Source organism: Comamonas serinivorans (genome assembly GCF_002158865.1).
Lineage (GTDB): Bacteria > Pseudomonadota > Gammaproteobacteria > Burkholderiales > Burkholderiaceae_C > Comamonas_E > Comamonas_E serinivorans.
Genome location: NZ_CP021455.1, coordinates 3,809,445 through 3,867,115 on the forward strand (window position 1 = coordinate 3,809,445; position 57,671 = coordinate 3,867,115).

Below are 57,671 nucleotides of genomic sequence, written 5' to 3' on the forward strand. Positions count from 1 at the left end.
CGCCTGGCCACCGGCCCCGAAGGCAGCGCCTACGCCGGCTTTGGCGCCCGCTATGCGCGCGCGCTGGCCCGGGATGGCATCCGCGTGGAGCTGGTGGCGACCGAAGGCTCGCTCGACAACCTGACGCTGCTGCGCACCGGCCAGGTCGACGTGGCCTTCGTGCGCGGCGGCACGTCCAGCCTGAGCCGGCCCCGTCCCATGCCGGCCGCCACCGCCTCGGCCGCCGAAGCCGATGCGCCCGACCCGGACGCCGGCCTGGTGTCGCTGGGCGCGCTGTTCTACGACCCGCTGTGGATCTTCTACCGCGAACACAGCATCGTGGCCGCGGCGGGCGGGCCTGCCCCGCGCGCCGCGCGTCCGGGCCGCAAGCCCGCTGCGCCCCCCGGCACCCCGCCGCCCGAGCCGGCCTTCCTGCCCCAGCTGGCCGGCCTGCGCGTCAGCGTCGACCAGGACGGCAGCGGCGTGCCGCAGCTCATGGCCCGCCTGCTGCAGGCCAACGGCCTCGACGCCTCGGCGCTGACGCTGAGCCACCTGCCGCCCACACAGGCGACGCAGGCCCTGCTGGCCGACGACATCGACGTCGCCGTGCTGACCAGCGCGCCCCAGTCGGCGGTGGTGCGCGAGCTGCTGCGTGCGCCCGACATCCGGCCGCTGAGCCTGGCCCAGGCCGACGCCTACGCGCGCCGCTTTGCCTTCATGCGCGCCGTCACCCTGCCGCGCGGCGTGGCCGACCTGGCCGAAGACATCCCGCCGCACGACGTGACGCTGCTGGCAGCCTCCACCTCGCTGCTGGCCCGCGAGCAGACCCACCCCGCGCTGCGGCAGCTGTTCGCCCAGGCGGCGCAAAGCATCCACAGCCGGGCCGGCTGGCTGAACGAGGCGCGCGAGTTTCCCAACACCCGCACCAGCGAGCTGCCCGTCAGCGCCGAGGGCGATCGCGCCATCAACGGCAAGCCGCCCTTTTGGCAGCGCTACCTGCCGTTCTGGGCCAGCAACGTGATCGAGCGCATGTGGCTGGTGATCGGCGGCTTGATCGTGTTGATCCTGCCGCTGTCGCGCGTGGTGCCGCCGCTCTACACCTTCCGCGTGCGGCGCCGGGTGTTCCGCTGGTATGCGCGGCTGCGCGACATCGAAGCCCGCGCCGAAACGGGCAAGGCCTCGCGCGAGGCCCTGCTGCGCGAGCTGGACGACCTCGACCGCGTGGCCAACGGCATCGCCGTGCCGCTGGCGCACGCCGGCGAGGTCTACGCGCTGCGCAACAACATCCACGCCACACGCAAGCGCCTGTTGGCCGCGGCATCCGGACCGATCTCGCCACCGGCCTGACCGGGTGGGTCTGGCCCACCCGTCGGACGGTGGACAAGGCTCCGTGCTCCGTGGTCAGACCCACGATGCCCTGGCGGTCCCGCAGCAGGCGCGTGGCGCGCGCCTGGCCGGCTCACCCCGCACAGCCCGGCCTTTGACAGCGGCCTGCTGGCCGCCTGGAACGCCGGCAGCGTGGCCGCTCAGCGCAAGCGGCGCCACTTGCTCGCCCGTTCAGGCGAACAGGCGCAGCGCCCAGCCGGATGCCTTCCTCACGCCGCGACCCTCACGACGCTTGTGGACAGGTCCGATCCGCCACCCCGCGTCCGGTCAAGCGCCGCACTCAACGCTGGGCGCTTTGGGGTGCCAGCAGGCGCGCCCAGCGCTGCTGCTCCTGCGCCACGCGTCCGGCGAATTGACCTGCGGCCTGCGGCAGTTGAATCTGCTGGGCCGCAAAGCGCTCGCGGGCCGAGGGGCTCTTGAACACCTGGGCCACCGCGTCGCGCAGGCTGGCCTGCACCTCGGGCGGCGTGCCCAGCGGCACGAACAAGCCGCGTGGCCGGGAGCGGGGCGGCGTGCAACCGCGGCGCAAGGCGTCGACGAGCCGGGCACCGCTGAGCCGAGTGCCCCGCGCTGCACGCGACGCGTGTTGGGCCGCCTGAACGACGGTTGAGCTCCTGATCGCGCGCCGCCACATGAGCCTGCCTCACGGCAGGGCAGCGCGTGTTGCATGGCCTTCGGACCCTCCGGAGGCCTTTTTTTCGCCCCGGCGCGCCCCTTGCCGCCACGGCGGCTGCACGCGCCCAGGCACTCACCCACGACCGGCGTGCGCAAGGGAGGCCGCCGCAGCGCATCCAAGCGCACCCGCTCGCGGACGATCGCCAGGGCGCTGCCGGCAATCGGCGACGGGATCGGGCCTCGCCACACCCTTGGACAGCATTCCGCGGGGTCGGATGGGGCAGACGCGGGGCGGCCATGGCCTGCGGTGGGCCGCTGTCGCTCAGGCAGCGCAGCCGGCGTGCATTCGCCATTGGTGCGGGGTTGAATGTCGCGTCAACCACAACACGCAACGCAGGAGACGTCATGCTCAACCGCCGCCAGTTTGCCGCCGGGGCCGCCGCCACCGTGCTGGCCACCCAGGCCCATGCCAACACCTACCCCAGCCGCCCCATCAAGCTCATGATCGGCTACGCACCCGGTGGCTCGACCGACGGCCCGGCGCGCGCGCTGGCTGAACGCGTGGGCGCCCTGCTGGGCCAGCCCGTGGTGATCGAGAACAAGCCCGGCGCATCGGGCACCATGCCCATCCAGGCGCTGCAGACCTCGGCGCCCGACGGCTATACCCTGGCCATGGCACCGTCCAGCACCTACCGCGTGCCCTTCACCAGCGAGGTCAAGTGGGACCCACTCACCGACCTGAGCTACGTCATCGGCATCACGGGCTACACCTTCGGCATCGTGGTGCGGGCCGACTCGCCGCTGAAGACCTTCGCAGACTACCTGAAGTTCGCCCGCGAGAACCCGGGCGAGCTGACCTACGGCACCTCGGGCGTGGGCTCGACCAACCACATGACCATGGAGCAGATGGCGCGCCAGTACAAGCTGCAGCTGCGCCACATCCCGTACAAAGGCGGTGCCGAATCGGTGCAGGCCGCACTGGCCGGCGAGGTCATGTCCGCGGCCGAGGGCTCGAATTGGGTGCCCATGGTGGACGCCGGCAAGCTGCGCCTGCTGGTGGTGTGGAACGCCAAGCGCATCGCGCGCTACCCGCAGGTGCCCACCTTGCGCGAGTCGGGCATCGACATCGTGCAGAACGCGCCCTGGGGCTTGGTGGGCCCCAAAGGCCTGCAGCCGGCCATCGCCGCCCGGCTGCACGACGCGTTCAAGCAGGCCATGGAGACCGAGAACTTCAGAAAGGCCCTGGACACCTACGTGATGGAGCCCGACTACCGCAGCGGCGCCGACTACCGGACCTATGCCACGCAAGCCGTGGCACGCGAACGCGAGCTGGTGCAGGCGCTGGGCCTGGCGCGCGCCGCGTCGCGCGGCGGTGCCTGATTTTTACAGGGGGTATGCACACACAGCCGATCAATCATCATCGGCAACTCGCCCATACTGCCAGTCAGACATTTCGGCGTCTACTGAGATGTCCTGAGCGGTGCCCTGGAGCGCCCTGCGGCGCTTGGCGCAGGCCAGGTGGCACGAAGGGACCCATGCTGCAAGAGGCGGGCGGCCTCAGCGCCGTTCGGCCGCGCCGGGCAAGCCAAAGGCCAGCGCCCCCAGCGCGCCCTGCGCCAAGCCATAGGCCCCGTAGACGAGGCCGATGCCGATCGCCAAAGGCGCCGCCACACCAAACGGCGCCAGCGTGGCCACGCAGGCCGCTTCGCGCGTGCCCCAGCCGCCCACGCTGACCGGCAAGGCCGCCATCAGGAAGATGGGCGCCATGGCAAAGCCCCACACCGGCCAACTCAGCGACACCCCCAGCGCCAGGCCCGCGCAGGCCAAAGCCGCCGCCGACAGCACCTGCACCAGGGCCGAGGCCAGCACCTGCCAGGCCAGCTGGCGTGTGTAATCGGGCCGCGCCGTCAAGGCCACCACCGCCTCGCGGGCGGCCGTGACCGGCCCCAGCCGCTGCGGCAGGCGGTGCGCGAGCCAGGGCAGGCCCCAGGGCAAGGCCAGCCAGCCCAGCGCCACCACCACGGCCACGGTGGCCAGCAGGGCGGGTGACACCGGCAGGCCCAGCCAGCCCGACATGGCCTGGGCGAGCTGCGGCGCGCACACCACCGCGCCCAGCGCCCCCAGACCGCACAGCATCCACAGGCCGCTGATGCGGTCCAGCAGCACCGACGCCGTGCTGGCGGCCACCGGCTGGCCCGCGCGGCGCAGCATGACGGCACGGAACACATCGCCCCCGACCACCGCCCCAGGCAGCAAGGCGTTCAAACCGATGGCCTGGAAGTACCAGCGCAAGGCCTGGCCAGGCTGCAGGTCGGCCTGGAAAAACCGCACCAGCAGGCGCCAGCGCCAGGCCGAAACGACGTTGGAGGCCACGGCCACGGCGAGGCCCGCCAGCAACCAGCGGCCATCGGCCCCGCGCAGCGCCGACCACAACGTCTGCGGCTTGGCCAGCATCAGCAGAGCCGCCAGCAGCGCCAGCCCCAGCAGCGCGCGCAGCGCCGTCTTGCCGGCGCGCGTCACTGCCGGCTCCAGCCGCAGCACGCGACGGACTGCCGTGCAGGGCCTGTCGCCCCGCGCGGCCACGAAATCAACACGTCGACCATCCAGCACCTCTGGCACGCATTGCAAGCGGATCCGGCGGCCACCGAGCTTGGGCCCGGGCCGGGATCCATCCTGGCGGGCCATCCCGGCCGGGAACGCCCGCCTTGGCGGGGCCTGCCCCCTTGCAACGCAAAGCCCGGATTGTGCGCGAGCCCTCGCCGCCTCCGGGCGGGCCGCCGGCTGTCCGCCCGCATCCTCGGCTGGCCGTCACCAGGTCGCCTGGCTCCAGTCTCCTCTGCAAGCCGGGAGCCGCACTGCGCAAAGCCACTCGCCATCAACCGGCGCCGGCCAGCCGCACACCCAGGCGACATGCCGCGCCGCGCCGCGCGTGGACAATGCCGCGCATGGGAAGCATCTACCTCATCCGCCACGGCCAGGCCTCGTTTGGCAGCGCCAACTACGACGAACTCAGCCCGCGGGGCTGGCAGCAAAGCCGCGTGCTGGGCCAGCACCTGCAGGCCCTGGGCGTGCAGTTCGACGCCGTGATGACGGGCACCCTGCAACGCCAGATCCACACCTGGGACGGCATCTGCGAAGGCGCGGGCTGGGGCCACCACGAACCCCTGCGTCACCCCGGCCTGAACGAATACGACAGCGGCGCCGTGCTGCGCGCCCATCTGCCCGAACCCCTGGGCAAGCCCGACACGCCCGAGCTGCGCCGCCTGCATTTCCAGAAGCTGCGCGAAGGCCTCAAGGCCTGGATCGCCGGCACGCTCAAGCCCGACGGCATGCCCAGCTACGCCGACTGGGTGGCGGCACAGCAGGACGCGCTGCAGAAAGCCCATGCACTGGCCCCCAACGGCCGCGTGGCCATCGTCAGCAGCGGCGGCCCCATCACCACGCTGATCGGCGGGCTCACCGGCATGCCGCCCGAATCCAGCATCGAGCTCAACCTGCGCATCAAGAACACCGCGATCGCTGAGCTGGTCACCACCTCGCGCCGGATGTCGCTGCTGAGCTTCAACGAAACGCCGCACCTGCAAACGCCGGCCACGCAAGACCTGCTGACCTACGCCTGACCGGCTTCCGAGTTGGGGTAGGCAGGCACCGATCAGGGCTTGGTGTGCACCGACCGTTTGACGCCAGCAACGGCCTGCACGCCCTGAGCAACGGCGCCAGGCCCTGGCGCAGCAGATGAGCTGGCCCGGTCATCTCAGCCTCTCGCCCCCTCGCCTGGGCAGCCATTGCCGCACTTCAACCCTGGGCGTGCCGCGGTCCAACCGCGATGCTGTGGCCCACGCGCCCTCTCACTCACACAGCCCTGATCGCCGCAGGTGAACGGCGTGCAGCCCCGCGAGCACCAGCGGCCACCAACAGGTGTTCACGATGTCGTGCACGCTGGCCGGCCAGCGCCAGACCCCGAAGGTGCGCAGGTCATCGCGCAGGTCCAGCAGCTCGCCCAGGCAGGCCACCGCGAACACGGCCGCGAAGGCGAGCGCGGGCCGCGGTGTCTTCCGCAGCACCCAGCAGGCAACCACGAACACCGCCAGGCCCACGTGGATGTGCAAGGCATCCTTGGACAGGCCGACGGCGCCGACGATCTGCAGCTTCAGCAGCTGAACCCATGACGTTTCCATGCCCCCGAGCGTAGCGGCACGGGCATGGGCACTGCGGGCCGCCCACCGTGCTCAGGGCTGGCCTGGGTGTGAACGAGCCGTCCGGCGCTGCGGCATGCGCCGGATTGAAACCTCAATCCATGCGGAGTATGACCACATCACCGTTCAAATTTCATCGGGAACAGCCACATACTCAGGTCACATCGTGATTTCCGAATGTGAACGGATCACGCGGATCGGGCATGCTGTGGGCCGTGCGCTGGCGCCCATCACCCAATCCCTGCCAAGGCCAACGCCATCGCGCCACGGCGGGGCCGCGACCGCCTGTTCACAGCGGCTTGAAGCCCGACTCCTGGATGATGCGCGACCACACCTTGCGGTAGGCGGCTTCGCGGCGCGCCAGTTCGGCGGGCGACATGTAGCCCACGCTCAGCCCCATGTCGCTCAGCGTCTTCACCACATCGGGCATGGCCACGACCCGCTTGAGCGCCTGGGTGAAGCGGTTCACGAAGGCCTGCGGCGTACCCTTGGGCGCAAAGATGCCGTAGTACGGCATGTCTTCCAGGCCCTTGAACCCCAGCTCGGCGAACGTGGGCACATCGGGCAGCGCGGCCTGCCGCTGGCCTCCCAGCACGGCCAGCACGTTCAGCTTGCCCGCGCGCACGTTTTCGATGAAGTCCTGCACCGAGCCCACGCCTGCGGGAATCTGGTTGCCCAGCATGTCGGCGATCATGGGTGCGCTGCCCTTGTAGGGCGCCGACACCAGGTCGAGCTGGTACCGCTTGGCCAGCAACTGCACCAGAAACTCGGGCGTCGAAGCCGGGGCCGGCACACCGATGTTGCCGCGGCCCGGGTGGGCCCGCATCCAGGCCACGAACTCGTCGAAGGTCTTGGCAGGCGTGCCGGGCGACACGGCCAGGCCATTCACGAACGAGGCAAACCCGCCCAGGTTGATGAAGTCGGTGTGGGGCTCGAAGCCGGCGTTCTTCACCACCTGCGGCAGGATGGAGATGGTGTGGTCGTGCGAGAGGAACAGCGTGTGGCCGTCGGGCCGTGCGCCCTTGAGCAGCTGCGCCGCCACCTGGCCGCCCGCGCCGGGCCGGTTGTCGACGACCACGGTCTCGTCCAGCAGCGGCTGCAGCTTCTCGGCCAGCAGGCGGGCGATGACGTCGGTGCCGCCCCCGGCCGGAAAGCCCACCATCAGCTGGATGGCCTGGCGCGCCTGCACCAGCGGCCCGCTCAGGCCGGCCACGGCGGCCACGCCCGCGCGCACGGCAAATTCACGACGATTGAACATGATGGGGATCTCAGAAGACGCGCCAGCTCGGCGACGGAGGCGCAATTTTAAGGACGTCCGCCCGGCCCGCGTGTCGTCCCCCACGACTGCGGCAGCCGCCACTCGGTGCCGCAGGCAGCAAGGTCGGGCCCTGCTTGCGCAGAGAAACCCCGTGCGCACCGAAACACTCAGGCTGGCTGCCTCGGCACCTTGCAGGCCACCGATGCTGGTCGCATGGTTGGGCCCCGTGCAGGGCTGCCGCAGCGTGCGACTCAACCCCACCGCACCGGCGGCAAAGACAGGGCCTTTGCCATGCCCCCTGCCTGGCAGGCCTGTTGGCCCGGCGCCGGCTCACGGCACGCGCGGCAGTTCGGGGCCAGGCACTGGCCAGGCGGCGATTTCGCCCAGCAGCTGCGCCAGCGCGCGGCCAGCGGCCAGCACCACGGCCTGGCCGTCCTCGGCGGTGGCGGCCGCGGCATTGCCTGCGGCGCCCTGCGGGTTCAGGTCGGCCATGTGCCAGGCCAGCTTGGCCGACCGGCCGTCGCCGAACAGCGGGCATTGCGCAGCGCGCTGCTCGGTGACCGAGGGGAAGGCCTGCGCGCGGTCCATGTGCACCAGCTCGGGCCGCAGCGCGCGCATCATGGCCGTTTCGACCTGGCCGGCATGCACGCCAAAGCGGTGTTCGTGCGCCGGGAAGCGCGCGTTGACGTCGGCGCCGGATGCGTCGCGCAGCGGCAGGTTGAACCAGCTCAGGCTGACGGCCAGCATGCCCAGCCGCGTGCGCCAGTCGCGGGCGACCACGTCCATCAAGCCCACGTTGCCGCCATGCGTGTTGAACAGCACGATGCGGCGTACGCCGCTGGCCTGCACCGATTCGGCGATGTCGGTCCACAGCGCCATCACGGTGCTGGCCTTGAGCGTGAGCGTGCCGGCGAAGCCCACGTGTTCGGGGCTGTAGCCCACGCGCTGGGTGGGCAGGAACAACACCGGCGGCGGCGCGGCAGACGCCGCCGTCAGCTGCGTGCAGCAGGCGGCGACGATGCCATCGGCCAGGTCGGCATCGACCGAGAGCGGCAGGTGCGGCCCGTGCTGCTCGATGGCCGCGACAGGCAGCACCGCCACGGCCTGCGAGAGGTCGCGTTGCGCCAGGTCGGTCTGGGTGTGGTCAGCCCACAGGAAACGGGAGATGGACATGGAGAACGGGTTCGATCAAGCCTCGCGGATGACGCGAGTGTGCCGCACGCGCCCGCGCCAGTGTGCCCACGCCACCGCTCACCCCTTGGGACACAGCCGCGCCATGCTGACGGGCACCCAATGGGCAGGACTGGTGGTGATGGAGGCCTGGTCCAAGGCCAGGCCCGAGGCCTCGGCCAGCAGGTCGCATTGCGTGAAGTCACCCAGGCCGCTGTCGCCCCAGGCCTCGCGCCGTGGCCACTGGGTGTTGGCGCGTCGCTCGAAGGCCTCGGCGATGGCTTCGGCCCGCTGCGCCAGCCCCTGAGCCAGCGGGCGCACCCACGCGGCGTCGGCCACGGTCAGCGTGGCGGGGGGACCAATGCGGGCCCAGCCCTGGGCCAGGCGCGGGTCCACGGCGGCGATGGCCTGGCTCACGGCGGGCAGTTGGCCCAGTTGCTGAAAGGCGCGCGCCGCGAGCACCGGCGGCGACGCCAAGGGCTGGCCCGTGCGCGCGTCGGTCAGCCAGCCGTCCATCTGCCAGCTGTCCAGCAGCCAGGCGGCGCGCAGGCTGGCCAGCGTGTCGCGGCTCTCGGGCGTGGCCAGCCAGGTTTGCCAGCGCGTGCGCTGGGCGACCGGCAATGCCGCCCAATCGCGTGCAGCACGCTCCAGCCAGGGCTGGATCCAGTAGCGCTGCACCAGGGGCAGCTGGGTGAAGCGCTGGCCATCTTCGCGCAGGGCGGCTTGAAACGGGCCGTCCCACTCCAGCTGGGCCAAGGGCTGCACGCCCGCCTGGCAGCGGGCCAGCATGGCGGCGCGCTGAACCTGCTCGCTCAGGTGGTGCCACAACAGCACGGCCTGGGTCTCGTCGCCCAGGCTGCGCTGCATGACCGTGGTCAAGGGGTTGGCGGTGGTTCGCGCCCAGGCCAGCGGCACGGCGGACGAGGCGGTCGAGAAGGCCAGGCCGGCCGCAAACCGGCGGCGCGTGAGCGGGTGAAGCAAGGGCATGGTGGCAGGAGTGAGACGCGTGACCCGACCATTGTGCCGGCGCGACCCGGCAGCCGCTCAGCGATGCAGAACCGCGCCGTCAGCGCTCAGTCCCCAGCAACACCCGGCACACCCGCAAGCCAACCCGGATGGGCTGATCACCCCGTCAGAGACGGACTGGCCGCCGCGCGAGGCAGTGAGACCGCGGCAGGTCCAAGGGTCTGAACAGCCATGCGACGCGGCTGACCGGGGTTGGCCAGCGTGCGACAAGCCACCCTGTGCCCGGGCCAGCCAGGCATGACATGCTGCCCGCCCCAACCCGGTATCACCAGCCGATACCGGACGCGTCCTGCAGCGGCACACGCTGCGAAACCGTGCGCGCCGGGCGGCGCCTGCCAGACACTGGCGGCACAGGCATGTGCCTGAGCCAAGCTGAACACATCATGACCCCCCTCTCGATGTCCCGCACCGCCCACCGCCTGGTGTTGAGCCTGTCCGCAGTCGCCTTGTCGGCGGCGCTCGGTGGGTGCTACGTGGTGCCCATGCAGCCTGCGCCCGGGGCGCCCGTGCAGTCGCCGGCGGCCGCAGCAGCAGGCGTGAATGCGCCCATGGCCCCCGCCGCGCAGCCCGGCGTGAACGCGCCCATCACCTTCAGCGCACGCATGTACCCGGCCAACGACCTCGCCGCCAAGCTGGGGGTGATCACCGGCACGGTGACCAACGACCTGCACGGCCGGGGCATCTTCACCGCCAACGTGAACGGCGAGGCCTACACCGGCGAAGCCACGCGCAACGCCGGCAGCACGCGCGAGGGCGTGGCCAACGCCGCCGGCAGCCGTGGCGGCTGGATGAAGTGCAACTACCGCATGAACTCGGCCAGCCTGGGCACCGGCCAGTGCGAGCTGCACAACGGTGCGCGCTTCAGCATGCACCTGGGCGGCTGAGGACAGCGGGTGCCTGCGCCGCTTGGGCGAGGGCCGCGCCCGGGCGGCATGCCCACCGGATAAGCAGGCACCGGTGCATGTGCATGTGCATGTGACCCAGCGCTCGCGGCCAGCGTGCCCGGGTTCGCGCGGTCAAGCCGGCAAGCCGAGCAACCGCTTAGATTGCTTGTCATCAAGGAGTATGGGTCCATTGTCTTTATCAAAATGACGACGATGACACCATACTCATCTTCTCATTCGCACAAGGGCTGAACGCCAAGCACTTGCGCTGACGCCGAGGCGAACCCCCCAAGCGCCGCGCCGGCCTAGCATGCCGGCGTCTTCACCCACTGCCTCAGGCGTTTCACCCATGACACTGCAACTGCGCTCCCTGCTCAAGTCCACCGGCGACCTCGAGATCTCGCTCGTCGACGCGCCCGCCGCCGAACCCCAGGCCGACGAGGTGGTGGTGCGCGTGGATGCCACGCCCATCAACCCCTCTGACCTGGGCCTGCTGCTGGCGCTGGCCGACCCCACTAGCTTCCAGGCCGCCGGCACGCCCGAGCGCCCCGTGGCCCTGGCCCGCGTGCCCGAGAAAGTGGTGCCCGGCCTCAAGGCCCGTTGGGACCAGTCCCTGCCCGTGGGCAACGAAGGCGCGGGCACCGTGGTGCGCGCCGGCTCGTCGCCCCAAGCCCAAGCCCTGCTGGGCAAGGCCGTGGCCATGGCCGGCGGCAGCATGTACGCCCAGGAGCGCCTCATCCGCGCCGACCAGTGCATGGTGATCCCCGCCGGCTGCATGGCCCGCGACGCCGCCTCGTGGTACGTCAACCCCATGACGGCACTCTCCATGACCGAGACCATGCGCCGCGAAGGCCACACCGCGCTGGTACACACGGCCGCCGCCTCCAACCTGGGCCAGATGCTCAACCGCATCTGCCTGAAGGACGGCATCGGCCTCGTCAACATCGTGCGCCGCGCCGAGCAAGCCGAGCTGCTCAAGTCGCAGGGCGCCCAGCACGTCATCAACACCAGCGACGCCGACTTCATGGCCCAGCTGACCGATGCGCTGGCCGAGACCGGCGCCACCATCGCGTTCGACGCCATCGGCGGCGGCAAGCTGCCCGGCCAGATCCTCACCTGCATGGAAGCCGCCATCAACCGCAAGGCCCAGGGCTACAGCCGCTACGGCTCGGAGGTGCACAAACAGGTCTACCTCTACGGCAACCTGGACCGCATGCCGACCGAAATCGCCCGCAATGTGGGCATGGCCTGGGGCGTGGCCGGCTGGCTGCTGACCCCGTTCCTGCAGCGCATCGGCCGCGAAGACACCCAGCGCCTCAAGCAACGCGTGATGGACGAGCTGACCACCACCTTCAAAAGCGGCTACACGCAAGAGGTGACGCTGGCCGGTGCGCTTGACCCCAAGGCCATCGCCACCTACGGCAAGGCGGCAACGGGTGAGAAGTATTTGATTCGGCCGAACGGGGTTTGAGAGCCTTTGTAACGGCAGCCAGACTTCAAAGCTTTAGTCGCTTTTGAACTCCTCTTCACGGTGGTACGCCATGTACCGCTCGTGTTGAGGTTGAAGAGCAATTTTCATAGAGTGCGTAATTCCAAGCTTGGCTGCCTCGGTAAACAGCGGCGATAAGCGAATTATTCCGTTTGGGTCAAACGTGATGAAACCCTTATCAAAGGCCTTGTCCAAGTTCGGTGAAAGCAAAAGTCCATTCCACGGATCAATTCGCTCTTCACTAGTTGCCTTTTTCCAAGGTTTGATGTGGGAGGCAACAAGCAGGCTTGTGTCTCGGTAGCCTGTGACAGCACAGCAAGTCCAATGCCTCAGCACCTTTTCCCTGAATATCCCCTGCCCAATCCTGGCTTGAATTAATGCAAGCTTCTCGGTGGCGGGTATGTTTGAGTCGTTGATGACCGATTCAAGGTCCGCTTGCACGTCATCACTACCGTTGCTCTCAAGATATGCAGCGAAATGCGACAGCGTGGCGCTATACATCTGATGCCCACGTGCGTTCCGCTCCTTGAAAAGGGGTAGTTCCTGAATTTTTGGCTGAAGGTCGTGAAGGGCGGATGAACTAGTCAACGCATTCAAAGGCCCGAAGGTCAATCCATGATCCTGCGCCCATTGAGACAACGGTCCCCCAAGCGCCCTGTCGTACTTCTTGGCCGAGGACTCCGACAGCCCCTTGTAGATCATCCAGTCGTAAAAATTCATGTGCGCGGGAATGCAAGATTTGCAATGATTTTCGTACAACCGCCGGCCTACTAACCACCAGTTCAAGGGATCAACGCTCAGTCCACCCAGCGACTGACAGCGCCCCCCATCCCCTGCACGATCCACAACTGTTCTCCGTTCAGTTTTGAGGGATCGTTGCCCATGCCTGCTCAAGCCCTGCCCCGTGCCGACTGGTCTTCACGGCTGCGCCTGCCGCTGATTGCGGCGCCCATGTTCCGCGTCTCGGGACCCGAGCTGGTGATTGCGGCGTGCCAGGCGGGTGTGATCGGCACGTTTCCCACCGTCAACGCGCGCACGATTGACGGGCTGGATGCCTGGCTCACGCAGATCAAGGGCGCGCTTGAGCCGCAGTGGCCGCAGCGAAGGGCCGCTCCCGAGCAAGGCCAGCCCCCTCGGGGGCAGCGGACCAGGCAGAGGCGGAGAGCGTGGGGGCAAAGCAGCACGCGCCCTTCGGCGTCAACCTCATCATGCGGCGCGACAACCTGGCGGAAGAGATCGCCTGCCTGGTGCGGCACCGGGTGGAGTTCGTCATCACCAGCGTGGGCGCGCCCGATGCGGCCCTGGGGCCGCTGCACGACATCGGCTGCACGGTGTTCGCCGACGTGGCCTCGGTGCGCCATGCGCACAAGGCGGTGGCGGCCGGTGTGGACGGCTTGATCCTGCTGACGGCCGGCGCGGGCGGGCAGACCGGCTGGGCCAACGGCATGGCGTTTGCGCGTGCCGTGCGCCGCTTTTACGACGGCCCGGTGGTCATGGCGGGCGGCGTGTCGGACGGGCAGGCGCTGTTTGCGGCGCAGGCCCTGGGGTGCGAGTTCGGCTACATGGGCACCAAGTTCATCGCCACGCGCGAAAGCCTGGCGGTGGACGGCTACAAGCAGATGCTGGTGGACAGCGAGCTGGACGACGTGCTGCTGTCGCGCGCCTTCACGGGGCTGGAGACCAACACGCTGATCCCGTCCATCGAAGCCGCTGGCCTGGACCCCAAGGCCCTGCCGACCGACATGAGCGCCGAGCGCGCCAAGGCGCTGTATGGCAGCGGCGCCCAGATCCAGCGCTGGAAGGACATCTGGAGCGCGGGCCACAGCACCTCGGGCGTGACGGCGGTGCGCAGCGTGGCCGAGCTGGTGGCGCAGACCGAGGCCGAGTACCGCAGCGCGGCGCAGCAGGCGCTGGCCCTGGCGCAGGCGGCGCTTCCGGCCGTGGCAGCCTGATTCACTTTCAAGAGTATCCAGCAGTTGCCGTTGGTGAAAAAACGGCAATGGCGCCATACCCCACAACAATCCCCTGGAGACCGACATGAGCACTGCCCCCAACCAAAGCCCGCACATCGCCTCGCTGGCCCTGGCCGCGCTGCACCGCTACCCCGACCGCATCGCGTTTCAGATGGGCGACACGCGCGTGAGCTACCGCCAGGCGCTGGACACCATCGCGCGCGCGCAGTCGGTGTTGCAAGGCCTGGGCGTGGGCGGGGGCCAACGCTTTGGCATCCTGTCGGCCAACCGCTGGGACACCTGGTGCATCAGCCTGGCGGCCCAGGCCCTGGGCGTGACCTACAGCCCGCTGCACCCCATGGGCTCGCTGGATGCGCACAGCTACCAGATCGTGGCCGGCGAGCTGCGCACCCTGGTGGTGGACGCCGACCACTACGCCGCGCGCGGCGCCGAAATCGCCGCAGCCCACCCGGACCTGAAGATCATCACCGTCGGCGCGGACACCGACTATGGGCTGGACATGAGCCGCGCCATGGCCCAGGCCGGCAGCCAGACGGCCATCAACCGCGCCACGCCCGACCTCATCAGCACCCTGTCCTTCACCGGCGGCACCACGGGCAAGCCCAAGGGCGTGACGCGCACCGGCGGCAGCAACGGCCACATGGCGCTCACGGTACTGGCCGGGTTCGAATGGCCGCAGGCCCCGGCCTTCCTGGCGGTGGCGCCCATCAGCCACGTGACGGGCACCAACGTGGTCCCCGTGCTGATGCGCGGCGGCACCGTGCACATGCTGCCCAAGTTCGACCCCGAGCTGATGCTGGACACCATCCAGCGCCAGCGCATCAGCGCCGCGCTCTCGGTGCCGACCATGATCTACGCCCTGCTCGACCACCCCAGGCTGGGCGACTTCGACCTCAGCTCGCTGCAGCTGCTGATGTATGGCGCGTCGCCCATGGCCCCGGCACGGCTGCAGGAAGGGCTGGAGCGCATTGGCCCCGTGTTCACGCAGCTGTACGGCCAGTCCGAGTGCTACCCCATCGCCTCGCTGCCCAAGGAAGACCACGACGCCAAGCGCCCCGAGCTGCTGGCCGCCTGCGGCTTTCCGGTGGCCGGCGCAGAGGTGGTGCTGCTCGACGATGACGGCCAGCCCGTCAAGCCCGGCGAGCCGGGCGAGATCTGCGTGCGCAGCCCCAACGTCATGTCGGGCTACCTGGACAACCCCGAGCAGACCGCCGAGGCCTTCAAGGACGGCTGGCTGCACACCACCGACGTGGCGCGTGCCGACGAGCAGGGTCGCCTCTACATCGTCGACCGCAAAAAGGACATGGTGGTCAGCGGCGGCTTCAACGTCTACCCGCGCGAGGTGGAAGACGTGCTGGCCACGCACCCGGCCGTCGCCATGTCGGCCGTGGTGGGCGCACCCGACCCGAAATGGGGCGAAGCCGTGAAAGCCGTGGTGGTGCTGCGTGCCGGCGTCACGGCCGACGTGGCCGCGCTGACGGCCGAGCTGACCCAGCTCGTCAAGGACAAGAAGGGCGCCGTGCACGCGCCCAAGCTCGTCGAATTCGCCGAAACCCTGCCCATGACCCCGCTGGGCAAGATCGACAAAAAGGCCCTGCGCGCCAAGGACTGGGTGGGCCAGGCGCGCAACGTGGCGTGAAGGCGGCGCGCGCGGTCGACAGGCTGCGCGCTTCTGCTGGCCGATGGCGAATGGCTGTCTTGTGCCCAATGGCCCGCCCCGCCATTCGCGGGACGGGGCAGAACGCCGCTGGTCTCGTCTCATCGAGCCCACCGCCCGCGTGACGCGGCCGAATGCCGCTGGCCTCGCCTAAGCCGGCCTCGCCTAACATCGCGGCATGACTGCCGAGCACGCCCTCACCCATTTCGACGCCCAAGGCCAGGCCCACATGGTGGACGTCGGCGCCAAGCCCGACACCGAACGCGTGGCGGTGGCGATGGGACGCATCCACATGCAGCCCGCGACCCTGGATCGGGTGCGCAGCGGCACGGCCCAGAAGGGCGACGTGCTGGGCACGGCGCGCCTGGCCGGCATCATGGCCAGCAAACGCACGGCCGAGCTGATCCCGCTGTGCCACCCGCTGCCCCTCACGCACGTGCACGTCGACCTGCAATGCCATGATGGCAGTACACCCGGCCTGCCGTTCATCGAATGTCGGGTACAGGCCCATACTATGGGAAAGACGGGCGTGGAAATGGAAGCCCTGACCGCCGTTCAGGTGACGTTGCTGACCGTGTACGACATGTGCAAAGCGGTGGACCGCGGCATGGTCATCGGCGAGGTGAAGCTGCTGGAAAAGCGCGGCGGCAAGTCGGGCGATTGGGTCGCAGGCTCGGCCTGACGCACGCTTGGGGGTGCGCTGGCGGTGGTCCGTGTCGTGCGGATCACCCCACGCCCCATTCAGCTCTTGGCCACCAGTATGCGCCCTTTTCCGTTTTATCCAAAACGAAAAAGATTGCATACTGCCTTTGTCATCCACCCTGAAACACCGCGAACGCCATCCTGCGGCTGACCACGGGCGGTCCGCCTGGTGCCCGCCCTTCACAGGATCTGCATGCCATCCCATCCCGCCCGCGACCTGGACGCGTCAACCCACCAGGCTTTTTTGGACACCGACTACCACGTGCACGGCGATCCGCCCTTCACCCTGCGCGTGAACGAGGCCAGCGCCGCCTTGCTGGCGCTGCATGCGCGTGCCGGCGTTCGCTGCAGCGCGTTCGTGACGGCCTGCAACCCGCAGAGCACCCCGCTGGACGAGGCGACGAATGCCGCGCGCCAGGCCGATCTGGCCGACGAGCTGACCCGCCGCGGTCTGGCCTTCATCCCGGGCGTGGGCCAGCACCCCTCCAACCCATGGCCTGGCGAGGCCAGCTTCCTCATCCTGGGCCTGGACCCAGCAGAAGCCGGGGCCCTGGGCGCGCAGCTGGGGCAGCACGCCATCCTCTGGAGTGGCGCCGACGCCGTGCCGCAGCTGGTGCTGTTGCCCTGATCCCCGAGCCTGACGGCTGCTCACCGCCGCAGGTTGGCGTGATCAAGAGGCCCAGGCATTCAGCTTGCATTTGAAGCGGGCCAAGGGATCAACTGCCGGTCATGGTGCAGCGAGCCGGCGATCCAAGTGCGCGAGGCCAAGCGGCAGCGCCAGAACGCAGGCCCACGCCGTGACCGATTGAGCCATGCCGGACGGGCCTGGGTGGCCCTGAGACGCCGCAGCACCGCACGTCCCCGCTCTCGAACTGGCGACTGGCGTACGTAAGCGGTCGGCAGACCCGACACCGTGCCGAGCGGCGGGTGCGTCCGTTCAGCCGCTGGCGACGGCCTGGGCCAGATCCACGGCAGGGCCAGGCGCGCCTGCACCGGCACAGGGCATCCAAAGCGCATGACCGACAATACAGCCCTTCATGCGGGGCCGATTGGAGGCAGCCCGCCACGCATCACGGAAAGATTCCCTTGTCACTCGAGACCGAAACCAAGCGGCGCAGAACCTTCGCCATCATCTCCCACCCCGACGCCGGCAAAACCACGCTGACCGAAAAGCTGCTGCTGTTCTCGGGCGCCATCCAGATCGCCGGCGCAGTCAAGGGCCGCAAGGCCTCGCGCCACGCCACGTCCGACTGGATGGAGATCGAAAAGCAGCGCGGCATCTCGGTGGCCTCGTCGGTCATGCAGATGAGCTACCGCGACCACGTGGTCAACCTGCTCGACACGCCCGGCCACAAGGACTTCTCGGAAGACACCTACCGCGTGCTGACGGCGGTGGACTCGGCGCTGATGGTGATCGATGCCGCCAACGGCGTGGAATCGCAGACGCGGCGCCTGATCGAGGTCTGCCGTCAGCGCGACACGCCCATCATCACCTTCGTCAACAAGATGGACCGCGAGGTGCGCGACCCGCTGGACATCCTCGACGAAGTCGAGCGCGAGCTGGGCATGCCCTGCTGCCCCATCACCTGGCCCGTGGGCCAGGGCAAGAGCTTCGGCGGCATCATCAACCTGCGCACGCAGAGCATGACGGTGTTCGCGCCCGGCAGCGAGAAGCGCCCGCAGGATTTCGAGGTAATTCCGCTGACCGAGGCCGACAAGCTGCGCGCGCGTTTCGGCCAGGCCTTCGACGACGCCATGGAAAGCATGGAGCTGGCCGTGGGCGCATCGACCGCCTGGGACCACGACGCCTTTCTGGCCGCCAAGCTGACGCCCGTGTTCTTTGGCTCGGGCGTGAACAACTTCGGCGTGATGGAGGTGCTCGATGCCGTGGTCGACATGTCGCCCTCGCCCGGACCGCGCGTCAGCACCGTGCTGGTCAACAAGCAACCGGTGCAAAAAGAGGTCAAGCCCTCCGACCTCGGCTTTGCGGGCGTGGTCTTCAAGGTGCAGGCCAACATGGATGCCAACCACCGCGACCGCATCGCCTTCGTGCGCGTGGCCAGCGGCAAGTACGAGCCCGGCATGAAGATGAAGGTGCAGCGCACCGGCAAGGAGCTGCGCCCCACCAGCGTGGTGACCTTCATGAGCCAGCGCCGCGAAGCCGTCGAAGAGGCCTATGCCGGCGACATCATCGGCTTCACCACGCACGGCGGTGTGCAGCTCGGCGACACCATCACCGATGGCGCCAACCTGCAGTTCACGGGCCTGCCCTTCTTCGCCCCCGAGATGTTCGCCACCGTCGTGCTGAAGAACCCGCTGCGCACCAAGCAGCTGCAGCAAGGGCTGATGCAGCTCGGTGAAGAAGGCGCCATCCAGGTCTTCAAGCCCGATGCCGGCGGCAACATGCTGCTGGGCGCCGTCGGCCAGCTGCAGTTCGAAGTGGTGCAGCACCGGCTGAAAACCGAGTACGACGCCGAGGTGCGCCTGGAAAGCAGCCAGTACACCAGCGCCCGCTGGATCACCGCCGAAACCCCGGAAGCCCTGCGCGAGTTCGAAACCACCTACCCGCTGCGCATGGCCCACGACGCCGCCAACGCGCTGGCCTACATGTGCACCAGCCCCTACGACGTGCGCCTGGCCCAGGAGCGGTTCCCGAAAATTCAGTTCCATCCCCTGCGCGAGCACGCGGGGTTGGAGTTGCAGGCGAGTTGACTGCCCGCAACCAATCAATTTGCCTGTCAATCGCGACATGAAGCCATTGAACCTTCTGCCCTCTCTCGTCTGGCTCTTTCCAGCCGTAGCCTGCGCGATTGGCTACATCAACATTTACAACAATTTCCATCATCCCATTCAGTTTGATGCGGAACATGTCTACCTCGTAGCAGCACGCGCTTTTCTTGATCAAGGCTGGTCATATTTACTTACCAGCGACAGCTATCGCGTTGTACCTTTGGCGTACTTATGGCCCGCACTCTGGGGGGCCGATCCAGCAGCAATACGCATCGCCAACGCAGGCCTTTTAACCGGAGTCATATTTTTTTTGTGGCAAACCGGTTGCTACCTTGGTGGTAAAAATGCAGGAATCGCCTCGATTTTTCTTTTCATCCTGCATCCTGAGCTACCTCATTATTTCTATACCGAGCTAACCGAGCCAATATTTTTATTTGGATTGTTTGGTTTCCTGCATCAACTAGCAAGAGTTCTCATCCACCAAAAAATCACATCCACCTCTTTGTGGATCGGGTCATGCATGCTGTGCATCACACTTTTATCTCGGCCCATTCTACAAATTTTGGCCCCTGCAACTCTATTGTTGTGTATTACATTAATAAAATATCCAAAAAAATTAAATTTCATCGAAAAACATCAACCAACCCTGATACATCTCAGTTGGATTCTCTTATTCAGCTTTGCTTTACCTTTCGCACTAATTCTCAAGAATGGCCTCCTTTTTGGTTTGTGGGGACTAGGCACAGGATCTGGAACTGGCTTATATTTGGGAACACACCCCTTGTTTCAAGGCGCGGAACCGCCCTTTCTTGGGTTAGGCTACGACAACAGCGACCTCATTGGCAGCCTTACTAGAAGTGACAATCACCTGAGCATAGTCAGTGATCGCATCTCAAGGACTGCAGCGCTGATGCAACTCAGTGACATGTCTTGGAGTGAATCGATCGCATTTCATCTCAGAAAAATCTGGTGGTGGCTCATGCACCATCCTGCCCAGATGATTTCAGAACACGGAAATCTGAGAAAGTTCAGAATTTTTGAATTCGTAGTAATTGCTTTCGCTGCACTCTGCCTTTATAAGAAAAAGAACTTTTATTTCAATGGTGAAAACAAAAACACCAATTTTTTCATTATTGCACTTCTTGCCGCTTTTGCAGCAACACTCCTTCAATTAACTCCAATTCTCTACAATACAAGATATAGCTCAGCCTTGCTTGATCCATGGCTTATCCTGCTTACAGCCTTCGGCATCTCGCACCTGACTCAGGGCTTTTCCTGCATCATTCGAATAAAGCAAAAATACTGGCTCTTCGGACTTCGGCACACACAATCCGTTTCAAAATTTTTGATCGGAGCAGCATGCATGGCCCTAATTTTTGCGTTGGTCTATAATTTGTCACGAAAATATGAATATCGCGCAGCCATCGATCCTGAGCAAATGGGTTCAACACAAACCATTTTAAATATTAATTCTGACGACCGAATAAATATTACAGGAATGAAGAACTATGGTCTTCATACATGGAAAACAACAGAGCCTCGCTCAGAATTTAAAGTCTTCATATCCAGCGAAGAGGCAAGCACGGTTAAAGAGCGGAATATTTTCAATGCAATTTGGTTATCTAAAATATCGGTACAGGTGCAGGAGTCTGAAAAATGCGGCAAATTGGAAGTCGCCTATCAGCTGAATTCTGGCGTCATCCGCCCACCCTTAATTAAAATGCCGCTATTGACGTTGGAAAGCAGTGCCGCCCCCCAGCTTCTGGCTACACACGCCAATTTCGAGATGCGCCCTGAAGAGAGTGGCAGCTATCGCTTGGTGTTCCACTGTCCGCCAGGGACGGTGATCAGTTGGCATGGGACCCGTTTGCTAGAAAGCCGCCATGTCCATGAAATGGCGGATCGCATGTCTCATCTCAAATCATCCTCACCGGTTATGCCATGAATCTTCCTCTGAGCCTTGCAACACTGCTCTGCGTGCTATGCATTGCCATCGGCCAATTGCTGTTCAAGAAGGCAGCCATGGCGCTTCCTGCCAATCCACAAATCTTGGATTGGGTCACCAATGGCTGGCTGTTTGCCTCCCTGGCTCTGTATGGCCTGACCACTCTGGGTTGGGTCTGGATCCTACGCCATGCGCCTTTGCACTTGGCCTACCCCTTCATGGGGCTGGCCTTCCTCATCGTGCCGCTGCTGGCATGGCTCTTCCTGGGTGAGCCAATAGGTTGGCGCACCCTGGCTGGAGGTGCCTTGATTCTTGCTGGCGTTGCCCTGGCCTCCCGGTAATTACCTAATGCATCAAGTAATACCATCTAAGTTCAAGCTGGTAGGCAAAGCTCCATTCCTTGTCAGCTTGGGCGCGCTCTCGATCGTCTTGTGGGTCGCGGTCCAACGGCTGATTCCCGCCTTTGCGCCCCAAGGGCAGCTGAACTCGGATGCGCAATGGAGTTACCTGCCGAGCGCCCGTGAGCTCTTGGCCAACCCATGGGCATTCCTCACCACCAATCCCAGCAGCTACCACGTCGCGCCTCTGGGTTATGTTTGGCCAGCCGTATGGCAAGCCGACCAACTGGCCATTCAATTTGCCAATTGCGGCCTATTTTTCCTCAGCATTGGGTTGCTGTGGCTGCTCATGCAGAAGTTAGGCGGTGTGCTGGCGGCGTTCATCACCACCGGGTTGCTCGTCATTCATCCTGGCGTGGTGGAAAACATTCCACAGGTGTTGACCGAAGCCCCCTATCTGTTTGGGATGGTGCTGGCCCTTTTCGGTGCCGTGCATGCCTTGATCTACCCATCCAGGAGGACACGATGGCTCGCAGTGATGGCCTTGGGACTTTGCCTCACCCTGCTGACACGCCCTGTCTTTCAGTACCTCATGCTGGCGACTTGCCTACTGGCCATCGGATCTTGGCTGTCCAAGGTCAAAGGCATCGCCCCGCGAAGTGCCAAACACCTGGCGATCGCGCTGCTGGCGGCGAGCGTGCTGCCACTGGGCGTTGTGCTGAAAAACGGCGTCTATTTCGACGTCTGGAGCATCAGCACCGGCAGCGGTACGGGGCTGTATTACGGCACCAGTCCTTATCGCCAGGGCGCAGAGCCGGTTTACAGCAACTTTTCATACGACGCTGACGAAATTCCGAGACAGCACATTCCCGATTTGGGCGGCAATCCGCTCGACCACCGTTCAGACGCCATCAACCGGATGCTGGCCATCGAACTCATCAAAAGTACTGCACCATCCGACAATCTCCGGTTTTTTGGCCACAAGCTGCACATGTGGCTCCTCACCGCAACCCCTGAGCTGTACATCAACTTCAAGCTGCGTTGGCTAAGGTGGGTGGAGTGGCTGAGTGTGGGAGCTTTGTTGGTCCTGTCGGCAGTCCGCTGGTGGCGAGTGCGGAAGACCATTTCAGGTGCCATCACGCTACCAGGCACGCAGCAACTGTCCGTCCGCCAGAAAATGGGCGTGGTGGTCGCTCTGCTCGCCCTGTGCCTGACCATGGCGGTCCAACTCACGCCGGTGCTCTACAACACCCGTTATGCCAGCTACTTCATGGAGCCTTGGCTGATGATGCTTGCCGGGCTCTCAGTGGCCTACATAGTCTGCGGACGATCGCTGCCTGCTTTGCTGACTTGGGTGTCCACGCTGGGCAAACTGGCCCTCATCGGCTTGATCGTGTGGGTTGCTTACGCCTTGACGCAGCATGCCGTACGCCGTGAAGTCTGGGAAATGGACCCGCAACGGCCCGGACCTACAGCGGTTGTCATACCGGCCGATCACCTGCGCGAGGTGCACACAGAAGGCCTGCAGTGGACGGACCAGGCTTGGCAGGTGGTCGCCACGCCTGCAACCCTTCACATCAACCTGCCCCTGACGTCCGAACTGAATCACGTCAAAGATGCCATGTGGCGCATGCAATTTGCTTTGTATCCCCCCGGTGGCGCATCGCCTGCATCGTGCGACAAGGCCACCCTGGTCGTGGAGCCGCACGAGGCGGACATCAACGCCTACACCCCGCCAGCCCAGGTGTTCACGCGTCCCGATGGACACATGCATGTCCACATGGTATCCGCCAACGGTCGGCTGCGTCCCAAAGGCAAGGCCCAGATGGTCCTCACTTTTCATTGCCCCATTGGAACGCGTCTGGACTGGGAAGGCCTGGAGCTGCGCCGCTCTGCCTTGTCGGAAGCTGTGCAGAGGTTCCTCCATGAAGGCGTGCCGATCGACCCCTATCTCCACACCCCGCTTCGGTGAGGGATCGCTTGTATCCTGAATAAGCTCTTGCCGTCGTCCTCTTCCCCATCGCTCGTTGAAACCGTGTATGCACATCGCCGTCGTCATCCCCTGCTACAAGGTCACCCAGCATGTACTTGGCGTGATCGCCGCCATCGGCCCCGAGGTTGAACGCATCTACGCGGTGGACGACGGCTGCCCGGACGGCAGTGGCCAGTTCATCGAAGCCCGCAACACCGACCCGCGCGTGCGCGTGCTCTACAACCCGCAGAACATGGGTGTGGGCGGCGCCATCGTGACGGCCTACCACGCTGCCATCGCCGATGGCATGGACATCGTCGTGAAAATCGATGGCGATGGGCAGATGGACCCCAAGCTGCTGCCGCAGTTCGTGCGGCCCCTGCTGCGCGAGGAGGCGGACTACACCAAGGGCAACCGCTTCTTCCGGCCCGAATCGGTGCGCGGCATGCCGCCCATGCGCCTGTTCGGCAACGCAGTGCTGTCGTTCATGACCAAGCTCAGCTGCGGCCACTGGTCCATCATGGACCCGACCAATGGCTACACCGCCGTGCGCACCTGCGTGCTGCGCGAGTTGCCGCTGGACAAGCTGGAAAAGCGCTACTTCTTCGAAACCGACATGCTGTTCCGCCTGGGCACCGTGCGCGCCCTGGTCAAGGACGTGCCCATGGACTCGGTCTATGCCGACGAGGAGTCGAACCTGCGCATCTCCAAGGTGGCCCCGGAATTCCTGCGCAAGCAGTGCTCGCGCCTGGTGCGCCGCTACCTCTACAACTACTGGGTGCGCGACTTCAACATGGGCAGCATCTACAGCGTGGCGGGCGCCCTGCTGCTGCTGTGGGGCGTGGGCTTTGGCGTCTACAGCTGGGCCATGAGCGCGGCCCACAACGCGGTCGCCAGCAGCGGCACCGTCATGTTCGCGGCCTTGCCCATCATCATCGGGATCCAGTTCCTGATCGCCTTCCTGCACATCGACATCGAAAGCAGCCCGCGCGAAGCGCTCAGCCGCACGCTGGCGAATGCCGATGCGCCGCTGAACTGACGCACTCTCCGGCCTCTCTCGCGCGTCGATCGCCTCAGGTTGATGCAGTATCAATCCATTCCCGTTATCAACGAAACGGGGAGGTGAACATACCCCCCATTTTGTGTTTCACCCTTCCACGCTTGCGCGTGATCTGGATCACACCGCATCCCCGGCCCGGCGATCAGCCTGTCATCTGCCAACCGCACGCTGGCTGATCGCACTGGAAATCGGCAGTCGCGAGGCCGGCCTGACCACGCGAAAGGTGGACGCTCGCCTGCATCAAGCCAGACGATCCACGCCACCTGCGCGCAGTCCGTCAGTGGAAACGACCGCTCGGCCAACCCTGCGAACGGTGCCAACGGAGCCAGTCCCGTCGCGGGCCGCCTGACCGATCCACCATCGCGGCATGCGCTCGTCGCCTGACCCGAGCACCGTCCGCGACATGCCGCACGCAGCGGCGCCACCCGACCCTGCTGCCACCATGCCTGTGTCCTGCGGGCTCGGTGCCCGGCGCAACCGCAGTGCCACAATGTCCGGCGTCTCGGCCGCACGGGCCGTGTCCCCCAGTCTCCAGGAGATCGAATGTCGTTCAACTACCCGAACACCCAGCTGCTGATCAACAACGAATGGCAAGACGCCGAAGGCGGCAAGACGATCGACGTGCTGAACCCGGCCACGGGCCGCGTCATCGGCACCGTCGCCCATGCCAGCAAGAAGGATCTGGACCGTGCCCTGGCGGCCGCGCAGCAAGGCTTCGAGGTCTGGCGCAAGACCCCGGCCATCGAACGCGCCACCATCATGCGCAAGGCCGCGGCCCTGTTCCAGGAGCGCAACGAGGAAACCGCCCACGTGCTGACCCTGGAGCAAGGCAAGCCCCTGGTCGAGGCGCGCGGTGAAGCGCTGGCCGCCGTGGACATCATCAACTGGTTCGCCGACGAAGGCCGCCGCGTCTACGGCCGCATCGTGCCCAGCCGCCGCTGGGGCGTGCAGAACCTGGCCGTGAAGGAGCCCGTGGGGCCGGTGGCCGCCTTCACGCCCTGGAACTTCCCCATCAACCAGGTGGTGCGCAAACTCAGCGCCGCGCTGGCCACCGGCTGCTCGTGCATCGTGAAAGCACCCGAGGAAACGCCGGCCTCGCCCGCCGCCCTCATCAAGGCCTTCGTCGACGCGGGCGTGCCGCCCGGCGTGATCGGCCTGGTCTACGGCTCGCCGGCCGAGATCTCGGAGTACCTGATCCCCCACCCCATCATCCGCAAGGTCACGTTCACCGGCTCCACCGCCGTCGGCAAGCAGTTGGCGGCCATGGCCGGCCAGCACATGAAGCGCTCGACCATGGAGCTGGGCGGCCATGCCCCCGTCATCGTGGCCGAAGACGCCGACATCGAACTGGCCGTCAAGAGCGCGGGCGCGGCCAAGTTCCGCAACGCCGGCCAGGTCTGCATCTCGCCCACGCGCTTCCTGGTGCACAAGGCCATTGCCAAGGACTTCACCGACGCCTTCGTCGCCTACACCGAGCAGGTCAAGCTCGGCGACGGCCTGGCCGATGGCACGCAGGTCGGCCCGCTGGCCAACGACCGCCGCGTGGCCGCCATGAAGAAGATCGTGGCCGACGCACGCGCCACCGGCGCCAAGGTGCTCACCGGCGGCGAAACCGTGGGCGATGTGGGCAACTTCTTCACCCCCACCATCCTGGGCGATGTGTCGCTGCAAGCCAGCGTGTTCAACGACGAGCCCTTTGGTCCCATCGCCGCCATCCGCACGGTGGATTCGCTGGAAGATGCGATTGCCGAGGCCAACCGCCTGCCCTATGGCCTGGCCGCCTACGCCTTCACCAAGTCGTTCAAGAACATCCAGCTGCTGACCGACGAGGTGCAGACCGGCATGATCTGGATCAACCAGCCAGCCATGGCCACGGCCGAAATGCCGTTTGGCGGTGTGAAGGATTCAGGCTATGGCAGCGAAGGTGGCGTCGAAGCCATGGAGGCCTACCTGAACACCAAGGCCGTGTCCATCCTTGGCGTTTGATGGACACAGGGTATGGGCGCGTTGCCGTTTGCACACAAACGACAATAAGCGCATACCCCATCTACTTCAACGCTTCACCGTCCTCTAGTTCGGCGGTGTCATCCAGCAGACCCGCGCCAGGCTCAGGGTCAGCAGGCGGCCCTGCGCAGGGCGCGTGGCGGGTCCACGGGCCTGCCGCGGCCTGTGGCGGGCCGTGGCCCTGCAGACTGCCATCCGCCTGCACCTGATGAGCCAGCGCTCACCATCGGTACGCGCACCAGGCTGTGACAGTCAGCATGGCAGGCAGCCACCCCTGCGGCGCCACCGGCAGCACCTCGCGTACTTGACCGACGAGCAGCTTCGTCCAGCCGCAGCACATCGTGGCGGCTCAGGTTCAGCGGCCCATCGCGGGCTGTGGCGGGATTTCTATACTCCCCTCCTGGCATGGCCCGGTGGTCAGCCCATCCTCACACACGCCATGACCGGATTTGCCCACACCCTGCGCGCCGAGTGCGCCGCCGACTGGCAGGCCTGCTGCCAGCACCGCTTCGTCGATGAACTGTTCGCCGGCAGCCTTGACGATGCGCACCTGCGCCAGTACCTCGTGCAGGATTACCAGTTCATCGACCGCTTCGTCGCCCTGCTCGGCGCGGCCATCGCGTCGGCCGACCAGTTCGCCGCGCGCGTCACGCTGGCGCAATTCGCGGCCATGATCACCAGCGACGAGAACACCTACTTCATCCGCAGCTTCGACACGCTGGGCGTGCCGGCCGGGGAACGCCTGTCACCCGCCTTGAAGCCCGAGACCACGGCGTTTCAGGCGCTGATGCGCGAAGCGGCCGACTCGCGCCAGTATGCGAACGCGTTGGCCGTGCTCTGCGTGGCCGAAGGCCTGTACCTCGACTGGGCCGACGTGCCAGGCCGTGCCCTGCCGCCGCGCTTCGAGCATGCCGAGTGGATCACGCTGCACGCCAACGACTTCTTCCGCGGCTTCGTGGCCTGGCTGCGCAGCGAGCTGGACCGCGTGGCCCTCACGCTGCCGGCCGCGCAGCAGGACGAAGCACGCCGCTTCTTCCACCGCGCCGTGGCGTGTGAGCGCGCGTTCTTCGACGGGGTGTATGACTGAGGGAAAGGGCGAGCCGATGCGTGACGCCTTCAACCAACAACACACGCAGATCTGTAATTCGCAATCGGCGGCCTACCGAGAGCGCCGATTCGCAGACGTTGAAGCACAACTGACCGCTTTGCTGGACGCCGCTCATGACGACAGCGAGCGAAACTGTGCGTGGGCGGAACTGGCAGGCCATCACCACGTCACCGCGCTGTTGACCAAGGACCCAGCAGCGAATCAGCGTGCGCTGAACGCTTTGCAGACCTGCGTGGCCCCGTGCCCGGAGGACGCACTGAACTGGCTGCGCTTGACCGAGCACTTTCACTATGTCTCGCAAGACTTGAACGAGGCGGCTCAATGCGTTGAGACCACGCTGGCAAAGGCCTTGCAGGAGGGCAATTTTGTCAGGCAGACGCTGGGCGCACGCATTCGCATCGCGCTGAAGCGCCAAGATTGGGGACACAGTGCAGCAATCGCTGAAAGCCTTGCTGAGCCATGAGCTCGGCACCTTGGACGTGGCGCTGGAACACGACTTCGTGAACTTGCTTCCGCCTGACTGTGTGCCAGCCGAACTGGTGGCGCGCTATCAGGCTCAGGTTCAGGCAGAACGAGGGAGTCACGGCGCTCAGCCATGAAAAAGGGAGCCGAGGCTCCCGTTGTGTGCTGCTAGATGCGAACTCAGTTGCGCACCTTGTCCAGGCCCAGGCGCTGGATGATGGCACCCTCGCTCTTGCTGACCTCGTGCGCGAACTGGGTGTACTGCTCGCTGCTCATGTAGTTGGGCAGCATGTCGTACTTGGCCAGCGCATCGATGGAGCTCTTTTCCTCCAGCGCCTTCTTCAGGGCGTCGTGCAGCTTCTTGACCACCTCGGGCGGCGTGCCCTTGGGCGCCACCAGGCCATAGGGCGAGGTCTGCACGATGTTGATGCCCAGCTCGCGCAGCGTGGGCACGGCCGGGAAGCGCGCCATGCGCTTCTCGCTCCAGACGTTCAGCAGCCGGGCCTTGCCGCCTTCGACGTAGGGCACGAAGGCGCTGCTGTCGGCCGCCGCCATCACGTGGCCGCCCAGCAGCGCTTGCGCCAGATCGGCGCTGCCTTTGTAGGGCACGTGGTTGAGCTCGATGCCCGCCGCCTCGGCGATGCGCTCCATGGTCAGGTGCGGGCTGGTCAGGTTGCCACCGGCCGAGCCAAAGCTCACCTTGCCGGGGTTGGCCTTGGCATAGGCCACGAACTCCTGCCAGCTCTTGAACGGGCTGTTGGCCGGCACGGTGAGGCCGAAGGTGTAGCCCGTCAGGTTGATGATGTAGCTCAGGTCCTTGAGCGGGTCCCAGCTCATTTTCTGCGTGTAGCCCATGCGGAAGATGCCCAGTGGCGACTGGCCGATGGTGTAGCCATCGGGCGGCGAGGTGACCACGGTGGCGGCGGGCAGCGTGCCGCCCGCCCCGGGCTTGTTCTCGACCACGATGGGCTGCCCCAAAATCTTGCTGGCGTTCTCGGCAATCACCCGCATGGTGATGTCGGTGGGGCCCCCGGCGGGGAAACCCACCAGCAGGCGGATGGGGCGAGAAGGAAAGTTGTCCGCAGCCCAGGTGTTGACCGACATCCCTGCGACGGCCACGACCGCGCAGCCCCACTTCACCCAAGCTCGACGTTGCATTGATTCACTCCTGTGGTTGACTTCTTCTGTGCCAGGCACAGCCGATCATTGGGCCCCAAAACCCGCCGCTTGCCCAGGGTGCGAACCCTAGACCTGCCCGGATGCCACGACGTCGCCCACAGGCGGGCGATCGCCTGCATCAGGCCGGCGCAAGCCCCGGCCGCTCAGGCCTCTACAGCATGAATCCCAGGCATCAACCGTGCGCGCGCTGGCGCGATCGCATGCCCACGCGGCCCAGCAAGGCGGCCAAGCCGAGCATGCCCAGCCATCCCAGCCCCGGCACGGGTTGGGGCAACACCGCGGCGGGCGTCGGAGCCAGCCGGATCGAGGTCGCGTTGTTGGCCGAGTTGGGATCGATGGGGTTGTTGTCCAGCGGCTGAACGGTGATGTCGTGCGTGTCGCTGGTGGCGACCGACGGCCCCGACCAGGTGACGCTGTACACCGCCGATTGCCCCGATGTCAGCGCCTCGTTGGCGTCGATGGGGCCGGTGCCCGATGGGGTCGCGCAGGGCGTCCCACCCGGTTGCAGCACGCACGTCCAGCTGGCGCTGGCGCCGTTGGCCGTGCCTGGCAGCGGATCGACGATGCGGGCGTTGGTGTCGTCCGGGCCGTTGCTGTAGACGGTGAAGGTGTAGGCGTAGTCGTTGCCGCCGGCTGTGGGCGAGGCCGTGACCGGCGTGGTCGTGACGCTCAACTCGGCGATTCGCTGCCGGCTCATGGTGAACAAGGTGTCGTCCCAGACCGCCTGGCTGGCGCCGCCGACGCCGAACACGTAAAAGCGCAAGGCGTAAGCGGTGTTGGCATTCAGCTCAATGCCTGGCCCCGGCCCATCCGGCGCACGAACCAAACGGAAATTCGGGTCGGTGAGGGCGCTGACATTGGGCACGGTCTCGATCACACCCCCCACGGGCGTGCCTGCACCATCCACCACATAGGCGGCGTACCCGAATTGGTTGGGATTGCCGGCATTCATGAGCCAGCGCGGCGCCAGGCCGATGGTGTTGACGTAGAACTTCACGTCAGCTGGCGAGCCATCGGCGTAGGTCAGCCCGCCCGTGGTGAACGGCATCTGGATGTACTGGCCAGCCGCCATCGCGCCGCTGGCACTGGTCGTTGTCAGGCCGGACAGCACCTGGAAATCCTGCCACCCCGGGTGAGGTGCCATCGTCACGCCGCCACCTACCGCCATGGGGCCTGTGGCAGACAGGAACAGCGGGTCATGGGTCTCGCTGGGCAACACGCAGGGCGCCGGCGCAGCGGGGCAAGCGCTGCTCACGCCCGATCCGGGATACCAGTCCTGGTTGAACGTGCCCAAGGGCAAGTTGCTCATCCACCCCGCCACAAACCCATCGACGCCCATGAAGCTGGTCGGGGCATGCACATACTGCTGAGCGAGGCCGGTGACCGGCAAGCAACTCCATGCCAAAGCCCCCAGGGCCAGGCTGAACGGGGTGGGGCGTGTCGTCATGCACTCAACCTCAAGACAAGATGTATCGAAAGTATAAGAACAATACAAAAGCATCACCCTGCCACCCCAAGATCCACGCACCCTGCCATCGCCTGACCTGTGAATGGCGCGTCATCGGATCACTGTCCGTTGTTGAGTACCGGTGATCAACCGCTTGTTGGTGAACGGCAAACAACGGCTACTCCCGTACGACGGCACATGGTGCTGCCTGGCACGCAAGGCCTCAGCACCTGGACATCATCACGCCGCGCCTGAGCACTTGGCGTCCTCTCGGGTGGTGAGGCGCGGTCCCCATGACGACAGGCGCGGGCGAACCAAGGAGACGCTGCCGCCCGCTCACTCGGTCAGTTGCAGAAACTGATTGAGGATGTGGAAATGGTCTTCGAAGAAGCGCGCTTCCATCGCCACCAGATCGCGCACCGGCACCCACAGCGTGCGCGCCGCATCGTCGCCGGCTTGCACCTGGGGCCGCTCGCGGCTGCTCAGGTCAAACGCGTGCACGTGGGTGATGGTGCGACCGCGCTGGCTGCGGTCGGGGTGGTCGAACACCTGCACCTTCTCCAGTGCGCGTTGCAGCACGGCTTCGGGCACCGCCAGGCTGGTCTCCTCGGCCAGCTCGCGCAGGCAGGCTTCCCACAGCGTGTCGCGGGGTTCGACGAAGCCGCCCGGCAGGGCCAGCAGGCCTTTGCCAGGCGCATGGCCGCGCTCGATGAGCAACACGTCGGCGCCCCAGCGGATCAAGGCGTCCACGGTGACGAACACCGGGGGGTATGGCGCCGTGGCCCACGCCGCCTTGTAGCCGCGCAGCATGCGCCACTCCTGCTGCAGGGCCGCAAACGCCGGCGTCTGCGCGAACGCGACCAGCTCATCCAGCACCGTGGGCGGCAGCTCATCGGCCACGGGCGCCAGCGCCGCGCGCGCCGCCTGCGCCGCCTGCGCCGGCTCGGCATTCAGCCAGGCATCGCGCACGGTGGTGGCATCCATGCGCCCCTGGCGCGGCAGCGACACCAGGCGCCAGCGCGGAAAGTCGTCCAGGTAATCGCTGCTTGCATCCTTGAAATGGCCGACCAGCACCACGTCCTTGCCGTCCTGCCCCAGCAGCTCGCGCACGCCACGCTGCACGGCGCGCACCCAGCGCGCGTTGTTGTAGTAGTCGCGCACCGGCACAAAGGCCACGCGGGCGCGGTCGGCTTCGGGCAAGGCGGCCAGCATGCTGTCGGCCCGCTCCTGCCAGGTGAACGGGTTCTTGGGGCTGCGCGCCTGAAACGCCGAGCCCAGCACCACCGCCACGCGGGGCGCCAGCGTGAGCGCATGCCGCAGCAGCGCCATGTGGCCGCTGTGGACGGGCTGGAACCGGCCGATGAGCACGGCCGCCGAGTTCAAAAATGCAGTCATGGAATTCCGTCAATGTTTCGGAGTATCAACCTGTTCCCTTTTCACTGAAAACGAGAACCTCTGCATACTCCTGAATCTCAAATCAGCTCGGCGCGCCCCCGCCAAACACCTTGGGCGTGGCCGCCCGGTGAAAGCCGTCGAACGGCCGGATGGCCTCGCGCTGCTGCGCCGCCTCGTCGGCCACGGGCGAACCCCAGCCCATGCGCACCTGGGGCCGCGCGCCGTCGACGCGCAGCACGGTGCCGCTGATGAAGCTGGCCGCGGGGCTGAGCAGGAAGGCGATCGCGGCCGAGGTTTCGGCCTCGGTGCCGAAGCGGCCCAGGGGCACGGTCTGCCGCATCGCGCGCAGCATGTCGCCGGCTTCGGGCGGGTAGTGGTCCATGCCGCTGGAGGCGATGTAGCCGGGCGCCACCGCGTTCACGCGCACGCCGCGCGCCGCCCATTCGACGGCCGCCGTTTCGGTGAAACTGACCATGCCCGCGCGGGCCGCGCCGCTGTGGCCCATGCCGGGCATGGAGCCCCACATGTCGGCCACGATGTTCACGATGGCGCCGCCGTGCACGCCCATGGACTGCACCAGGCACTCGCGCGCCACCAGGAAACCGCCGGTCAGGTTGGTGGCGAGTACCGCGTCCCAGCCCTTGGCGCTGATGGCCTCCAGCGGCGTGATGTACTGGCCGCCTGCGTTGTTCACCAGGCCGTGGATGCGCCCGCGCTCGGCCACGATGGCCGCGACCATGGCCTGCACGGCGGCTTCCTGGCGGATGTCGCACGCCTGCCAGCTGACCTGGCCGCCATCGCCCGCGATCTCGGCCGCCGTGGCCTGCAGCTTGTCGGTGTTGCGGCCCACCAGCACCACGTGGGCGCCCAGGGCCGCCAGCTCATGCGCGGTGCAGCGGCCGATGCCCGAGCCGCCACCGGTCACGACGAGGGTCTGGCCCGCGAACAGGCCAGGCGCAAAAACGGAGTGGTAGCGGGTGTCAGGCATCAGCGACTTTCAGGGGATGGCACAACGGGGAGGGGCGCCAGCCGGCGGCCTGGAACGGCACGGGCTGGCAGGCGACAGGCCGCGCGCAGCACCGGGTAGGCGGCGAAGGCCTTGGCTTTGGCTTTGGCCTTGGCTTCGCCGTCGCCTGGGCCTGGGTTCAGCGCCGGGCCACCCCTGTCCTGCTCAACAACCTAAGCATGAGTATGGGCTCATCCGCATTTTGTCAACATCGGGAACACACCCATACTACCAACCTCATCCGTCAGTCGTAATGCGCGGCGATGGGCATCTGCCGGCCCGTGCCGAAGGCGCGCGGGCGCAGGCGCAGCATGGGCGGGGCCTGGCGGCGCTTGTACTCGCTGCGGTGGATGAGGCGACGCACGCGGTCCACGGTGGCGCGGCCGTCTTCGCTCAGGCTCAGCTGCGCGACAAAGGCCTTGGCCGCCTCGTACTCGCGCGTCGACAGGCGCTCGCCCTCGATGAGCAGCTTGAGGATCTCGTCCAGCACGGGGTATGGCGGCAGGCTGTCCTCGTCCTTCTGGCCCGGCGCCAGCTCGGCCGAGGGCGGCTTGTCGATGACGGCCTGCGGGATGAGCTCGCGGCCTGCGGCCTCGTTGATGTGGCGCGACAGCTCGAACACCTCGGTTTTGTAGAGGTCGCCCAGCAAGCCGAGGCCGCCGTTGGTGTCGCCGTACAGCGTGCAGTAGCCGACCGAGACCTCGGACTTGTTGCCCGTGGTCAGCAGCAGGTGGCCGTTGGCGTTGCTGTACTCCATGAGGATGACGCCACGGATGCGCGCCTGCTGGTTCTCGGCCGCCAGGCCCGTCAGCTCGGCACCGAAGGCTTTTTGGTACTGGGCGTGGTACTCGGCCACGAGCTCGGCGATGGGGTGGGTGTAAAGCTGGATGCCGAGGTTGCGGCACAGGTCGACCGAGTCATCGACCGAGCCGGCGCTGGAGTAGCGCGAGGGCATGGTCACGCCGATCACGTTCTCGGCGCCGATGGCATCGACGGCCAGCGCCAGCGTCAGCGCCGAATCGATGCCGCCTGAGCTGCCCACCACGATGCGCTTGAAGCCGCAGCGGCGCGCATAGTCGCGCAAGCCCAGCACGATCTGCGCGCGGTAAAACGCCATGGTGGGCATGCCTTGCGCGGGCACGGGCTCGGGCGCCTGACCGTCGTTCAGGCGGAAGTGGCCGTTCGCGAACTGCAGCGTGCGCACGTCTTCTTCGAAACGCCGGGCCTCGAACACCACGCCGGCACCGGGCTCGACGGCGAACGAGGCGCCGTCGAACACGATCTGGTCATGTCCGCCCACCTGGTTGACGAACAGCACGGGCAGCTTGTGGCGGGTGGCGGCCTGGCTGAACACCTGGTGGCGCTGCTCGCGCTTGTCCAGGTGCGAGGGGCTGGCGTTGATGCTCACGACCAGGTCGGGCGCCGCGTCGCCCATGCGCACCAGCGGGTTGGTGGCGTAATCAACGCCGCTGTCGTTCCAGCCGTCTTCGCAGATCAGGAAGCCGACCTGCGTGTCGCCCACCCGCAGCACCTGGGCGCGGTCGGGGCCGGGCTCGAAGTGGCGGTGCTCGTCGAAGATGTTGTAGGTGGGCAGCAGCTGCTTGGCGTAGCGCAGCAGCACCTCGCCGTTCTTGATGACCAGCAGGCTGTTGTGCAGCTTCTTGCCCGGTTGCAAGGCGTGCGTGGGCGCGCCCACCACCCAGTGCAGGTCGGGCAGCTCGCGCGTCGCGGCCTTGAGCTGCTCCAGCCCGTCGTGCACGCGCTGCAAAAACGGCGGCTCGTCGAGCAGGTCGCCGGGGTAGTAGCCGGTCAGCGAGAGTTCGGAAAACACCACCATGTCGGCGTGCTCGGCCGCGGCCTGCGCCGCAGCGGCGCGCATGCGCGCGATGTTGCCGGCGATGTCGCCAATGGTGTGGTTGAGTTGGGCCAGGGTGACGCGCAGCATCGTGATTGAACCGTGAAGATGGAATGGGGTATGGGGTAGTCCGCGTTACTTGCTCATCGCGGGCTCGGGGATACTGAAGACCTGCCGCAAATAGGCCAGGTAGGTCTCGTCGTCGCACATCGTCTTGCCGGGCGAATCGGAGATCTTGGCCACGGGCTGACCGTTGGCGTGGGTGAGCTTCATGACGATGTTGATCGGCGTCAGGCCCACGTCGTTGGTCAGGCTGGTGCCAATGCCGAAGCCCAGCTGGATGCGGTCGCCGAAATGCTCGTACAGCGCCAGCGCCCGGTCCAGGTTCAGCCCATCCGAAAACACCAGCCGCTTGGTCTCGGGCTTGATGCGCAGCTTCTCGTAATGCGCGATGGCTTTCTCGCCCCAGGCAATCGGGTCGCCCGAGTCGTGGCGCAGGCCGTCGAACAGCTTGGCGAAGTACAGGTCGAAATCGGCCAGGAAGGCGTCCATGCCCACGGTGTCGGTCAGTGCAATGCCCAGGTCGCCCCGGTACTCCTGCACCCAGTCCTCGAGCGCGGCGATCTGGAAGTCGCGCAGGCGCACGCCCTGGGCCTGGTAGCTCTGCAGGTACTCGTGCGCCATGGTGCCGATGGGCACCAGGTTCAGCTCCTTGGCCAGCAGCACGTCGGAGGTGCCCTTGAACCACTGCGGCGTCTGCTGCGCGAAGGCCGAGACCACCTCGCGGTGCCATTCGCGCGCGTAGCGGCGGCGCACGCCAAAGTCGAACAGCTCGAACGGGTGCGTGCGGCTGGTCTCGCGGCCCAGCTCCTTCAGGCGCTCGATCTTCACGGCCAGGCGCTGCCGGCCTTGGTCCAGGGCCCGCGTTTCGTCGAAGCGGCGGAAATACAGCTCGTTGACGATGGCCAGCACGTAGATCTCGAACGGCATCACGTGCACCTGGGGGCCGCGCGCCTCGATGTGCAGGGTGTCGCCATCGGCCCAGGCGTGGATGAAGCTGCGCTGCAGCTGGAAGATGCGCAGGAAGTCGATGAAGTCGCTCTTCATGAAGCGCAGGCTGCCGATGTAGGCCAGCTCACCCGGCGTGAAGCGCAGCGCGCACAGCGCATCCAGCTCCTGGTTCAGGTGGCCCAGCAGCTCGGTCAGCGGGTACTCGGGCCGGTTGCGGCAGACGAAGGTGTACTCGGCCTGGGTTTGCGGGTTGCGGTGCAGCATGGCCTGCCACATCGTGAACTTGTACAGGTCGGTGTCCAGCAGGCTGGTGATGATGGGCGAAGGCGATGGCATGGCCGATGGAAACAATCAGGACAAGGGGTATGGATCTGTGCTCGTGGTCAACAGGACGGCAACCGTCACATGCTGGTCACCACAGCGCTCAGATCGTCGGTACTGGTAGCCAGGCGCACGCCGTGTGCGCGCATGGCCTGCAGGAAGTCGGCCTGCGCGGCCTCGAAGCCCGCCACCGGGCTCATGCAGTCGGTCAGCAGCACCAGCCGCTCGGGTCGGCCAGACGGCAAGTATTGCACCAGGTGTTCGCAGCTCGCGCGCACGCAGTGGCTGCCGGCCTCGCCCGCCACGATGAGGCAGTCGGCCGCATCCAGCTCGGCGAGCAGCCGCGTGTTGAGCGCCGTGGCCGGGTCGCCGGCATCGGGCACCTCGGCCAGGAAGGCGCTGTAGTGCTCGGTCCAGGGGTTCAGGCCCTTGAAGACGTGGCGGACCGCCTGGCCCCGCGCCAGTTGCCAGTCGGCCAGGGCCTCGGCCAGCGCCGCGTGCACGCCATGGCCAAAGCGGCCGACCTCGCAGTGCACGGGCCACACCATGTGGGTGTAGCGGCCCTGCACTTCGAGTTGATCGAGGTATGCCAGGACGCGCGATACATCGTCATCGCGAACAGGCCGATACTCACCCGATCTGACCTGAGCGGCGGTGATGGCCGTGAACGGCGCCACCGCATCGCCCGACCGCGTGCGCCAGAAACCAGGGTGGGCGATGTCGATGCGCTGGTGCGAATCCAGCGTGACCGTGATCGCGTCCAGCTGCGCGCCATGCTGGCGCAGCCAGCCGGCCAGGCGCTGCATGTCGGCATGTGCGCCCGCCACGGGCAGGCTGGGCGCCACGGCCTCGCCGCTGAGGGCATCACGGCCCCACCAGGTGGCGGGCAGGTCGCAGAAATCGTTCTGCGGATCGATGAGCAGCAGCTGAACGCGTGCACGGCTGGCGGGGCGCTGGGCGGGGATGGCGTGTGTCATGCAGGAAGCTCCTCGTGCATTGTGTGGCATCTGACGGACAGTGTAGCTCAGTTAGTTCATTTTATGAACTAACAAATGAGCACCCCTGCGACATGGGCCACGCGTCGCGCCGAAGCCGACGCCACGCATGCCGTGGCCGCGACCTGGCCAGGCCAGGCCCGCCTCGGCCGTGCAGGCCGCCGGTGTTAGGCTGCGGTGATCGGAACCCTGAGGAGACCCTGGCCATGCCTTTGCACGCAGCGCCCTGTTCACTTGCTTGGCTCCCGGCATGCCCGCGCGCGCATGCCGCCGCACCGCGCCGTCGCGCCCGCGCCGGGAGGCCGTCATGAGCACGGTGGTGATCGGCGCCGGCATCGTGGGCCTGATGACGGCCTACCACCTGGCCCGCGAGGGCGACACCGTGACGGTGATCGACGCCCTGCCCGGCCCCGGCCAGGCCACCAGCTACGGCAACGGCGCGCAGCTGAGCTACAGCTTCGTCGCCCCGCTGGCCGAGCCGTCGGTGCTGGCCAAGCTGCCCGGCATGGTCTGGGGCAAGGATTCGCCGCTGCACCTGCGGCTGCGCGCCAGCCCCGCGCAATGGCAGTGGGGCCTGAAGTTCCTGGCGGCCTGCAACGCGCCGCAGGCGCAGCAGACCACGCGCGAGCTGCTGCAGCTGGGCGCGGCCAGCCGCGAGCGGCTGCACGCGCTGATGGCCGAGCACGCCCTGCAGTTCGACTTCACGCGCGCGGGCAAGCTGGTCGTCTACCAGGATGAAGCCGCCTTCGAAGGCGCCAGGGCGCAGATGGCCTTCCAGGCCGAGCTGGGCTGCCAGCAGACCGCGCTGACCGGCGCCGAGTGCGTGGCGCGCGAGCCGGCGCTGGCGGGCGTGGGCCAGCGGCTGGTGGGCGGCATCGACACGCCATCTGAAGAGGCGGGCGACTGCCACCTGCTGTGCCAGGAGCTCGAGCGCGTGCTGCGCCAGGACCCCGCTGGCAGCGCCGGGGCCGACACCGCCCGCGCTGGCGCCGTGGAGTTCCGCTACGGCCTGTCGGTGCGCGGCTTTGCGCAGCGCGGGGGGCGTGTGGTGGCCGTGCAGACCAGCGCCGGGCCGCTGGCGGCCGACCGCGTGGTGCTGGCCGCGGGCATGGGCAGCCAGCGCCTGGCCCGCATGCTGGGCGTAAACGCCGGTCTGGCGGCCTTGAAGGGCTACAGCCTGACCTACGTGCTGGGGCCGGACAGCCAGGCGCCCCGGGTCAGCGTGACGGACACCCACAACAAGGTGGTGTACGCACGCCTGGGGCCGCGCCTGCGCGTGGCGGGCATGGTGGACATGGGCAACGACAGCCTGGCCATCGCCCCCGATCGCATCGCCACCCTGAAGGCGCAGGTGGCCGACTTCCTGCCACAGCTGAAGGCGCGCGGCGAGCCCACGCCCTGGGCCGGCCTGCGCCCCGCCCGCGCCGACGGCAAGCCCGTGGTGGACCGCGTGCCGGGGCTGGACAACGCCTGGCTGCACCTGGGCCACGGCGCGCTGGGCTTCACGCTGGCCGCGGGCAGCGCGGCGCTGCTGGCCGACCGCATGGCCGGCCGCGCCACGGCGCTGGATGCGAACTGGTTTCGCCTGTGAATCTCCACAAGGCAGTATGCAGGTGTTGCCGATGATGTTGAAACGGCAACCCAGGCATACTGCCTTTGTCGTCAATCCACCCGCAAACCCAGCTTGCGCGTGACGGCCGCGTAGCGGTCCATGTCGGCCAGGATCAGCGCCTGGAAGGCTGCCGGCGAACCCGTGGCCGCGCTGTAGCCCTGCTCGTCCAGCAACTGACGCATGGCCTGGCCCTGCAGGGCCAGTTGCGCGGCCTGGTGCAGCCGCGCCACCACGGCCGCCGGTGTGCCCGCAGGCGCCAGCAGGCCGTGCCACTGCTCCACGTCGAACCCCGGCACGCCCTGCTCGGCCACGGTGGGCACCTGAGCCAACTGCGGCAGGCGCTTGGGCGAGGTGATGGCCAGGGCTCGCACGCGGCCACCGGCCATCATGGCCGAGGCGCTGCTGGCCGTGACCAGGCCTGCCGGCACCTGGCCGGCCGCCACGGCGGTGATGGCCGGGCCGCAGCCCTTGTAGGGCACGTGTTGCCAGTGGCTGCGGGTGGCCTGCGCCAGCATTTCGCCGGCCAGGTGCTGCGGCGTGCCGTTGCCGCACGAGGCAAAGGCCAGGGGACGGTCGGCGCTGCGGGCCGCGGCCAACGCGTCCTCCAGGCTGTGCAGCGCGCTGTCGGCCGGCACCACCAGCACCGAGGCGATGAAGCCGGCGTTGACCACGGCCGTGAAATCGCGCTGGGGATCGAAATCGAGCTTCTGGTACACGCCGGGGTTGATCGCGAACGAGCTGTTGACCATCAGCAGTGTCTGGCCATCGGGCGCGGCCTGCGCCACGTGCTGCGCGCCGATGTTGCCGCTGGCGCCGGGCCGGTTTTCGACCAGCACGGTTTGGCCCAGGCGGGTTTGCAGCTCGGCGCCCAGCCGGCGCGCCAGCAGGTCGGTGCCACCGCCCGGCGGAAAGGTGACCACGATGGTGAGCGGCTTGCCCGTGGGCCGCAGCGTGGCCGAGGCCGCCGACGATGTCCCGGCCGTGGCCGTTGCCGTGGCCGTGGCCGCGCCTCGAACCGAAGGGACGCCAGGGACCGCGCCCGGCACCGTGGTCGACGCCACGCGCGCGGCCGCCGGTGACGAGGCGCCACTCGCAGCGACACCCGGGCCGACCGGGCTCGCCGCATGGACGGCCGTCGCCAGCAGACCCGTCAGCAAACTGGCGCCGACGCCGGGCCGCCAGCCCACCCACCGCGCCGCCAACCGCTGCACGGCCTGGGTCGCATGCACCATCCAGCGCGGTCCGCCGTCGCCGTGGGTCACAGCCGATGGCGCGCTGCGGTGCCGTGCCCTGTGCGATGCCGGTGCCATGGCTCAGGCGTCCAGGCCGATGTCGAGCACGCGCGCGCTGTGCGTGATCCAGCCCACGGCGATCTGATCGACCCCGGTGGCGGCCACCGCGGCGGCCGTGTCGGGCGTGATGCGACCCGAAGCCTCGGTGATGGCTCGGCCCCGGCACATGGCCACCGCCGTGCGCAGGTCGTCCAGGCTCATGTTGTCGAGCAGTACCACGTCCACGCCCAGCGACAGCGCCGTCTCCAGCTGCGCCAGCGTGTCCACCTCCAGCTCGACCTTGACCATGTGGCCCACCCCGGCGCGGGCGCGCGCCACGGCGGTCTGCACATCGCCGGCCAGGGCGATGTGGTTGTCCTTGATGAGCACGGCGTCGTCCAGCCCGAAGCGGTGGTTGCTGCCGCCGCCCACGCGCACGGCATGTTTCTGCAGCGCACGCAGGCCCGGCAGGGTCTTGCGCGTGCAGGTCACCCGCGTGGCGTGCCCGGCCCGCGCGATCGCCTGCGCGATGGACGCCGTGCTGCTGGCCACGCCGCTCAGGTGGCACAGGTAGTTCAAGGCCACACGCTCCGCACTGAGGATGGCGCGCGCCGGGCCGGCGATGCGTGCGATCTCGGCGCCGGGCGCCAAGGCGGCCCCATCGGCCAGCGACGCCTCGAACCGGCCGGCACCCATCAGCCCAAACGCCAGCCGCGCCAGGTCCAGCCCGGCCAGCACCCCGACCTCGCGCGCCACCAGGCGCAAGGTCGCCTGGGCATCGACGGGCACGATGGCATCGGTCGTCAGGTCGCCGGCCCGGCCCAGGTCTTCGAGCAAAGCCATCCGCACCAGCGGCTCCAGCATCAGGTCGGGCAAGGGGGGCACCGGCAGGCGCTCACCTAGGGCAGTGTTTTTAATGCTCATTTTGAGTATTTTCAAATCCAAAAACGAGCGCCGCGGTGGCGCGCCTGGACTTATGCTAACAGCGAGCATAAGGGGTGTCGATGGCCGCCAGTCGCCTGCGCGCATCCGCCTCGGCTTGGGCCTGTTCACCCCTCGCCCTCACGCACGCCCACGCGAATTCGACGCACAAGCGCGTCGGGGGCCGACCCGCGCACCACGGGTCAACTCGCCGCTCGCGTCAAGTCGCGTCGCGCCCCGCGGCCTGCCCACACCGCCCCGACAGTCGCGGCTGCGCCACAGCGGGTGTGAAATTTATTAACCCAATGGACTTACTTTTGTATATTTTTGACCTTTGACGTTGCAAGACGATGCATGGGCTAGGCCCAACCCCAGGGTTGACGCCCCCGGCATCGCAGGTCTGCCTGGTTGGGAGCTGCACGTCGAGCTGTTTTCGCGGCGCCCGCGTCTTGATACGCGGGCCTTCTCAACCCATTCGGTCCTGCACCGAGCCCCCCGTCCCGGAGCCCCCATGCCCCTGAGCGCCCCCTCTTCCGCGTTGTCCTCGCGTCAACGCCTGTCGTCCCTGTCCCGCCTGGCAGGCCTCACCGTGGTCCTGGCCACCGCCTCCACCAACGTCTGGGCGCAGTCCTGCGACGGCACCCTCTTCATCTCGCAAAACACGCCCACCACGCTCCTCCACAGCGCCTTCCCGGTCAACTTCCAGGCGGTCGGCAGCGCGGCGCCCATGACCTACAACGCCTTGGGCCACCACACCAACGGCGACCTCTACGGCCTGCAGACCAGCAGCAACACCCTGCTGCGGATCAACCAGACCACCGGCGTCGTCACCACCGTGGGTGCTGTGGCCGGTCTGCCCGTCGCCAGCTACAACGCCGGCACCATCGGCACCAACAACCTGTACTACGTGAAGCCGGTCGGCAACACCAACACCCTCTACACCATCGACCCCACCGCGGCCACACCCACCGCCACGGCCACGACGCTGTCCCAGAGCATCACGATCTCCGACATGGGCTGGGTGAGCGGCCTGCTCTACGCCTCGGCCGACGATGGGCAGCTTTATGCCATCGATCCGGCCACCGGCACGGTGACCGCCATTGGCGCGCCCGACAACACCGGCGGCGTGCTGGGCGCGCAGTTCTCGGGGCCCAATGGCCTGTTCGGCGTGGCCAACAGCGGCGCCGGTTTTTTCCAGATCAGCCTGACGACGGGGGCACGCACCCTGCTGTCCGGTGCACCGGCCTCGGGCAACAACGATGGCGCCAGCTGCCCCACGGCCAACGTGCTCACCTCGGCCCAGGCCGACCTGGGCGTCACCAAGACCGACGGCGCCACGACCTACACACCGGGTACCCCCGTGGTCTACACCATCGTCGCCAGCAACGCCGGCCCCAGCGATGCCGATGGCGTCGCCCTGAGCGACCCCTTGCCCGCGGGCATCACCAACGCCAGCTGGACCTGTACCGCCACGGGCGCAGCCACCTGCACGAACGCCGGCACCGGCGCCCTGACCGACACCATCAACCTCCCCAACGGCACGTCCGCCACCTACACGGTGACGCTGCAGGTGCCCGCCGACTTCACGGGCAACCTGGTGAACACCGTGCAAGTGACCCCACCCGCCGGCGTGACCGACCCCAACCCCAACAACAACAGCGCCACCGACACCAACACCCCGGCCAGCGTACCGCCCGGCCCCGCGCCCACGCCGGTGCCCACCGATTCGCCGTGGATGCTGCTGGGATTGGCCGCCGCGCTGGGGGGCTACGCCGCACGCGCCAAGCGCCGCGCACGCGCTTGAGGCGCAGGGCGGGCGCGGCACAGCCGTGGCGCGCCCTGTCAGGTGCCCCAGCTGACCCAGGCGGTTCATGAGCCACCGTGCGCGCAGCTGAAGCCGGAGTGAGCACCGGCCGGCACACGCCATGATTCGGCTGCCAGGGCGACCATTCAAGGGGTAATTGGTCATGGCCTTTGTTTAACGAACGGTTATGGCCAGATACCCCTTTTGATTTGACGTCAACGTTGACGCTTCGGCTTCACCCAGAAACGGCACGAGTGCGTTGCCCTGGCCACAAGGCCATGTCGCGCGCCCCGTCTTGATGATTCGGCGGTTCGGTGACCTGAACGGCGGCGCCGGCCTCCCGCACGCGGGTCAGGCTGACTGCGACGCGCGTCGGGTCCATGCGGCCCATGGGTTGCAGTGCGTTCATCCACATACCAGGGAGTAATCCTCCATTCCCGTCATGTTGACAATGGGATTCGCCGGATACCTATTGCCACCCTGCGCCAACGGGTCAACCCGCGTCAAGATGACGCTCTGCCCTCATCCGGAAGCGACCCTGAGGCCTTCCAAGTCCAGCCGCGAGCCCATCGCCTGCCATCGTGGCCTGCGGCGCCGCATGCGGCGCATCACTCGCAGATCGGGCCGGCGCCCTCAGGCCTTGCCGTCCAGCTCGCGGTGGCGCTTGAGCGTCGTCCATTCGTGCCGGAACGCCTCCGCCAGCTGCTCGACGAGGTAGACGGAGCGGTGCTGCCCGCCAGTGCAACCGATGGCCACGGTGACGTAGCTGCGGTGGTCCTGCTCCAGCGGCTGCAGCCAGGCGCGCACGAACTGCGCCACCTGCGCGCGCATGCGCTGGGCTTCGGGCTGGCGATCGAGGAACTCGATGACCGGCTGGTCGCGCCCGGTCAGCGGCCGCAGCACGGGGTCGTAGTGCGGGTTGGGCAGCATGCGCACGTCGAAGACGAAATCGGCCGACACCGGCAGGCCGCGCTTGAACGCGAAGGACTCGAACACCAGCGTCAGCGCCGAGGCCGGCGCCTCCACCACGGCCTTCACGTAGCCGCGCAGCTGCTGGGCCCGGGTGAAGCTGGTGTCGATGACGTGGGCCCGCTCGCGCATGTCGCCCAGCATGTCCCGCTCCAGGCCAATGGCCTCCATCAACCCATGCACGTCGTCGCCCAGGGCGTGCGACGACAGCGGGTGGCGCCGTCGGCTTTCGGAGTAGCGGTGCACCAGGGTTTCGTTGCTGGCGTCCAGGAAGATCGAGCGCAGCACGTACTCGCGCGGGTTCAGGCTGGCCAGCAACAGCGGCAACTGCGGCAGCGACGCCGCGCTGCGCACGTCCATGGCCACGGCCACGCGCGCCAGGTGGCGTTCGCGCGCCAGCGTCAGCAGCTGGGTCAGCAGCTCGGGCGGCAGGTTGTCCACGCAGTAGTAGCCCACGTCTTCCAGCGCGTTCAGGGCCACGGACTTGCCCGAGCCCGACATGCCGGTGATGAGCACCAGGTCCATGGTCATGCCGACCTCCGTTTGCCGGCGCGTGCGGCCACCTGGGGTGGGGACGCGGCAGCCGCTGGCGCCAGCAGCTCGCGCGCATGGTCCAGCGTGGCGCGGGTGATCTGGCTGCCACCCAGCATGCGGGCAATCTCCTGCACGCGCTCGTCGGCCACCAGCGTCTTGAGCGAGCTGAAGGTCTGGGCGTCCACCGCCTGCTTGCTGACCAGCACGTGGTGGTCGGCCGCGGCCGCCACCTGCGGCAGGTGGGTCACGGCCAGCACCTGGCGGTCGCTGCCCAGCTGCTGCATCAGCCGGCCGACCGACTCGGCCACGGCGCCGCCCACGCCCGAATCCACCTCGTCGAAGATCAGCGTCTGGGCCTGGCCCAGCGCGCTGGTTTTCACGGCAATCGCCAGCGCGATGCGCGAGAGCTCGCCCCCCGAGGCCACCTTGCCGATGGGCCGGGGCGACACGCCGGCATGGCCCGCCACCAGGAACTCGACCTCGTCGATGCCGGTGCTGGTGGCCGCCTGCGCGCGCAACGCCACCTCGAAACGGCCGCCGCCCATGCCCAGGGCCTGCATGGCATCGGTCACTTCGGCAGCCAGCCGCGGCGCGGCCTTGTGGCGCAGGCGGGACAAGGCCTGCGCCTCGCGGTCGTACGCGGTGCGGGCCCGTTGCTCGGCCTGTTGCAGCGCGTCCAGGTCGCTCTGGGCGTCCAGCTCGGCCAACTGCTGGCGCCAGCCCTGCCAGGTGCTGGCCAGGTCCTCGGGCGCGACGCGGAAGCGCTTGGCCAGGCCCAGCCAGGCCTGCACGCGCTCGTCCAGCGCCTGCAGCCCGTCGTCGTCGTGGTCGGTGTGGCGCAGGTAGGCGCGCAAACCGTGCAGCGCCTCTTCGAATTGCGCCTGGCCCGTGCTCAGCAGGTCGATGAACGGCGTGAACGCAGGTTCGATGTGGGCCTGCGTGGACAGCGTGTCCACGCAGCGCCCCACCTCGCTCAGCACACCGCCCGCGCCGCGGCCACGGCCGCCTTCTTCGGCGTCCAGCGTGTTGCACACGGCCTGGGCCGCCTCGATCAGGGCCTGCACGTGCGAGCGCCGCGTGTGGTCGGCGTTGAGCTGCGGCCACTCGCCGTCCTGCGGGTTCAGCCGCTCAAGCTCGCCGATCTGCCACATCAGGCGTTCACGCTCCTGCGCCAGCGAGGCCTGCTGGGCCGTCGCACGCGCCAGCCGCTCATGGGCCGCGCGCCAGGTCTGCCAGGCCTGGCCCACCGCTGCCGTCTGCACGGCGCCGAACGCGTCGAGCAGCTCGCGCACCGCGGCCTGGCGCGTCAGGCTTTGCCAGGCGTGCTGGCCGTGGATGTCGATGAGCTGGTCGCCGAGCTCGCGCAGCTGGGTCGCGGTGGCCGCACTGCCGTTGATCCAGGCGCGGCTCTTGCCTTGGGCATCGATGGTGCGGCGCAGCAGCACCTGGGGCGCCGCCGCGGGCTCTTCGCCGCCGACGTCGAAACCGCTCTCGGTCAACCATTGCACCTGCGGTGCGTCGATCGAAAACCGGGCGCTGATCTCGGCACGGGCCGTGCCCTCGCGCACCACGCCGGCATCGGCGCGCGCCCCCAGCGCCAGCTGCAGCGCGTCGATGAGGATGGATTTACCGGCCCCGGTCTCCCCCGTGAGCACCGTGAAGCCGTTGGAAAAATCCAGGTTCAGCTCGCGCACGATGACGAAATCGCGCAAGTCCAGACTCAGCAGCGCCATGATGGGTTGTTCAAATCAATCGGTGTATGCCCATGTTTCCGTTTGCAGTGCAACGCAAATCAATGCATACCCTTGCTGTTCATGCCAACAACGATGACCTGCGTCATCCGTTTCTCGCGTTCCAGTGCAGCTTGCGCCGCAGCACGTCAAAGTAGTTCCAGCCGGCCTCGTGCAAAAAGATCGCCTGGTGCGCCGAGCGGCGCGCGGTGATCCGGTCGCCCACCTGCAAAGCGGTGATGGCCTGCATGTCGAAGCTGGCGCTGGCCTCGCGCGCGGCCACGATCTCCAGCTGGATTTCGCCCGTGTCGGCCAACACGATGGGCCGGTTCGACAGGTTGTGCGGCGCGATCGGCACCAGCGCCCAACCCGCCACCGAGGGGTGGATAAGCGGCCCGCCGGCCGACAGCGAATAGGCCGATGCCCCTGTGGGCGTAGCGATGATGAAGCCATCGGCGCGGTGGTTGGCGACGAAGTGCCCGTCGATCTCCACGCGCAGCTCGACCATGGCCGAGGTGCTGCCGCGCGTGACCACCACGTCGTTGAGCGCCACGGCATCGAACAGGCAGGCGCCGCCCCGGAACAGGCTGCCGTGGATGAGGCTGCGGCGGTCTTCCTCGACCGCGCCGCGGATCATGTTCGTCAGCGGCGTGTGGAAATTGTTGAGCTCGATGTCGGTGATGAAGCCCAGGCGGCCCTGGTTGATGCCGATCAAGGGCAGGTCGTAGGCCGCCAGCACGCGGGCCGCGCCCAGCATGGTGCCGTCGCCGCCGATGACCACCGCCACATCGCAGTATTGACCCAGCTCTTCCGTCGTCATGACGCGAAAGCCCGATACCCCGGTGTTCGCGGCGCTCTGCTGCTCCAGGATGACTTCGCACCCCAATTCGACCAGCAGCTGGCTCACGGCCAGCAGGTTCTGCCGCGTGCTGGGCAAGGCCGCGCCGGAGACTGGATCGCTGTATTTGCCGATGAGGCCGACTCGACGGTATTTGACGGACATGGCCAAATTACATCATGTTTCGGCGGCCCCGCCGTGACGCGCGACTGGCCCTGCACGGCCGGATGCATAGAATGAATTCATGTTGGACGAACGCGCAAGACTGCTGCTGAAGACCCTGGTCGAGCACTACATCGCCGATGGGCAGCCGGTGGGCTCGCGCACGCTCTCGCGCCAGTCCGGCTTGTCGCTCTCGCCGGCCACCATCCGCAACGTGATGGCCGACCTCGAAGAGCTGGGCCTGATCGCCAGCCCGCACACCTCGGCCGGCCGCATCCCCACCGCCAAGGGCTATCGCCTGTTCGTGGACACCATGCTCACCATTGGCAGCGGCCTGGCGACCCGCTCGGGCACGGCCGTGCCCCAAAAGCTCAGCGGCGACCAGCCGGGCAAGGTCATCTCCAGCGCGGCCAACCTGCTGTCCGAGCTGTCGCAGTTCGTCGGCGTGGTCGTCGCGCCCAAGCGCACCTCGGTGTTTCGCCACATCGAATTCCTGCGCCTGTCCGAGCGCCGCCTGCTGGTCATCATCGTGTCGCCCGACGGCGAGGTGCAAAACCGCATCATCTACCCCGAGGTCGACTACGAGGCCGCGCAGCTCATCGAAGCCGCCAACTACCTCAACGCCCACTACGCCGGCATGGCGATCGAAACCGTGCGCGACCGGCTGCAGCACGAGGCCGACGCCCTGCGCAGCGAAATCACCACGCTGATGCAGGCCGCGCTGCTGGCCGGCAGCGAGGCCTTGAACGAGGGCCAGGACGAGGTGGTGGTGGCGGGCGAGCGCAACCTGCTGGCCGTGAACGACCTCTCGCAGGACATGGGGCAACTGCGCAAGGCCTTCGACCTGTTCGAGCAAAAGGCGCAGCTCATCCGCCTGCTCGACGTCTCATCCAAGGGGGAAGGCGTGAACATCTACATCGGCGGCGAAAGCATGACCGTGCCGGTCGAGCAGCTGTCGGTGGTCACGGCCCCGTACGAGGTCGATGGCCAGGTCGTGGGCACGCTGGGCGTCATCGGCCCCACGCGCATGCAATACCACCGCATGATCGAAATCGTCGACATCACCGCACGCCTGGTGGGCAACGCCCTGAGCCACGGGCGGTGAGCCATGGGCGCTGAGCGCGGGCAGCGTGCCGATAGAATCCGCGCTCTCGGGACGTTAGCTCAGTTGGTCAGAGCAGGGGACTCATAATCCCTTGGTCGTTGGTTCAAGTCCAACACGTCCTACCACCTGAAGCCCTTGCACGCCAAGGCTTTCCAGGCCAGCGAGGCGCGGCGGACCGTCTCAACGTGTTCCGCGAAGCGACGCACCCGTCAGCCACCAGCCGGCCGCGCATCCCACCGGGTACAGCAGACCCTTCCAGGTCCAGCCCCAAGCCCCTCCGGCCCAGTCCCCCTCTTCAGCACCTCCAAGGGCATGACACCGGCGTGCGCCTGCTCGCACAGGCCGTGCTTCCCTGCCCCTCAGCCTCAAAGGGCCCGGTCAGCCAGGGTCGCGCAGCACCTCGCCAAAGGCCAGCCGTCCAGCCACGGTCGTCAATCAATCGGCAGCAGTATGGCGCCATCATCGTTTTTCATTCAACGATAAGCACACCATACCTATACCAAAATTCACTTCGCCACCGTCAGACATCGACGCGAGCGATGCCCGCCGGACGACAGCCTGCAACACCCTGCGTGGCCAACGGTCAGTGGGTCACCGCCAGGCAGCGCCACGCAGGCATTTGCCAAGCGGTTCACTTTGCGCAAGCATGGGCTCAACGCGCTGCACGCCGCTTTTTTGGGACATCCCCATGGCCCTTTTCTCGCTCCGCCCGCCGCCCCAGACTCCCCGTACCCACCCCCACGAGGGCGAGGCCCTGCCCCCGCACACGGCGCTGCGCGCGCGCATCACGGCGCACCACCGCACGCCCGAGCCCGAAGCCGTAGCCTGGCTGCTGCCCCAGGTGAAGGCGGTTGCCGACGCCGAGACGACGCGGCGCACGCTTGAACTCGCCACGCAGATCGCCCAGCGCCTGCGCGAGCGCCAGGCCCGCATGGGCCGGACCAGCCTCGTGCAAGGCCTGCTGCAGGAGTACGCGCTGTCGTCGCAGGAAGGCGTGGCGCTGATGTGCCTGGCCGAAGCGCTGCTGCGCATCCCCGACCCGGCCACGCGCGATGCGCTGATCCGCGACAAGATCGCGCAGGGCCACTGGCGCGAGCACGCCGGCCACAGCCCTTCGCTGTTCGTCAACGCCGCCACCTGGGGGCTGCTGCTGACCGGCAAGCTGGTGGCCACGCACAGCGAGACCACCTTGTCCTCGCTGCTCACGCGGCTGATCGGCCAGGGCGGCGAGCCGCTGATCCGACAGGGCGTTCAGATCGCCATGCGCCTGATGGGCGAGCAGTTCGTGATGGGCGAAACCATCGCCGACGCCTTGCGGCATGCCCGCCCGTTGGAAGCCCAGGGCTTTCGCTACTCCTACGACATGCTGGGCGAGGCCGCGATGACGGCCGAGGACGCCGACCGCTACCGTCAGGCCTACGAAGACGCGATCCACGCCATCGGCAAGGCGTCCAACGGCCGCGGTGTCTACGAGGGCCCCGGCATCTCGATCAAGCTGTCGGCGCTGCACCCGCGCTACAGCCGCGCGCAACGCACGCGCGTGATGGACGAGCTCTACCCCGTGGTGCGCCGCCTGGCGCTGCTGGCCCGGCGCCACGACATCGGCCTGAACATCGACGCCGAGGAGGCCGACCGGCTCGAGCTATCGCTGGACCTGCTCGAGCGGCTGTGCTTCGAGCCCGCGCTGGCGCATTGGCACGGCATCGGCTTCGTGATCCAGGCCTACCAGAAGCGCTGCCCCTTCGTCATCGACTGGTGTGTCGACCTGGCGCGCCGCAGCCAGCACCGCCTCATGATCCGCCTGGTCAAAGGGGCCTACTGGGACAGCGAGATCAAGCGCGCGCAAGTGGATGGCTTGGCGGGCTATCCGGTCTACACGCGCAAGGCCTACACCGACCTGTCGTACCTGGCCTGCGCACGTCAGCTGCTGGCCGCGCCCGAGCAGGTCTACCCGCAGTTCGCCACGCACAATGCGCACACGCTGGCGGCGATTTACCAGCTGGCCGACCCGGCGGCCTGGCAGCCGGGGCAGTACGAGTTCCAGTGCCTGCACGGCATGGGCGAGCCGCTGTACGAGCAGGTGGTCGGGCACACAGAAAATGGCAAGCTGGGCCGGACCTGCCGCATCTACGCCCCCGTGGGCACGCACGAGACGCTGCTGGCCTACCTGGTGCGCCGCCTGCTCGAGAACGGCGCCAACACCTCGTTCGTGAACCGCATCGCCGACCCCACGGTCCCGATCGCCGCGCTGGTGGCAGACCCGGTCGCGGCCGTCGAGCGCCTGGCGCAGCAGGGGCCCCCCCTGGGTGCGCCCCACCCCGCCATTCCCCTGCCCGCCCAGCTCTACGGCAGCGCCCGCCGCAATTCGGACGGCCTGGACCTCTCGAACGACGACAGCCTGCATGCGCTGGACGAGGCCCTGACGGCCAGCGCCGCCGTGGCCTGGACGGCCGAGCCCCTGCTGGCCCAGCCGGCGGCCGAACCGGCCGCAGAGGGGGTGCCGGTCGTCAACCCGGCGGACGCCAGCGACGTGGTGGGCCGGGTCTGGCCCGCCAGCGCAGGGCAGTTGCAACAGGCCCTGGCCGCCGCCCACGCCTTCGCGCCAAGCTGGGCGGCCACGCCCGTGGCCGAGCGCGCCGCCGCGCTGGAGCGCGCGGCCGACCACCTGCAGCAACGCCTGCCCCTACTGCTGGGCCTGCTGGCGCGCGAGGCCGGCAAAACCTGCGCCAACGGCGTGGCCGAGGTCCGCGAGGCCATCGACTTCCTGCGCTTCTACGCGGCGCAGGCGCGCACCAGCCTGGCCACGGCCGCGCACACGCCGCTGGGCCCTGTCGTCTGCATCAGCCCCTGGAACTTCCCGCTCGCGATCTTCATCGGCCAGATCGCCGCGGCACTGGCCGCCGGCAACCCCGTGTTGGCCAAGCCCGCCGAACAGACGCCGCTGGTGGCTGCCGAGGGCGTGCGCCTGCTGCATGCGGCCGGCATCCCTGCTGCCGCCCTTCAGCTGCTGCCGGGCGACGGCGCCACGGTGGGCGCCGCGCTCGTGGCCGACGCGCGCGTGCAGGCCGTGATGTTCACGGGCTCGACCGAGGTCGCGCGCCAGATCCAGCAAACGCTGGCCCAGCGCCTGGGCGCCGGCGGCGCGCCCGTGCCCCTGATCGCCGAGACGGGCGGGCAAAACGCCATGATCGTCGACTCCTCGGCGCTGGTGGAACAGGTCGTGGCCGACGTGCTCGGCTCGGCCTTCGACAGCGCGGGCCAGCGCTGCTCGGCGCTGCGCGTGCTGTGCCTGCAGGACGAGGTGGCCGACCGCGTGCTGCACATGCTTCGGGGCGCGATGGCCGAGCTCACGGTCGGCAACCCGGCCCGGCTCAGCACCGACGTGGGCCCGGTCATCGACGCCGAGGCGCGCGACACCCTCGAAGCCCACATCGCCCAGATGCAGCGCGCCGGCCGCCAGGTGCAGCGCCTGGGCCGCAGCGCGCCGGACGTGCCGGGCCGCGGCACCTACGTGCTGCCGACGCTGATCGAGATTGAGCACATCGCCGAGCTGCAGCGCGAGGTCTTCGGCCCCGTGCTGCACGTGGTGCGCTTCGCGCGCCCGGCCCTGGGCACGCTGCTGGCGCAGATCGCCGCCACCGGCTACGGCCTGACCCAGGGCCTGCACACGCGCATCGACGAAACCCTGCGCGAGGTTGCGCAACACGCCCGCGTGGGCAACCTCTACATCAACCGCAACCTGGTCGGCGCGGTCGTGGGCGTGCAGCCCTTTGGCGGCCAGGGCCTGTCGGGCACCGGGCCCAAGGCCGGCGGCCCGCTGGTCCTGCACCGGCTGGGCGCGCACGGGGCCGGTATGGCACTGCACCAGGTGGTCGCCAGCGCCCTGCCGGGGGCGACACCCGCCGATGCGCCCGCCGACGTGCCCGCCAACGTGCCCGCGCAGGCCCCGGCCGCTCATGGCGCGCTGCTGGCCTGGCTCGGGGGCCGGCATGGCCTGCGCCTGCACCAGGCCTGCCTGCGCCTGCCCCAGGCGCTGGGTCCCCATCGGGCGTGGCTGCTGGCGGGGCCGACGGGCGAGCGCAACGTCTACAGCTGGCTGCCCCGCGAAGCCGTGCTGTGCCTGGCCGAGCACGACGAGGCGCTGCTGCTGCAGCTGGCCGCTGTGCTGGCGGTGGGTAGCCACGCGATCTGGCCGCTGCGGGCCGACACGCGGGCCCTGCGCGCCAGCCTGCCGCACGAGGTGCAGGCGCACATCACGCTGAGCCCCGACTGGACCGCCCCCGGCGTGAGGTTCGACGTCGCGCTGGCCGACGGCGATGCCGCTGGCCTGCGCGCCGCGGCGCAGCGCCTGGCGGCGCGTGAGGGGCCCATCGTCAGCCTGTGGCGGTGCTCGATGGAGGCGATGCCGCTGGAGGCCCTGCTGATCGAGCGGGCCACCAGCACCAACACCGCCGCCGCGGGCGGCAACGCCAGCCTCATGACGATCGCCTGATCGCTGGATCGCCGGTGCCAACCTGCAGTCCGCCATCGTCTGCGTGACCCTCATGGCCAAGCGGGTGTTCAAGGAGTAACCCGCCATTCCCGATACAGAGAAAACGGGAATGACCGGATACTTCTGCCATTTTTCGCTGACAAGTCGGGGCACGTGGTGGATTCGCGCAGGGTGACGCGAGGGCCGGCGCGTCGATCGGGACCCGGCTCGCCAGCCAGGCACCCAGCGCGATCCCCGAGCCTCGGCTGGCAAAAATCAGGGTAAACCCTTAAAATACCACCACCGCAGGGGGCAGCTTCGCTCCACAAGAGCCCTGCAACCCATGCCACTGACCGACGCGCCGCCTTGTCCACCAGGGCCCACCGACTCGCGCGCGGCCGAGTGGACCCGATCTGCGGCGTCCACCTCACACCGCCTCTCATGAACACCCTCACCCACACGCCGCTGGCCGGCCTGGCGGGCGCACGCGCTCGCCCCTTGAACCGCGACGATTACAAAACCCTGTCCCTGTCCGCACTGGGCGGCACGCTGGAGTTCTACGACTTCGTCGTGTTCGTGTTCTTTGCCAACGTCATCGGCAGCCTGTTCTTCCCGCCCGAGCTGCCCGACTGGATGCGCCAGCTTCAGACCTTGGGCATCTTCGCCGCCGGCTACCTGGCGCGACCCATCGGCGGCGTGCTGATCGCCCACTTTGGCGACCTGCTGGGCCGCAAGCGCATGTTCACGCTGTCCATCTTCCTGATGGCCGTGCCCACGCTGGTGATCGGCCTGCTTCCCACGTACGCGTCGATCGGCATCGCCGCCCCCATCCTGCTGCTGCTCATGCGCGTGGTGCAGGGCGCGGCGATTGGCGGCGAGATGCCCGGCGCCTGGGTGTTCGTGGCCGAGCACGCGCCGGCCCGGCACTACGGCCTCGCCATCGGCACCCTGACCTCGGGCATCACGGGCGGCATCTTCCTGGGCTCCCTCATCGGCGTGTGGCTGAACACCCACTACAGCGCCGAGCAGATCCACGACTGGGCCTGGCGCATCCCCTTCCTGCTGGGCGGCGTGTTTGGCCTGGTGTCGGTCTACCTGCGCCGCTACCTGCACGAAACCCCGGTGTTCCAGGACCTGAGCGCGCGCAAGCAGGCCGACCGCGAGCTGCCGTTGCGCACCGTGGTGCGCGAGCACCGCGCCGCCAGCGTGCTGGTCGCGCTGATGACCTGGGTGCTGTCGACCGCCGTGGTCGTGGTGGTGCTGTTCACGCCCAGCCATCTGCAGAAGCTGTTCCACATCCCGGCCGCGCTGGCGATGGAGACCAACGCCGTCGCCACCGTCACCTTGACGCTGGGCTGTGTGTTCTGGGGCTGGTTCAGCGACCGCGCCGGCACGCGCACGGCCATGGTGCTGGGCTGGGGCGGCATGGCCGTCACGGCCTACCTGTTCTACGGCAGCCTGCCCGGCACCCCGGCAGGCCTGGTGGCCCGTTACGCGCTGGTCGGCTTCTTCGTCGGCGCGATTTCGCTGCTGCCCGTGGTGGGGGTGCGTGCCTTCCCGCCCGAGGTGCGCTTCACCGGCCTGTCCTTCGCCTACAACACGGCCTACGCGGTGTTTGGCGGCCTCACCCCCATGCTGGTCGCGGTCTGGCAGAACGTGGACGCGCTGGCGCCCGCGCATTACGTGGCGGCCATGGGCCTGCTCGGTGCGCTGATCGGCTTCTGGCCGCTGGCGTGCCGGGGCTGGCAGCCGACGCGGTCGTCATCGACCCCATGATCCAGTATCCGGCCCCGCCGATTTTCTGATCATCGGGATTGCCGAATACTCCCATTCAAGGTTGTCTCGCCTGCGCTGCACCCGCCCCGAAAAAGGCCCCGCCGCGGCGCCGCCCACACACCGCGTGGGTTGACCCCCACCCGCCCTGGCGCCAGCACCAGCGCCGTGGCCGAGCGCCCGCCCACGCGAATCGGCCCAGCCGGTGCACCACCCACCCGGATTGACGGCGGCCGCGCCAGGCACTGCGGGCCGCGGGCGCAAGCCACAGCCCGGCACCACCCGGCGCGCGCCTGAAGGCCGCGACCGACAGCCGCAGTGCTCGCCGTCCGACCCGCTCGTTCACCAAACCTGGGACACGCCTTGCCCGCCGCTTGTGCGAGCATGCCGGCTCGGCGTGGCAGCCTGTTCCTTGCAGGTCTGCCATCGGTTCACTTTTTCAGACGTCACGCCCTGGGAACGCGTTCGTGTCGCCCGGCGGCGACCCCTCATGCGCATCCCTTCAGAGCTGCCCCCTGCCGACGCCGCCGCCAGGCTGAACGAGGAACAGCGACAGACGTTGCTGATGATCGCCTCGGGCGCGTCCATGAGCAGTTGCCTGGACGCCCTCACCGCCGCCATCGGCCGGCTCGCGCCGGAGGCCCACGCCTGCGCGCTGGTGACCGACGGCACACGCAGTGGCCCCACGGGGCGCCGATCGCACCAGGCTTACGCATCCTGCGTGTCACCGGCCCTGGCGGCAGCCCTGCAGGACCAGTTGGGCGACGAGGCTCTGCAGGGCGCGGTGACCGCGGTGATCCAGCACGGCCGGCCCAGCACCTGCCCCGACATCGCCGCGGCAGCGGCCTGGCCTGCGCCCTGGCGCTCGCTGTGCCTGGACCACCAAGTCCTGGCGGGCCATGCGCACCCGGCGCTGAATGCGGCCGGCCGCACCGTGGGCGCGCTCTTCCTGGGCTTTTCGGTGGCGCGGGCGCCCAGCGACTGGGAGCGGCAGGTGGCCCAGTTCGGCGCCCTGGCCATCAGCACCGTGATCGAGCGCGACCGAACGGCGGTGCACCTGCTCGACGAGGTCAACGCCCTCGCCCGGCTGCAGGCGCTCAGCGCCGAGCTGGTCGGCCCCGGCGAGCTCGAGCCCCTGCTGCAGAAAATCCTGGCCGCGGCCGCCGACATCTCGGGCACCGACAAGGGCAACATCCAGATCTACGACCCCACCACACGCCACCTGCGGATCGCGGTCCATCAAGGCCTGGGCACGCGGCTGGTCGCGCATTTCCTGGAAGACGGCTGGGACGCCAGCTGCGGCGAAGCGGCCAAGCAGGTGCAGCGCCTGGTCGTGCAGGACGTGGAGCAGCTGGAGGCGCTGCACGGCACCCTGGGGCTGGAGATCGTGCGGGAAGACGGCATCCGCTCCATCCAGTGCACGCCACTCATCAGCCGCGATGGCCGGCTGCTGGGCATGCTCAACAACCACTACCGCCAGCCCGGCGGCCCCACACCCGAAGCGTTGCGCTACATCGACCTGCTGGCCCGCCAGGCCGCCGAGCTGATCGAGCGCAGCCAGACCGAGGCCCAGCTGGCCCAGGAGCGCCAGCACAAGGACGAATTCCTCGCCATGCTGGCGCACGAGCTGCGCAATCCCCTGGCCCCGCTGCACCACATGCTCGAGGTCCAGAAACGCTCGGAGGGCGACTGGGCACTGACGCGCAAGGCACGCGACGTGATGGAGCGGCAGGTGCTGCAGCTCGTCCGGCTGGTCGACGACCTGCTCGACGTCAACCGCATCAACCGGGGCAAGCTGGCGCTGCGCATGCAGCAGCTCTCGCTGCACACCGTGGTGCAGCAGGCCATCGAGGTGTGTCGCCCAGCTCTGGAACAGCGCGGACACCGGTTGCACGTCTCCCTGCCCCAGGCGCCGCTGACCGTGCGCGGCGACCCGGCCCGCCTGACCCAGGTGTTCGGCAACCTGCTGACCAACGCGGTCAAGTACACGCCCACGGGCGGCGACCTGGAACTGCGGGTGGACGCGAGCCCGGACGGTGTGGCGGTGCGGGTTCGGGACAACGGCTCGGGCATCCCCGCCGACCAGCTCGACAAGATCTTCGACATGTTCACCCAGGTGGACCGCACGCTGGAGCGCGCGCAAGGCGGGCTGGGCATTGGCCTGATGCTGGTCAAACGGCTGGTGGAGATGCACGGCGGCACGGTGCGGGTGCACAGCGAGGGCCTGGGGCGCGGCAGCGAGTTCATCGTCAACCTGCCGCTGGCGGACGCCCACGAAGGCGCGCCGCTGGCCCTGGACGCCTCGACCGCGGTGGCCTCGCGCCGCATCCTGGTGGTGGACGACAACCAGGACGCCGCGCAGTCGCTCGCCAGCCTGTTGACGCTGGAGGGGCACGAGGCCCGCATGGCTTACGACGGCGCCCAGGCGCTGGAGATCGGCCACCGGATGCGCCCCGACGTGGTCTTGATGGACATCGGCATGCCGGGCATGAGCGGCCACGAGGTCTGCCGCCGCATCCGCCGGCTGGACTGGGGTCGGCACGTCACGCTGATCGCCCTGACCGGCTGGGGGCAGGACGAGGACCGCCGCCAATCGGAACAGGCGGGATTCGACGCCCATTTGGTCAAACCCGTCAACCTGGCCGCGCTGCAAGCGCTGCTGGCGGGCCCGGCCTGACGGGCGAGCCCGAATTGACGGGCGAGCCCGAACAAACGAGCGAGCCCGAACTGACGGGTGCGCCAGAGAAACCTCATCAAGGGAGGAGTTTCATACCATCCTCGTTGATCGGACATCGAGAACTGGCCAATACCCCATCTTGAACGCACCAGATCTTGGCCAACCCAAGCAGCCTCAGTGGGACTCGCCGCGTGCCGACACGAACTTCAGCCCCACCCCCGGCTCGGTGACGATGTAGCGCGGCGCCGTGGCCGCATCGCCGAGTTTCTGGCGCAGCTTGGCCACCAGCACCCGCAGGTAGTGCGCATCGGCCTCGTGCGTGGGGCCCCACATCTCGCGCAGCAGCTGCGCCTGCGTGACCAGGCGATCTGGCTGACGCGCCAGCAGCGAGAGCAGCGCGAACTCTTTGCGCGTCAAGGCCACGGCCTGGCCGTCCCGGTGGACCTCGCGGCGCGCCAGGTCGATGCGCAGCGTGCCGTCGTCGTACACCGGTCCGGCGTCGTCGGCCGAGGTGGCATGGCGCAGGAAGGCCCGCAGGCGCGCCATCAGCTCGGCGATGCCGAAGGGCTTGGTCACGTAGTCGTTGGCCCCGGCGTCCAGCAGGGCCACCTTCTCGGCTTCGCTGGCGCGCACGGTCAGCA

43 protein-coding genes and 1 tRNA gene (2 of these 44 cut by a window edge) are annotated in these 57,671 nt (G+C 67.9%); 24 read left to right on the forward strand and 20 right to left on the reverse strand.

Annotation, left to right across the window (positions count from 1 at the left end; genetic code table 11):
• Nucleotides 1–1,326, forward strand: the 3' portion of a protein-coding gene (locus CCO03_RS16240) for a TAXI family TRAP transporter solute-binding subunit (RefSeq protein ID WP_087282726.1). 135 nt of this gene lie to the left of the window's left edge; only the last 1,326 of its 1,461 coding nucleotides appear in the window; its start codon lies off the left edge, out of view; its stop codon occupies nt 1,324–1,326.
• Nucleotides 1,327–1,645: 319 nt separating this feature from the next.
• Here CCO03_RS16240 and CCO03_RS16245 read toward each other — a convergent pair whose 3' ends face one another.
• A complete protein-coding gene (locus CCO03_RS16245) occupies nt 1,646–1,852 on the reverse strand; it encodes a type 2 periplasmic-binding domain-containing protein (RefSeq protein WP_087282728.1) in 207 nt (68 codons plus the stop codon).
• 533 nt (nt 1,853–2,385) lie between these two features.
• On the opposite strand from CCO03_RS16245, the gene CCO03_RS16250 reads away from it, so the two are divergent.
• Complete coding sequence (locus CCO03_RS16250; protein ID WP_087282730.1) at nt 2,386–3,360, forward strand: tripartite tricarboxylate transporter substrate binding protein; 975 nt, start codon at nt 2,386–2,388, stop codon at nt 3,358–3,360.
• Between the two features lie 177 nt (nt 3,361–3,537).
• Here CCO03_RS16250 and CCO03_RS16255 read toward each other — a convergent pair whose 3' ends face one another.
• Nucleotides 3,538–4,500, reverse strand: coding sequence for a lysylphosphatidylglycerol synthase transmembrane domain-containing protein (locus CCO03_RS16255; protein WP_236903904.1), 963 nt, complete (start codon nt 4,498–4,500; stop codon nt 3,538–3,540).
• Between the two features lie 425 nt (nt 4,501–4,925).
• On the opposite strand from CCO03_RS16255, the gene CCO03_RS16260 reads away from it, so the two are divergent.
• Complete coding sequence (locus CCO03_RS16260; protein ID WP_087282734.1) at nt 4,926–5,600, forward strand: histidine phosphatase family protein; 675 nt, start codon at nt 4,926–4,928, stop codon at nt 5,598–5,600.
• Between the two features lie 228 nt (nt 5,601–5,828).
• On the opposite strand, the gene CCO03_RS16265 is transcribed toward CCO03_RS16260, so the two are convergent.
• The 4 genes from CCO03_RS16265 to CCO03_RS16280 all read right to left on the reverse strand — a co-directional run bounded on the left by CCO03_RS16265 (nt 5,829) and on the right by CCO03_RS16280 (nt 9,591).
• Nucleotides 5,829–6,158, reverse strand: coding sequence for a hypothetical protein (locus tag CCO03_RS16265; protein ID WP_087282736.1), 330 nt, complete (start codon nt 6,156–6,158; stop codon nt 5,829–5,831).
• A gap of 307 nt (nt 6,159–6,465) precedes the next feature.
• Complete coding sequence (locus CCO03_RS16270) at nt 6,466–7,434, reverse strand: Bug family tripartite tricarboxylate transporter substrate binding protein (RefSeq protein ID WP_087282738.1); 969 nt, start codon at nt 7,432–7,434, stop codon at nt 6,466–6,468.
• 330 nt (nt 7,435–7,764) lie between these two features.
• Complete coding sequence (locus CCO03_RS16275) at nt 7,765–8,607, reverse strand: creatininase family protein (protein ID WP_087282740.1); 843 nt, start codon at nt 8,605–8,607, stop codon at nt 7,765–7,767.
• Between the two features lie 78 nt (nt 8,608–8,685).
• Complete coding sequence (locus CCO03_RS16280) at nt 8,686–9,591, reverse strand: hypothetical protein (RefSeq protein ID WP_087282742.1); 906 nt, start codon at nt 9,589–9,591, stop codon at nt 8,686–8,688.
• Nucleotides 9,592–10,013: 422 nt separating this feature from the next.
• Between CCO03_RS16280 and CCO03_RS16285 the strand changes: the two genes are divergently transcribed.
• Together CCO03_RS16285 and CCO03_RS16290 are read left to right on the forward strand one after the other, a co-directional pair.
• Entirely contained in the window at nt 10,014–10,514 is a 501-nt protein-coding gene (locus CCO03_RS16285; RefSeq protein ID WP_087284841.1) for a hypothetical protein, read from the forward strand.
• A gap of 349 nt (nt 10,515–10,863) precedes the next feature.
• Nucleotides 10,864–11,985, forward strand: a complete 1,122-nt coding sequence (locus CCO03_RS16290; RefSeq protein ID WP_087282744.1) for a zinc-binding dehydrogenase — start codon at nt 10,864–10,866, stop codon at nt 11,983–11,985.
• Between the two features lie 33 nt (nt 11,986–12,018).
• Here the strand turns inward: CCO03_RS16290 and CCO03_RS16295 are convergent, their stop codons facing one another.
• On the reverse strand, nt 12,019–12,723 hold the full coding sequence (locus CCO03_RS16295) for an HNH endonuclease (RefSeq protein WP_087282746.1): 705 nt from the start codon (nt 12,721–12,723) through the stop codon (nt 12,019–12,021).
• A 446-nt stretch (nt 12,724–13,169) separates the two neighbouring features.
• Here CCO03_RS16295 and CCO03_RS16300 point away from each other — a divergent pair, with 446 nt between their 5' ends.
• The 12 genes from CCO03_RS16300 (at nt 13,170) to CCO03_RS16350 (ending at nt 27,955) form a co-directional block, all read left to right on the forward strand.
• Nucleotides 13,170–13,955, forward strand: coding sequence for an NAD(P)H-dependent flavin oxidoreductase (locus tag CCO03_RS16300; protein WP_236903906.1), 786 nt, complete (start codon nt 13,170–13,172; stop codon nt 13,953–13,955).
• 85 nt (nt 13,956–14,040) lie between these two features.
• Nucleotides 14,041–15,615 (forward strand): AMP-binding protein, encoded by a 1,575-nt coding sequence (locus CCO03_RS16305; protein ID WP_087282748.1) that lies wholly within the window; start codon nt 14,041–14,043, stop codon nt 15,613–15,615.
• 196 nt (nt 15,616–15,811) lie between these two features.
• A complete protein-coding gene (gene moaC, locus CCO03_RS16310; RefSeq protein WP_087282750.1) occupies nt 15,812–16,315 on the forward strand; it encodes a cyclic pyranopterin monophosphate synthase MoaC in 504 nt (167 codons plus the stop codon).
• Nucleotides 16,316–16,528: 213 nt separating this feature from the next.
• A complete protein-coding gene (locus CCO03_RS16315; RefSeq protein WP_087282752.1) occupies nt 16,529–16,963 on the forward strand; it encodes a DUF3293 domain-containing protein in 435 nt (144 codons plus the stop codon).
• Nucleotides 16,964–17,421: 458 nt separating this feature from the next.
• Entirely contained in the window at nt 17,422–19,047 is a 1,626-nt protein-coding gene (locus tag CCO03_RS16320; protein ID WP_087282754.1) for a peptide chain release factor 3, read from the forward strand.
• A 37-nt stretch (nt 19,048–19,084) separates the two neighbouring features.
• Entirely contained in the window at nt 19,085–21,010 is a 1,926-nt protein-coding gene (locus CCO03_RS19920) for a hypothetical protein (protein ID WP_157667737.1), read from the forward strand.
• Complete coding sequence (locus tag CCO03_RS16325) at nt 21,007–21,351, forward strand: EamA family transporter (RefSeq protein ID WP_087282756.1); 345 nt, start codon at nt 21,007–21,009, stop codon at nt 21,349–21,351. Before CCO03_RS19920 ends, CCO03_RS16325 begins: the two co-directional genes overlap by 4 nt.
• A gap of 7 nt (nt 21,352–21,358) precedes the next feature.
• Entirely contained in the window at nt 21,359–23,320 is a 1,962-nt protein-coding gene (locus CCO03_RS16330) for a glycosyltransferase family protein (protein WP_157667738.1), read from the forward strand.
• 67 nt (nt 23,321–23,387) lie between these two features.
• On the forward strand, nt 23,388–24,359 hold the full coding sequence (locus tag CCO03_RS16335) for a glycosyltransferase family 2 protein (RefSeq protein WP_087282761.1): 972 nt from the start codon (nt 23,388–23,390) through the stop codon (nt 24,357–24,359).
• A gap of 564 nt (nt 24,360–24,923) precedes the next feature.
• Nucleotides 24,924–26,366, forward strand: coding sequence for an NAD-dependent succinate-semialdehyde dehydrogenase (locus CCO03_RS16340; protein ID WP_087282763.1), 1,443 nt, complete (start codon nt 24,924–24,926; stop codon nt 26,364–26,366).
• 457 nt (nt 26,367–26,823) lie between these two features.
• Nucleotides 26,824–27,471: a TenA family protein gene (locus CCO03_RS16345; RefSeq protein ID WP_087282764.1), complete on the forward strand. Its 648-nt coding sequence runs from the start codon at nt 26,824–26,826 to the stop codon at nt 27,469–27,471.
• 16 nt (nt 27,472–27,487) lie between these two features.
• Nucleotides 27,488–27,955 (forward strand): DUF4034 domain-containing protein, encoded by a 468-nt coding sequence (locus CCO03_RS16350; protein WP_087282766.1) that lies wholly within the window; start codon nt 27,488–27,490, stop codon nt 27,953–27,955.
• A gap of 179 nt (nt 27,956–28,134) precedes the next feature.
• Here CCO03_RS16350 and CCO03_RS16355 read toward each other — a convergent pair whose 3' ends face one another.
• From CCO03_RS16355 to CCO03_RS16385, 7 genes are all read right to left on the reverse strand, one after another.
• On the reverse strand, nt 28,135–29,112 hold the full coding sequence (locus CCO03_RS16355; protein ID WP_087282768.1) for a Bug family tripartite tricarboxylate transporter substrate binding protein: 978 nt from the start codon (nt 29,110–29,112) through the stop codon (nt 28,135–28,137).
• A gap of 193 nt (nt 29,113–29,305) precedes the next feature.
• Nucleotides 29,306–30,580: a DUF11 domain-containing protein gene (locus tag CCO03_RS16360; protein ID WP_157667739.1), complete on the reverse strand. Its 1,275-nt coding sequence runs from the start codon at nt 30,578–30,580 to the stop codon at nt 29,306–29,308.
• 336 nt (nt 30,581–30,916) lie between these two features.
• Nucleotides 30,917–31,963, reverse strand: a complete 1,047-nt coding sequence (locus CCO03_RS16365; RefSeq protein WP_087282772.1) for a bifunctional nicotinamide-nucleotide adenylyltransferase/Nudix hydroxylase — start codon at nt 31,961–31,963, stop codon at nt 30,917–30,919.
• Between the two features lie 94 nt (nt 31,964–32,057).
• Nucleotides 32,058–32,963, reverse strand: coding sequence for an SDR family oxidoreductase (locus CCO03_RS16370; RefSeq protein WP_205690324.1), 906 nt, complete (start codon nt 32,961–32,963; stop codon nt 32,058–32,060).
• Nucleotides 32,964–33,225: 262 nt separating this feature from the next.
• Nucleotides 33,226–34,926 (reverse strand): NAD+ synthase, encoded by a 1,701-nt coding sequence (locus CCO03_RS16375; protein WP_087282776.1) that lies wholly within the window; start codon nt 34,924–34,926, stop codon nt 33,226–33,228.
• A 45-nt stretch (nt 34,927–34,971) separates the two neighbouring features.
• Nucleotides 34,972–36,183: a nicotinate phosphoribosyltransferase gene (pncB, locus tag CCO03_RS16380; RefSeq protein WP_087284843.1), complete on the reverse strand. Its 1,212-nt coding sequence runs from the start codon at nt 36,181–36,183 to the stop codon at nt 34,972–34,974.
• Between the two features lie 65 nt (nt 36,184–36,248).
• A complete protein-coding gene (locus tag CCO03_RS16385) occupies nt 36,249–37,145 on the reverse strand; it encodes a cysteine hydrolase family protein (RefSeq protein WP_087282778.1) in 897 nt (298 codons plus the stop codon).
• A gap of 325 nt (nt 37,146–37,470) precedes the next feature.
• Between CCO03_RS16385 and CCO03_RS16390 the strand changes: the two genes are divergently transcribed.
• Complete coding sequence (locus CCO03_RS16390) at nt 37,471–38,754, forward strand: D-amino acid dehydrogenase (protein ID WP_087284845.1); 1,284 nt, start codon at nt 37,471–37,473, stop codon at nt 38,752–38,754.
• A gap of 71 nt (nt 38,755–38,825) precedes the next feature.
• Here CCO03_RS16390 and CCO03_RS16395 read toward each other — a convergent pair whose 3' ends face one another.
• Both CCO03_RS16395 and nadC read right to left on the reverse strand, forming a co-directional pair.
• Nucleotides 38,826–40,007 (reverse strand): tripartite tricarboxylate transporter substrate binding protein, encoded by a 1,182-nt coding sequence (locus CCO03_RS16395; RefSeq protein WP_087282780.1) that lies wholly within the window; start codon nt 40,005–40,007, stop codon nt 38,826–38,828.
• An 81-nt stretch (nt 40,008–40,088) separates the two neighbouring features.
• On the reverse strand, nt 40,089–40,970 hold the full coding sequence (gene nadC, locus CCO03_RS16400; protein ID WP_087282782.1) for a carboxylating nicotinate-nucleotide diphosphorylase: 882 nt from the start codon (nt 40,968–40,970) through the stop codon (nt 40,089–40,091).
• 508 nt (nt 40,971–41,478) lie between these two features.
• Here nadC and CCO03_RS16405 point away from each other — a divergent pair.
• Nucleotides 41,479–42,771, forward strand: coding sequence for a DUF11 domain-containing protein (locus tag CCO03_RS16405; RefSeq protein WP_087282784.1), 1,293 nt, complete (start codon nt 41,479–41,481; stop codon nt 42,769–42,771).
• Nucleotides 42,772–43,404: 633 nt separating this feature from the next.
• On the opposite strand, the gene rapZ is transcribed toward CCO03_RS16405, so the two are convergent.
• From rapZ to CCO03_RS16420, 3 genes are all read right to left on the reverse strand, one after another.
• Entirely contained in the window at nt 43,405–44,271 is an 867-nt protein-coding gene (gene rapZ / locus CCO03_RS16410) for an RNase adapter RapZ (protein WP_087282786.1), read from the reverse strand.
• A complete protein-coding gene (recN, locus tag CCO03_RS16415) occupies nt 44,268–46,007 on the reverse strand; it encodes a DNA repair protein RecN (protein ID WP_087282788.1) in 1,740 nt (579 codons plus the stop codon). Before recN ends, rapZ begins: the two co-directional genes overlap by 4 nt.
• A gap of 103 nt (nt 46,008–46,110) precedes the next feature.
• Nucleotides 46,111–47,007 carry an NAD kinase gene (locus CCO03_RS16420; protein WP_087284847.1) on the reverse strand — a complete coding sequence of 299 codons (897 nt, stop codon included), beginning with the start codon at nt 47,005–47,007 and terminating at the stop codon, nt 46,111–46,113.
• Nucleotides 47,008–47,086: 79 nt separating this feature from the next.
• On the opposite strand from CCO03_RS16420, the gene hrcA reads away from it, so the two are divergent.
• The 5 genes from hrcA (at nt 47,087) to CCO03_RS16445 (ending at nt 57,030) form a co-directional block, all read left to right on the forward strand.
• A complete protein-coding gene (gene hrcA / locus CCO03_RS16425; protein WP_087282790.1) occupies nt 47,087–48,109 on the forward strand; it encodes a heat-inducible transcriptional repressor HrcA in 1,023 nt (340 codons plus the stop codon).
• Between the two features lie 48 nt (nt 48,110–48,157).
• Nucleotides 48,158–48,234 (forward strand) — tRNA-Ile (locus tag CCO03_RS16430).
• A 563-nt stretch (nt 48,235–48,797) separates the two neighbouring features.
• Nucleotides 48,798–52,601, forward strand: coding sequence for a trifunctional transcriptional regulator/proline dehydrogenase/L-glutamate gamma-semialdehyde dehydrogenase (gene putA / locus CCO03_RS16435; RefSeq protein ID WP_087282792.1), 3,804 nt, complete (start codon nt 48,798–48,800; stop codon nt 52,599–52,601).
• A gap of 420 nt (nt 52,602–53,021) precedes the next feature.
• Nucleotides 53,022–54,356: an MFS transporter gene (locus CCO03_RS16440; protein ID WP_087282794.1), complete on the forward strand. Its 1,335-nt coding sequence runs from the start codon at nt 53,022–53,024 to the stop codon at nt 54,354–54,356.
• A 487-nt stretch (nt 54,357–54,843) separates the two neighbouring features.
• Complete coding sequence (locus CCO03_RS16445; RefSeq protein ID WP_205690325.1) at nt 54,844–57,030, forward strand: hybrid sensor histidine kinase/response regulator; 2,187 nt, start codon at nt 54,844–54,846, stop codon at nt 57,028–57,030.
• Nucleotides 57,031–57,204: 174 nt separating this feature from the next.
• On the opposite strand, the gene CCO03_RS16450 is transcribed toward CCO03_RS16445, so the two are convergent.
• Nucleotides 57,205–57,671, reverse strand: partial view of a response regulator gene (locus CCO03_RS16450; RefSeq protein ID WP_157667740.1) — the 3' portion only. Its footprint extends 265 nt past the window's final position; the window shows 467 of its 732 coding nt (coding positions 266–732); its start codon lies beyond the right edge, outside the window; its stop codon occupies nt 57,205–57,207.

Excerpts from the sequence above, each read along its gene's own strand:
- CCO03_RS16250 (WP_087282730.1), top strand. The coding sequence starts at position 2,386 with ATGCTCAACCGCCGCCAGTTTGCCGCCGGGGCCGCCGCCACCGTGCTG.
- CCO03_RS16260 (WP_087282734.1), top strand. The coding sequence starts at position 4,926 with ATGGGAAGCATCTACCTCATCCGCCACGGCCAGGCCTCGTTTGGCAGC.
- CCO03_RS16265 (WP_087282736.1), bottom strand. The coding sequence starts at position 6,158 with ATGGAAACGTCATGGGTTCAGCTGCTGAAGCTGCAGATCGTCGGCGCC.
- CCO03_RS16270 (WP_087282738.1), bottom strand. The coding sequence starts at position 7,434 with ATGTTCAATCGTCGTGAATTTGCCGTGCGCGCGGGCGTGGCCGCCGTG.
- CCO03_RS16275 (WP_087282740.1), bottom strand. The coding sequence starts at position 8,607 with ATGTCCATCTCCCGTTTCCTGTGGGCTGACCACACCCAGACCGACCTG.
- CCO03_RS16280 (WP_087282742.1), bottom strand. The coding sequence starts at position 9,591 with ATGCCCTTGCTTCACCCGCTCACGCGCCGCCGGTTTGCGGCCGGCCTG.
- CCO03_RS16285 (WP_087284841.1), top strand. The coding sequence starts at position 10,014 with ATGACCCCCCTCTCGATGTCCCGCACCGCCCACCGCCTGGTGTTGAGC.
- CCO03_RS16290 (WP_087282744.1), top strand. The coding sequence starts at position 10,864 with ATGACACTGCAACTGCGCTCCCTGCTCAAGTCCACCGGCGACCTCGAG.
- CCO03_RS16295 (WP_087282746.1), bottom strand. The coding sequence starts at position 12,723 with ATGAATTTTTACGACTGGATGATCTACAAGGGGCTGTCGGAGTCCTCG.
- CCO03_RS16305 (WP_087282748.1), top strand. The coding sequence starts at position 14,041 with ATGAGCACTGCCCCCAACCAAAGCCCGCACATCGCCTCGCTGGCCCTG.
- moaC (WP_087282750.1), top strand. The coding sequence starts at position 15,812 with ATGACTGCCGAGCACGCCCTCACCCATTTCGACGCCCAAGGCCAGGCC.
- CCO03_RS16315 (WP_087282752.1), top strand. The coding sequence starts at position 16,529 with ATGCCATCCCATCCCGCCCGCGACCTGGACGCGTCAACCCACCAGGCT.
- CCO03_RS19920 (WP_157667737.1), top strand. The coding sequence starts at position 19,085 with ATGAAGCCATTGAACCTTCTGCCCTCTCTCGTCTGGCTCTTTCCAGCC.
- CCO03_RS16325 (WP_087282756.1), top strand. The coding sequence starts at position 21,007 with ATGAATCTTCCTCTGAGCCTTGCAACACTGCTCTGCGTGCTATGCATT.
- CCO03_RS16330 (WP_157667738.1), top strand. The coding sequence starts at position 21,359 with ATGCATCAAGTAATACCATCTAAGTTCAAGCTGGTAGGCAAAGCTCCA.
- CCO03_RS16335 (WP_087282761.1), top strand. The coding sequence starts at position 23,388 with ATGCACATCGCCGTCGTCATCCCCTGCTACAAGGTCACCCAGCATGTA.
- CCO03_RS16340 (WP_087282763.1), top strand. The coding sequence starts at position 24,924 with ATGTCGTTCAACTACCCGAACACCCAGCTGCTGATCAACAACGAATGG.
- CCO03_RS16345 (WP_087282764.1), top strand. The coding sequence starts at position 26,824 with ATGACCGGATTTGCCCACACCCTGCGCGCCGAGTGCGCCGCCGACTGG.
- CCO03_RS16350 (WP_087282766.1), top strand. The coding sequence starts at position 27,488 with ATGCGTGACGCCTTCAACCAACAACACACGCAGATCTGTAATTCGCAA.
- CCO03_RS16355 (WP_087282768.1), bottom strand. The coding sequence starts at position 29,112 with ATGCAACGTCGAGCTTGGGTGAAGTGGGGCTGCGCGGTCGTGGCCGTC.
- CCO03_RS16360 (WP_157667739.1), bottom strand. The coding sequence starts at position 30,580 with ATGACGACACGCCCCACCCCGTTCAGCCTGGCCCTGGGGGCTTTGGCA.
- CCO03_RS16370 (WP_205690324.1), bottom strand. The coding sequence starts at position 32,963 with ATGCCTGACACCCGCTACCACTCCGTTTTTGCGCCTGGCCTGTTCGCG.
- CCO03_RS16375 (WP_087282776.1), bottom strand. The coding sequence starts at position 34,926 with ATGCTGCGCGTCACCCTGGCCCAACTCAACCACACCATTGGCGACATC.
- pncB (WP_087284843.1), bottom strand. The coding sequence starts at position 36,183 with ATGCCATCGCCTTCGCCCATCATCACCAGCCTGCTGGACACCGACCTG.
- CCO03_RS16385 (WP_087282778.1), bottom strand. The coding sequence starts at position 37,145 with ATGACACACGCCATCCCCGCCCAGCGCCCCGCCAGCCGTGCACGCGTT.
- CCO03_RS16390 (WP_087284845.1), top strand. The coding sequence starts at position 37,471 with ATGAGCACGGTGGTGATCGGCGCCGGCATCGTGGGCCTGATGACGGCC.
- CCO03_RS16395 (WP_087282780.1), bottom strand. The coding sequence starts at position 40,007 with ATGGTGCATGCGACCCAGGCCGTGCAGCGGTTGGCGGCGCGGTGGGTG.
- nadC (WP_087282782.1), bottom strand. The coding sequence starts at position 40,970 with ATGAGCATTAAAAACACTGCCCTAGGTGAGCGCCTGCCGGTGCCCCCC.
- CCO03_RS16405 (WP_087282784.1), top strand. The coding sequence starts at position 41,479 with ATGCCCCTGAGCGCCCCCTCTTCCGCGTTGTCCTCGCGTCAACGCCTG.
- rapZ (WP_087282786.1), bottom strand. The coding sequence starts at position 44,271 with ATGACCATGGACCTGGTGCTCATCACCGGCATGTCGGGCTCGGGCAAG.
- recN (WP_087282788.1), bottom strand. The coding sequence starts at position 46,007 with ATGGCGCTGCTGAGTCTGGACTTGCGCGATTTCGTCATCGTGCGCGAG.
- CCO03_RS16420 (WP_087284847.1), bottom strand. The coding sequence starts at position 47,007 with ATGTCCGTCAAATACCGTCGAGTCGGCCTCATCGGCAAATACAGCGAT.
- hrcA (WP_087282790.1), top strand. The coding sequence starts at position 47,087 with ATGTTGGACGAACGCGCAAGACTGCTGCTGAAGACCCTGGTCGAGCAC.
- putA (WP_087282792.1), top strand. The coding sequence starts at position 48,798 with ATGGCCCTTTTCTCGCTCCGCCCGCCGCCCCAGACTCCCCGTACCCAC.
- CCO03_RS16440 (WP_087282794.1), top strand. The coding sequence starts at position 53,022 with ATGAACACCCTCACCCACACGCCGCTGGCCGGCCTGGCGGGCGCACGC.
- CCO03_RS16445 (WP_205690325.1), top strand. The coding sequence starts at position 54,844 with ATGCGCATCCCTTCAGAGCTGCCCCCTGCCGACGCCGCCGCCAGGCTG.